Annotated in this window: 51 protein-coding genes (1 of these 51 running past the window's edge); 29 read left to right on the forward strand and 22 right to left on the reverse strand. The window is 72.5% G+C overall.

Features of this window, described 5'->3' with window-relative positions:
- The first annotated feature begins 157 nt into the window (after window positions 1–157).
- Window positions 158–1,450, forward strand: coding sequence for a sensor histidine kinase (locus F0L68_RS19030; protein WP_149850955.1), 1,293 nt, complete (start codon window positions 158–160; stop codon window positions 1,448–1,450).
- 39 nt (window positions 1,451–1,489) lie between these two features.
- Here F0L68_RS19030 and F0L68_RS19035 read toward each other — a convergent pair whose 3' ends face one another.
- The 3 genes from F0L68_RS19035 to F0L68_RS19045 form a co-directional block, all read right to left on the reverse strand.
- A complete protein-coding gene (locus tag F0L68_RS19035; RefSeq protein WP_149850956.1) occupies window positions 1,490–2,041 on the reverse strand; it encodes a GtrA family protein in 552 nt (183 codons plus the stop codon).
- 83 nt (window positions 2,042–2,124) lie between these two features.
- On the reverse strand, window positions 2,125–2,643 hold the full coding sequence (locus F0L68_RS19040; protein ID WP_149850957.1) for a GtrA family protein: 519 nt from the start codon (window positions 2,641–2,643) through the stop codon (window positions 2,125–2,127).
- Between the two features lie 126 nt (window positions 2,644–2,769).
- Window positions 2,770–5,184, reverse strand: a complete 2,415-nt coding sequence (locus tag F0L68_RS19045) for a sigma-70 family RNA polymerase sigma factor (protein WP_149850958.1) — start codon at window positions 5,182–5,184, stop codon at window positions 2,770–2,772.
- 211 nt (window positions 5,185–5,395) lie between these two features.
- On the opposite strand from F0L68_RS19045, the gene F0L68_RS19050 reads away from it, so the two are divergent.
- The 5 genes from F0L68_RS19050 to F0L68_RS19070 all read left to right on the forward strand — a co-directional run bounded on the left by F0L68_RS19050 (window position 5,396) and on the right by F0L68_RS19070 (window position 9,715).
- A complete protein-coding gene (locus F0L68_RS19050) occupies window positions 5,396–6,232 on the forward strand; it encodes a GGDEF domain-containing protein (protein WP_149850959.1) in 837 nt (278 codons plus the stop codon).
- A gap of 92 nt (window positions 6,233–6,324) precedes the next feature.
- Window positions 6,325–7,524: a 5-(carboxyamino)imidazole ribonucleotide synthase gene (locus F0L68_RS19055; RefSeq protein WP_149850960.1), complete on the forward strand. Its 1,200-nt coding sequence runs from the start codon at window positions 6,325–6,327 to the stop codon at window positions 7,522–7,524.
- Window positions 7,525–7,538: 14 nt separating this feature from the next.
- Complete coding sequence (gene purE / locus F0L68_RS19060) at window positions 7,539–8,030, forward strand: 5-(carboxyamino)imidazole ribonucleotide mutase (protein WP_149851053.1); 492 nt, start codon at window positions 7,539–7,541, stop codon at window positions 8,028–8,030.
- A 111-nt stretch (window positions 8,031–8,141) separates the two neighbouring features.
- Window positions 8,142–8,636 (forward strand): SigE family RNA polymerase sigma factor, encoded by a 495-nt coding sequence (locus F0L68_RS19065; protein ID WP_149850961.1) that lies wholly within the window; start codon window positions 8,142–8,144, stop codon window positions 8,634–8,636.
- Window positions 8,633–9,715: a hypothetical protein gene (locus F0L68_RS19070; protein ID WP_149850962.1), complete on the forward strand. Its 1,083-nt coding sequence runs from the start codon at window positions 8,633–8,635 to the stop codon at window positions 9,713–9,715. Before F0L68_RS19065 ends, F0L68_RS19070 begins: the two co-directional genes overlap by 4 nt.
- 80 nt (window positions 9,716–9,795) lie before the next feature.
- Here F0L68_RS19070 and F0L68_RS19075 read toward each other — a convergent pair whose 3' ends face one another.
- The gene (locus tag F0L68_RS19075) at window positions 9,796–12,072 is read right to left on the reverse strand and encodes a S9 family peptidase (RefSeq protein WP_149850963.1); all 2,277 of its coding nucleotides are present in this window, start codon (window positions 12,070–12,072) and stop codon (window positions 9,796–9,798) included.
- A 96-nt stretch (window positions 12,073–12,168) separates the two neighbouring features.
- Entirely contained in the window at window positions 12,169–12,846 is a 678-nt protein-coding gene (locus F0L68_RS19080) for a DUF4097 family beta strand repeat-containing protein (RefSeq protein ID WP_149850964.1), read from the reverse strand.
- A gap of 234 nt (window positions 12,847–13,080) precedes the next feature.
- Here F0L68_RS19080 and F0L68_RS19085 point away from each other — a divergent pair, with 234 nt between their 5' ends.
- The gene (locus F0L68_RS19085; protein ID WP_149850965.1) at window positions 13,081–13,851 is read left to right on the forward strand and encodes a GbsR/MarR family transcriptional regulator; all 771 of its coding nucleotides are present in this window, start codon (window positions 13,081–13,083) and stop codon (window positions 13,849–13,851) included.
- A gap of 37 nt (window positions 13,852–13,888) precedes the next feature.
- Here the strand turns inward: F0L68_RS19085 and F0L68_RS19090 are convergent, their stop codons facing one another.
- Both F0L68_RS19090 and F0L68_RS19095 read right to left on the reverse strand, forming a co-directional pair.
- On the reverse strand, window positions 13,889–14,635 hold the full coding sequence (locus F0L68_RS19090; protein ID WP_149850966.1) for a lysophospholipid acyltransferase family protein: 747 nt from the start codon (window positions 14,633–14,635) through the stop codon (window positions 13,889–13,891).
- A gap of 114 nt (window positions 14,636–14,749) precedes the next feature.
- Window positions 14,750–15,076 carry a hypothetical protein gene (locus tag F0L68_RS19095; protein ID WP_149850967.1) on the reverse strand — a complete coding sequence of 109 codons (327 nt, stop codon included), beginning with the start codon at window positions 15,074–15,076 and terminating at the stop codon, window positions 14,750–14,752.
- A 143-nt stretch (window positions 15,077–15,219) separates the two neighbouring features.
- On the opposite strand from F0L68_RS19095, the gene F0L68_RS19100 reads away from it, so the two are divergent.
- Window positions 15,220–16,380: an acyl-CoA dehydrogenase gene (locus tag F0L68_RS19100; protein ID WP_149850968.1), complete on the forward strand. Its 1,161-nt coding sequence runs from the start codon at window positions 15,220–15,222 to the stop codon at window positions 16,378–16,380.
- Between the two features lie 88 nt (window positions 16,381–16,468).
- Here the strand turns inward: F0L68_RS19100 and F0L68_RS19105 are convergent, their stop codons facing one another.
- The gene (locus F0L68_RS19105; protein ID WP_149850969.1) at window positions 16,469–16,720 is read right to left on the reverse strand and encodes a hypothetical protein; all 252 of its coding nucleotides are present in this window, start codon (window positions 16,718–16,720) and stop codon (window positions 16,469–16,471) included.
- Between the two features lie 319 nt (window positions 16,721–17,039).
- On the opposite strand from F0L68_RS19105, the gene F0L68_RS19110 reads away from it, so the two are divergent.
- Entirely contained in the window at window positions 17,040–17,459 is a 420-nt protein-coding gene (locus F0L68_RS19110) for a DoxX family protein (protein ID WP_149850970.1), read from the forward strand.
- 20 nt (window positions 17,460–17,479) lie between these two features.
- Here F0L68_RS19110 and F0L68_RS19115 read toward each other — a convergent pair whose 3' ends face one another.
- The 3 genes from F0L68_RS19115 to F0L68_RS19125 all read right to left on the reverse strand — a co-directional run bounded on the left by F0L68_RS19115 (window position 17,480) and on the right by F0L68_RS19125 (window position 21,249).
- A complete protein-coding gene (locus tag F0L68_RS19115) occupies window positions 17,480–18,184 on the reverse strand; it encodes a TIGR03089 family protein (RefSeq protein WP_149850971.1) in 705 nt (234 codons plus the stop codon).
- Window positions 18,185–18,213: 29 nt separating this feature from the next.
- On the reverse strand, window positions 18,214–19,731 hold the full coding sequence (locus F0L68_RS19120; protein WP_223198933.1) for an LCP family protein: 1,518 nt from the start codon (window positions 19,729–19,731) through the stop codon (window positions 18,214–18,216).
- Between the two features lie 150 nt (window positions 19,732–19,881).
- Window positions 19,882–21,249, reverse strand: coding sequence for an LCP family protein (locus tag F0L68_RS19125; RefSeq protein ID WP_223198934.1), 1,368 nt, complete (start codon window positions 21,247–21,249; stop codon window positions 19,882–19,884).
- A 221-nt stretch (window positions 21,250–21,470) separates the two neighbouring features.
- Between F0L68_RS19125 and rfbB the strand changes: the two genes are divergently transcribed.
- The 3 genes from rfbB (at window position 21,471) to F0L68_RS19140 (ending at window position 23,781) form a co-directional block, all read left to right on the forward strand.
- Entirely contained in the window at window positions 21,471–22,463 is a 993-nt protein-coding gene (gene rfbB / locus F0L68_RS19130; protein ID WP_149850972.1) for a dTDP-glucose 4,6-dehydratase, read from the forward strand.
- Window positions 22,460–23,389 carry a dTDP-4-dehydrorhamnose reductase gene (gene rfbD, locus F0L68_RS19135; RefSeq protein WP_149851056.1) on the forward strand — a complete coding sequence of 310 codons (930 nt, stop codon included), beginning with the start codon at window positions 22,460–22,462 and terminating at the stop codon, window positions 23,387–23,389. The genes rfbB and rfbD overlap by 4 nt, the downstream gene beginning before the upstream one ends.
- A gap of 164 nt (window positions 23,390–23,553) precedes the next feature.
- Complete coding sequence (locus tag F0L68_RS19140) at window positions 23,554–23,781, forward strand: hypothetical protein (RefSeq protein WP_149850973.1); 228 nt, start codon at window positions 23,554–23,556, stop codon at window positions 23,779–23,781.
- A gap of 368 nt (window positions 23,782–24,149) precedes the next feature.
- Here the strand turns inward: F0L68_RS19140 and F0L68_RS19145 are convergent, their stop codons facing one another.
- The 3 genes from F0L68_RS19145 to F0L68_RS19155 all read right to left on the reverse strand — a co-directional run bounded on the left by F0L68_RS19145 (window position 24,150) and on the right by F0L68_RS19155 (window position 28,785).
- Window positions 24,150–25,238: a glycosyltransferase family 4 protein gene (locus tag F0L68_RS19145; protein ID WP_149850974.1), complete on the reverse strand. Its 1,089-nt coding sequence runs from the start codon at window positions 25,236–25,238 to the stop codon at window positions 24,150–24,152.
- Entirely contained in the window at window positions 25,231–27,753 is a 2,523-nt protein-coding gene (locus F0L68_RS19150) for a glycosyltransferase (protein WP_149851057.1), read from the reverse strand. Before F0L68_RS19150 ends, F0L68_RS19145 begins: the two co-directional genes overlap by 8 nt.
- An 81-nt stretch (window positions 27,754–27,834) precedes the next feature.
- Window positions 27,835–28,785: a glycosyltransferase family 2 protein gene (locus tag F0L68_RS19155; RefSeq protein ID WP_223198935.1), complete on the reverse strand. Its 951-nt coding sequence runs from the start codon at window positions 28,783–28,785 to the stop codon at window positions 27,835–27,837.
- A gap of 36 nt (window positions 28,786–28,821) precedes the next feature.
- Here F0L68_RS19155 and F0L68_RS19160 point away from each other — a divergent pair, with 36 nt between their 5' ends.
- Genes F0L68_RS19160 through F0L68_RS19170 form a run of 3 tightly spaced genes read left to right on the forward strand, consistent with a single transcriptional unit; the run spans window position 28,822 to window position 32,068 of the window.
- Window positions 28,822–29,952, forward strand: coding sequence for a glycosyltransferase family 4 protein (locus tag F0L68_RS19160; protein WP_149850975.1), 1,131 nt, complete (start codon window positions 28,822–28,824; stop codon window positions 29,950–29,952).
- A gap of 59 nt (window positions 29,953–30,011) precedes the next feature.
- Entirely contained in the window at window positions 30,012–31,166 is a 1,155-nt protein-coding gene (locus F0L68_RS19165; protein ID WP_149850976.1) for a glycosyltransferase family 4 protein, read from the forward strand.
- A 38-nt stretch (window positions 31,167–31,204) separates the two neighbouring features.
- Window positions 31,205–32,068: a glycosyltransferase gene (locus F0L68_RS19170; RefSeq protein WP_149850977.1), complete on the forward strand. Its 864-nt coding sequence runs from the start codon at window positions 31,205–31,207 to the stop codon at window positions 32,066–32,068.
- Window positions 32,069–32,252: 184 nt separating this feature from the next.
- On the opposite strand, the gene F0L68_RS42470 is transcribed toward F0L68_RS19170, so the two are convergent.
- Complete coding sequence (locus F0L68_RS42470) at window positions 32,253–32,738, reverse strand: hypothetical protein (RefSeq protein WP_188316671.1); 486 nt, start codon at window positions 32,736–32,738, stop codon at window positions 32,253–32,255.
- Window positions 32,739–32,917: 179 nt separating this feature from the next.
- On the opposite strand from F0L68_RS42470, the gene manB reads away from it, so the two are divergent.
- Both manB and F0L68_RS19185 read left to right on the forward strand, forming a co-directional pair.
- Window positions 32,918–34,033 carry a mannose-1-phosphate guanylyltransferase gene (manB, locus tag F0L68_RS19180; protein ID WP_149850978.1) on the forward strand — a complete coding sequence of 372 codons (1,116 nt, stop codon included), beginning with the start codon at window positions 32,918–32,920 and terminating at the stop codon, window positions 34,031–34,033.
- 6 nt (window positions 34,034–34,039) lie between these two features.
- A complete protein-coding gene (locus F0L68_RS19185; protein ID WP_149850979.1) occupies window positions 34,040–34,966 on the forward strand; it encodes a DNA-3-methyladenine glycosylase family protein in 927 nt (308 codons plus the stop codon).
- A gap of 3 nt (window positions 34,967–34,969) precedes the next feature.
- Here the strand turns inward: F0L68_RS19185 and F0L68_RS19190 are convergent, their stop codons facing one another.
- The 4 genes from F0L68_RS19190 to F0L68_RS19205 all read right to left on the reverse strand — a co-directional run bounded on the left by F0L68_RS19190 (window position 34,970) and on the right by F0L68_RS19205 (window position 38,710).
- The gene (locus tag F0L68_RS19190; RefSeq protein ID WP_149850980.1) at window positions 34,970–35,506 is read right to left on the reverse strand and encodes an NUDIX hydrolase; all 537 of its coding nucleotides are present in this window, start codon (window positions 35,504–35,506) and stop codon (window positions 34,970–34,972) included.
- 24 nt (window positions 35,507–35,530) lie between these two features.
- Window positions 35,531–36,931, reverse strand: a complete 1,401-nt coding sequence (locus tag F0L68_RS19195; RefSeq protein WP_188316672.1) for a coenzyme F420-0:L-glutamate ligase — start codon at window positions 36,929–36,931, stop codon at window positions 35,531–35,533.
- A complete protein-coding gene (gene cofD, locus F0L68_RS19200; protein WP_149850982.1) occupies window positions 36,867–37,865 on the reverse strand; it encodes a 2-phospho-L-lactate transferase in 999 nt (332 codons plus the stop codon). The genes F0L68_RS19195 and cofD overlap by 65 nt, the downstream gene beginning before the upstream one ends.
- A gap of 92 nt (window positions 37,866–37,957) precedes the next feature.
- A complete protein-coding gene (locus tag F0L68_RS19205) occupies window positions 37,958–38,710 on the reverse strand; it encodes a site-2 protease family protein (RefSeq protein WP_149850983.1) in 753 nt (250 codons plus the stop codon).
- A 262-nt stretch (window positions 38,711–38,972) separates the two neighbouring features.
- On the opposite strand from F0L68_RS19205, the gene F0L68_RS19210 reads away from it, so the two are divergent.
- Both F0L68_RS19210 and F0L68_RS19215 read left to right on the forward strand, forming a co-directional pair.
- On the forward strand, window positions 38,973–39,284 hold the full coding sequence (locus F0L68_RS19210) for a WhiB family transcriptional regulator (protein WP_149850984.1): 312 nt from the start codon (window positions 38,973–38,975) through the stop codon (window positions 39,282–39,284).
- Window positions 39,285–39,419: 135 nt separating this feature from the next.
- Window positions 39,420–43,106, forward strand: a complete 3,687-nt coding sequence (locus tag F0L68_RS19215; RefSeq protein ID WP_149850985.1) for a glycosyltransferase family 2 protein — start codon at window positions 39,420–39,422, stop codon at window positions 43,104–43,106.
- Between the two features lie 128 nt (window positions 43,107–43,234).
- Here F0L68_RS19215 and F0L68_RS19220 read toward each other — a convergent pair whose 3' ends face one another.
- Window positions 43,235–43,705, reverse strand: coding sequence for a metallopeptidase family protein (locus tag F0L68_RS19220; protein ID WP_149851059.1), 471 nt, complete (start codon window positions 43,703–43,705; stop codon window positions 43,235–43,237).
- Window positions 43,706–43,828: 123 nt separating this feature from the next.
- Between F0L68_RS19220 and F0L68_RS19225 the strand changes: the two genes are divergently transcribed.
- From F0L68_RS19225 to F0L68_RS42475, 9 genes are all read left to right on the forward strand, one after another.
- A complete protein-coding gene (locus tag F0L68_RS19225; protein WP_188316674.1) occupies window positions 43,829–44,188 on the forward strand; it encodes a DUF3499 domain-containing protein in 360 nt (119 codons plus the stop codon).
- Between the two features lie 114 nt (window positions 44,189–44,302).
- Entirely contained in the window at window positions 44,303–45,655 is a 1,353-nt protein-coding gene (locus F0L68_RS19230; protein WP_149850986.1) for a phosphomannomutase/phosphoglucomutase, read from the forward strand.
- A gap of 74 nt (window positions 45,656–45,729) precedes the next feature.
- Window positions 45,730–46,002, forward strand: coding sequence for a Trm112 family protein (locus F0L68_RS19235; protein WP_149850987.1), 273 nt, complete (start codon window positions 45,730–45,732; stop codon window positions 46,000–46,002).
- A gap of 5 nt (window positions 46,003–46,007) precedes the next feature.
- Complete coding sequence (locus tag F0L68_RS19240) at window positions 46,008–47,093, forward strand: SIS domain-containing protein (RefSeq protein ID WP_149850988.1); 1,086 nt, start codon at window positions 46,008–46,010, stop codon at window positions 47,091–47,093.
- Between the two features lie 43 nt (window positions 47,094–47,136).
- Entirely contained in the window at window positions 47,137–48,360 is a 1,224-nt protein-coding gene (gene manA / locus F0L68_RS19245) for a mannose-6-phosphate isomerase, class I (RefSeq protein ID WP_149850989.1), read from the forward strand.
- 37 nt (window positions 48,361–48,397) lie between these two features.
- The gene (locus tag F0L68_RS19250; RefSeq protein WP_149850990.1) at window positions 48,398–49,321 is read left to right on the forward strand and encodes a cation diffusion facilitator family transporter; all 924 of its coding nucleotides are present in this window, start codon (window positions 48,398–48,400) and stop codon (window positions 49,319–49,321) included.
- Window positions 49,322–49,457: 136 nt separating this feature from the next.
- Complete coding sequence (locus tag F0L68_RS19255) at window positions 49,458–50,999, forward strand: amino acid permease (protein ID WP_149850991.1); 1,542 nt, start codon at window positions 49,458–49,460, stop codon at window positions 50,997–50,999.
- 10 nt (window positions 51,000–51,009) lie between these two features.
- Window positions 51,010–52,371 (forward strand): glutamate mutase L, encoded by a 1,362-nt coding sequence (locus F0L68_RS19260; RefSeq protein ID WP_223198936.1) that lies wholly within the window; start codon window positions 51,010–51,012, stop codon window positions 52,369–52,371.
- Window positions 52,368–52,511: a hypothetical protein gene (locus F0L68_RS42475; protein WP_188316675.1), complete on the forward strand. Its 144-nt coding sequence runs from the start codon at window positions 52,368–52,370 to the stop codon at window positions 52,509–52,511. The genes F0L68_RS19260 and F0L68_RS42475 overlap by 4 nt, the downstream gene beginning before the upstream one ends.
- A 48-nt stretch (window positions 52,512–52,559) precedes the next feature.
- Here the strand turns inward: F0L68_RS42475 and F0L68_RS19265 are convergent, their stop codons facing one another.
- Window positions 52,560–54,977 (reverse strand): hypothetical protein, encoded by a 2,418-nt coding sequence (locus F0L68_RS19265; RefSeq protein WP_223198937.1) that lies wholly within the window; start codon window positions 54,975–54,977, stop codon window positions 52,560–52,562.
- Between the two features lie 291 nt (window positions 54,978–55,268).
- On the opposite strand from F0L68_RS19265, the gene ahcY reads away from it, so the two are divergent.
- Entirely contained in the window at window positions 55,269–56,732 is a 1,464-nt protein-coding gene (gene ahcY / locus F0L68_RS19270; RefSeq protein WP_149850993.1) for an adenosylhomocysteinase, read from the forward strand.
- A 60-nt stretch (window positions 56,733–56,792) separates the two neighbouring features.
- Here ahcY and F0L68_RS19275 read toward each other — a convergent pair whose 3' ends face one another.
- On the reverse strand, window positions 56,793–57,671 hold the 3' portion of the coding sequence (locus tag F0L68_RS19275) for a helix-turn-helix domain-containing protein (protein WP_223198938.1). Its footprint extends 99 nt past the window's final position; 879 of the gene's 978 nt are visible here — the last part of the coding sequence; its start codon lies beyond the right edge, outside the window; its stop codon occupies window positions 56,793–56,795.

A 57,671-nucleotide genomic window follows, 5' to 3' on the forward strand; every position in this document is an offset into this window, starting at 1 on the left:
GCTCCTAACACAATGACTGTCCGACGGAGTGACGCCCAGCTGACGCCTCGCCGCGTTGTCGTCGCCCCACATGGCTCCGCCATGAGGGGCTCCTCCGCCTTGCGACGCGCCACCTGGACGCCACTCCCAGTCGAACGCCATTGTATTAGGAGCTCTAATGCGTCGTCGGATCCTGCGGGCGATTCTGCTCGCCGTCGCGGTTACGGGATTCGCGCTGGGCATACCGCTCGGTTACACCGCGCTGAAGGTGATCGGTGACGTCGAGCAGACCACCGTGACCTGGAGCGCCCAGAACATCGCCGTGAACCTGGACGACCAGTTCGCCAGCGGCCGGTCCATCAACCTCGACAGCGTCTCGAAGATGGTGCCCGAGGGCGCCTATCTGGTGGTGACCTCGAACGCGACGGGCACGCAGACGCTCGGCACCGACCCGGACCGCGACCACGACGGCGACGTCATCACGGCGAGCGCGCGGATCGCGCACCAGGGCACGGTGCTGCTGACGGTCTCGGCCCAACCGCTGCGCACCAGGCAGATCCAGGTCGCTGGCCTCGTCGTGCTGCTGGTGGTGCTGTCGGTCGGCACCGGCACGGTCGTGGCCACGGTCACCGCCCGCCGGCTGGCCGAGCCGCTCAAGCACGTCGCCGACCGCGCGCGGCGGCTGGGCGCTGGCGACTTCCGGCCCGACCCCAACCGGCACGGGGTGCCCGAGCTCGACCAGGTGTCCGAGGCGCTGGACACCTCGGCGGACGCGCTCGCCCTGCTGGTGCAGCGGGAGCGGGAGCTGGTCGGCGACGTGTCGCACCAGCTGCGCAGCCGCCTGACCGCGCTCCAGCTGCGGCTGGAGTCGCTGGCCGAGTACCCGGAGGAGCAGGAGACGGCCGGGGAGGCCAAGGCCGCGCTGGAACAGGCCGACCGGCTGGCCGAGGTGCTCGACGAACTACTCGCCGCGGCGCGGGCGGCCCGCGCGGTCGGCGCGGAGCCCATCGACCTGCGCGACGAGCTGTCCGCGATCTCCTCGGAGTGGCGCGACCCGCTGCGGGCGGAGGGCCGCACGCTGCGGCTGCGCGTGCCGGACGGCCTGCTGGCCAGGGCGACCCCGGCGCGGCTGCGGGAGGCGATCGGCGTGCTGCTGGACAACGCGCTGCGGCACGGCGCAGGCACGGTGACGGTGACCGCGCGGCAGGACGACAGCACGGTGGTCGTCGAGGTCAGCGACGGCGGGGACGGCGTGCCCGACGAGCTTGCCGGGCACATCTTCGAGCGTGGCGTGTCCGGCGGCGGTTCGACCGGCGTCGGCCTCGCGCTGGCCAGGGCGCTGGTGGACGCGGACGGCGGCAGGCTGGAACTGTCCACGGCCCGGCCTGCGATGTTCGCGGTCTTCCTCCCGGTGCCCAAGGCCGGCGACGTCCTCGGCGTCAACTGGCGGTCCGAGAGCACGCCCAGGTAGGCGAAGAACTGCTAGGCGAGGAACTAGATAGGCGAGGAACTAGGCGTGGCCGAGGCCTTCTTCCTCGGGGTCCTCGTCGTCGGCGACGAGGCGGATCTGGCGGCGGACGTCGGCCTCGGGGAACACCCACCGCTTGAACGCCCACCAGCGGAATGCCATCGCGATCAGGGTGCCGACGAGCTGCGCGCTGGTGAAGTCGGCGACCTCCTGCGCGAACCGGCTGACGTGCGGGACCTCGAGGTCGAGCAGGTACCGCGACACCCACAGCGGCACCGAGTTCAGCGCGACGCCGATGCCGCTGACCAGGAAGAACAGCGCGGCCTCGTGGTGGCGTTCCCGGCCGCCCCTGGTCCGGAAGGACCATTCGCGGTTGAGGATGTAGGACACGATCGTCGCGACCAGCGTGGCGATGACCTTCGCCGTCACCGGCTTCGGCGCGAGGACGGTGGTCTTGAGCAGCACGAAGATCGCCGTGTCGATGACGAAACAGGTGCCGCCGACGAGGGCGAACTTCAGCAGCTCGCGATGCCTGATCGCGAGGGAACGCAGCGGTTCCGGCAGTCGCGCGAGCACGGTCTCGACTACTGACACCCGCGCAGTCTACGGAGATCGGCTCGTCGTGCCCGGTCGAAGACCGTCGACGGGAGCCGTTGGTGGGACCCCCTGGCGGGGGACTACGCGACCTGCTCGTGGTCCTCGTCGATGTCAACGACGCGCAGGCGCCGGTTCGCGCGGGTGGAGCGCACCACCTCGGGGCGGGCGCCCGCCTCGGGGAACACCCACTTCTTCATGGCCCAGAACCGGAAGACCATGGCGAGCAGCATGCCGAGGATCGATCCGCTGACGAAGTCGGCGATCTCCTGGGTGAGCAGCGACACCGTCGGCATCCGCAGGTCCAGCAGGTATCGCGACACCCACAGCGGCAGCAGGGTGAGGCCGATACCGATGCCGCTGATCACGAAGAACAGCGCGGCCTCGTGGTGCCGCTCGCGGCCGCCCCTGGTGCGGAACGACCACTCGCGGCTGAGCACGTAGGAGGCGATGGTGGCGACCAACACGGAGATGGCCTTCGCCGTCAGCACCTTCTCGGCGAGCACGGTGTGCTTGAGGACGTACCAGAGGCCGTTGTCGATGACGAAGGTCGTGCCTCCGACCACGGCGAACTTCAGCAGCTCACGGTGCTTGTGGAGCATGGCCCGGAGTGGTTCCGGCAGACGCTTGAGCACACTGTGAACGACTGGTAGCACTCCGGCAGTCTACGGACGTCGGGTGTGGGCCCGGCGTGACCTTCGTCAAGTGCCTGATTTGCGCGGTTCTGCTCAGCTGGGGCACTTCCACGGCGGTTGTGGGTCGAACAGCCCCAGTCCCGGGTGCCACGGTGGCAGCGGGAGGCACGGCCAGGTCGGTCCCGGCTCGGTCGGCTGGGGCGGCGTCGTCACGATCGGCTGCGGTGGTGTCGTGGTGGTCGGCGGCGGCGCGGGCTGCGTCGGCAGCGTGGTCTGCGGCGGCGGCACCGGCAGGCCGGTCGTGCCTGGATCGCCGGTCGGTCCGGGGTCCGGCGGGCCGGGCGGCTTCGGCATGGTGCCGGTCGGCGGCCCGGTGACCGGCGGCCGGGTTCCCGTGGTGCTGGTCGGCGGGGCCGGGGTGGTCGTCGCGCTGGTCGGCGGCGGTGCCTCAGTCGGCGTCGTGGTCGTCGGCGGCGCGCCGGGGACGACCGGATCGGGCAGCGGGCCGTCGACGCAGTCGATCGGCACGTCCTGCGCGGCGCTCGCGGTGCCCAGCGTCACGGCGACGTGTAGCGTTTCGTGCTCCCACGGCCAGACGATCGCCCAGACGCCGGTGCTGAACGACTTGCCGGGGTCCAGCCGGACCGCGCAGCGGATCGCGGTCAGGCTCTGCTGGCACTCCGGCGAGGTCGCGAGGACCGCGCCGTCGGCCGGCCCGCTCACGGTGAGCACGGCGGTGCCGGCGTGGTTGCCCTTGTTGGTGACCGTGACGTTCACGCCGTGCCGGAGCCAGGGGAAGCCGAGCCGGGTGACGACCAGGCCGACGTCGTCGATCGGGGTCGGCGGCTGGACCTTGACCTGCACGGTGATCTGCACGTTGATGGCGACACCTGCGGTCAGCGTGCCGGTGATCTGCTCGCCGTCGACGGCGGTGTCGTCGGCCTGCAACAGGAACACGAAGGTGATCGTCTGGCCGGGTTGCAGGCCGCTGGCGCTGGTGCAGACCGGCAGCGCGCACCGCAGGTCGCCGGGGCCGCCCGCCGCGTCGAGCATGATCTTCGGGTCGGCGGCGAAGTTGGCCGGGCCGACCACGTGCACGCCCTGGGGCAGGGTGAGCGCGGTGGTGATCGGGTCGGACGCCGCGGTCCCGCTGTTGGTGACGGGGAGACGTAGTTCGGCCGGCTGGCCGCCCGGAGTCAGGCTGATGCCGCCGCTGGGCACCGTCGGCACCAGGGTCGGCGAGCCGGGGGTCGGGGGCGGCGAGGTCGGCGGTGCGGTCGTCGGGGGCGCGGACGGCTGCGTCGGCGACGCGGGCGGCTGGGTTGGCGACGCCGGCGGCTGGGTCGGTGGCGGCTGGGCCGGGGGCGTCTGCGCCGGCGGGTTCTGTTGCGGCGGCGGTGTCTGCGCGGGCGGCTGCTGCGGCTGGATGGTCGGCGGCGGCAGGGCGGCCTGGGCGGGCGGGATGCCGTTGTTCCCGTTGCCGGCGGTGAGGGCGATGGCGATCGCGACGGCCACGGCGGCGGCGGACGCGCCGAGGCCGATCAGCTGCCGAGGCAGCGACGACGCGGCCCCGCCCGCCGCACCGGCCGACGAACCGCTCGAACCGGCCGCGGCCCCGGCGGCGCCCGCCTTGACTGCGACGACGCCCGCCGTGCCGGCCGTCCCAGCCGAGCCAGCCGCGGTGGCCGCAGCGGTGGCCTTGGTTGCGCTCGCGATGGCGAGGTAACCGGTCGTGCCGGCACCGAGCACCAGCGGCGCGATGATGCCCCGCAACGCGCCGTTGACGTCGGCGAGCTCGGCGGCCAGCGCGCGGCACTGGTCGCAGCCGTCCAGGTGGGTCTCGACCTGGGCCGTCTCCCGCTTGGACAGTCCGTTTCGGATCCACGCGCCGAGCCGGTCCACGGTCGCGCGGCAGCGTTCCGCGGTGTTCTCGGCGAGGTGCACCTGGAGGTAGGCCTGGCGCAGGCCCTCGCGGGCCCGGTAGGCCAGCGCGGACACGCCGTTGGGGGTCAGGCCCAGCAGCGGCGCGACCTCGGCGGGCGACTGGCCCTCGATCTCGGTGTGCCACAGCACCGCCTGCCACCGCTCGGGCAGCCGGGCGAACGCCTTCGCGGCCATCGACCGCTCAAGGCCGGCCACGGCCGTGTCGCGGAAGGGCACGGAGACCTTGTCCGTGTCGGCGACGGTGGTCACGTCGTCGGACAGCTCGATCTTGCGGTCCCGGCGCGTCTTGTCGTATGCGGTGTGCCGCAGCGCGGTGAGCAGGTAGGCGCGAAAGGCGGAGTCCGGGCCTCGGCCGGCGCGCAGCGTGTCGAGGACCTTCGCGAACGCCTCGGACACGAGGTCGTCGGCCTCGGCGGAGGACCGCGAGAGCTGGCGGGCGAGGTTGTGCGCGGCCGAGACGTGCCGTTGGTAGAGCTGGCCGTAGGACTCGATCGTCCCACCGCGCACGGACTCGATGAGCTCGGCGTCGCTGGGCCCCTGAACGTCAGCCGGAACGGTCGACAAGTTGGACTCCTCCTCCAGAGGCACGACACACCGTCACCACCGGCCGTCCGCGGCCGTCGGTAGCGGTGCGCATTCCTCAGCGTCGCCAGTGTGACGGATCTGGTAGCCCAACGTCACGCCAAACCGCTCAACCGGTTGCACCGAAATCCCGTCACACCGCGCCTCTGTGTGCGTCACAAGATCGAGGGATGACCGGAAGGAGGCAGGCCGAGTGGGAGTTCGCGAGATCCCGTCGTGGCGCGCGCGCTTGACCCGGACCAGGACGACGGAGGATCGGCTCCGTGCGCTGCGGTCGCGGTGGCGGACCGCCAGCATCGCCGCTGGTTGGCTGTTTCCGAGCGACTGGGCGTTGACCGAGGTGGACGCGGTGTGCGAGGCCGCGATCACCGGCGGCGACCTGGCCAAGCCGTTGGCCAGGCTCGGCAGGGCACGGGCGGACTCCGGGGCGAGCCTTGAGGAGACCCTCCGGGACCTCGCCGCGTTCCACGCTGTGTGGTCGAATCCGTCCTTCTCGACCGGAATGGTGTCCCCCAATATCGACGCGATGCCCGCTTCGTTGCTCAAAGTGATCGCTTTGGGGTGGGCGGACGCACCCGGCACGCCTCCCGCGGGCTGCACATCCGAGGACGGTCTCACCGGTTTGGTCACACCCTGTTACCTCCGCACGCGGCTCGCCGAGGTGTACCGCGAGGCCGAGGCGGCCGGCCGCGAGCCGGGCACCGACCACGTGCTGGTGTTCGTCGCGCTCGACCTCAGCAAGGCCGTCGGTTGGTCGAGGCTCGTCGCGATGGCGCTGGTCGCCGACGCCCTGCGCGCCGTGTTCGCCGGCGGCGAGACCCTCGCCTCGGTCGGCCCCTCGGTGGTCGCGGTCCTCGGCAGGCGGGACGGCCTCGCGGAGTCGCTGGCCAACGTGCGCTGGCTGGTCAAGGACAAGCTGGCCGTTGACCCCAACGTGCAGCCGACCGGGCCCGCCAGGATCTGGCTCGAGCGGCTGCCCGACACCCACCAGGCCGCCTGCGACCTGCTGGTCCGGGTCGGGCGCAGCTGACGGAGTCGACCGGCGGAACTCGACCATCACGGCGTCAACTAGGCTGACCTGCCGGTATTGACGATCTCGAGCGCGACAAGCAGGTCATCAGAGTGGACGCACGCACCGGCCTTCCCACCGTCGGCATGATCGGCGGCGGCCAGCTCGCCAGGATGACGCACCAGGCGGGCATTCCGCTCGGCCAGTCGCTGCGGGTGCTGGCCGAGTCCGAGAACGACCCGGCCGCGCTGGTCGCCAGGGACGTCGCCTACGGCAGGTACACCGACCTCGACACCCTCCGCACCTTCGCCAAGGGGTGCGAGGTGGTCACCTTCGACCACGAGCAGGTGCCGACCGAACACCTGCGCGCGCTCGTCGCGGACGGCGTGAAGGTGCACCCCGGCCCCGACGCCCTCCTGCACGCCCAGGACAAGCTGGTGATGCGGCGGCGGCTGGCCGAACTCGGCCTGCCGGTGCCGCCGTTCGCCGAGGTCGCCGACGTCGGCGACGTGCTGCGGTTCGGCGCCGAGCACGGCTGGCCGTGCGTGCTCAAGGCGATCAGGGGCGGCTACGACGGCCGGGGCGTGTGGATGCTGAACACCCCGGAGAGCGCGCAGCGGGTGGTGCCCGAGCTGATCGCCTCCGGCGTCCCGCTCATGGTCGAGCAGTGCGTGCCGATGCGCCGCGAGCTGGCCGCGCTGGTGGCCCGCTCGCCGTTCGGCCAGGGCGCGGTGTGGCCGGTGGTGCAGACCGTGCAGTCCGACGGCATCTGCGTCGAGGTGCTCGCGCCCGCCCCCGACCTCGCCCCTGGGCTCGCGGCCGAGGCGCAGCAGCTCGCCCTGCGAGTCGCGCACGAGCTGGCGGTCGTCGGCGTGCTGGCCGTCGAGCTGTTCGAGACCGACAACGGCGTCGTGGTCAACGAACTCGCCATGCGGCCGCACAACTCGGGCCACTGGACCATCGAGGGCGCCCGCACCTCGCAGTTCGAGCAGCACCTGCGCGCCGTGCTCGACTACCCGCTCGGCGCGACCGACCTGGTCGCGCCAGCGGTGGTCATGGCCAACGTGCTCGGCGCGGCAGGCCCGCCCGAGATGGGCCCCGACGAGCGCCTGCACCACCTGTTCGCCCGGTTCCCCGACGCGCACGTGCACCTGTACGGCAAGGCGGAGCGGCCGGGCCGCAAGATCGGCCACGTCACGTTGTTCGGCGAGCGGATGGACGACGTCCGCGCCAGGGCGCGGCTGGCCGCGCACTGGCTGTCCGACGGCGAATGGCTGGACGGCTACGACATCCACGGAGGGCAGGGCGAGTGACGCAGCAGGACCCGATGCCGTTGGTCGGCGTGATCATGGGCAGCGACTCGGACTGGCCGGTGATGCAGGCCGCCGCGCAGGCGCTCGCCGAGTTCGACGTGCCGCACGAGGTCAGCGTGATCTCCGCACACCGCACCCCGCAGCGGATGCTCGACTACGCGACGGGCGCGGCGGCGCGCGGACTCCGGGTGATCATCGCGGGCGCGGGCGGCGCTGCGCACCTGCCCGGCATGGTCGCGTCCGCGACGGTGCTGCCGGTGGTCGGCGTTCCTGTGCCGCTGAAGTACCTGGACGGCATGGACTCGCTGCTGTCCATCGTGCAGATGCCGGCCGGCATCCCGGTGGCCACCGTGTCCGTCGGCGGGGCGCGCAACGCGGGCCTGCTCGCGGTGCGCATCCTCGCCGCGGCGGACCCCGCGTTGCAGGAGCGGGTGGCCACGTTCCAGGCCGAGCTGGAGCAGCTCGTGCTGGACAAGGACGCGGCGCTGCGCGCCTCGCTCGGCTAGCTCGAATCAGCCCCACCTCGATGTGACGGCGATCACAATCGGATACACGTGGGAGCGCACAGCAGATCCGTGGGTCTCCGCGTTCATCACGCGAAGACCCACGGAGGTTCGATGACGTTCGAGGAGTTCGCGCAGACGCGGTTACCCGCGCTGCTCAGATATGCCGTGGCACTCACCGGCGAACGCGGCCTCGCCGAGGACGTCGTCCAGGAAGTGCTGGTCCGCGTGCACGCCAGGTGGCGCTCGGTCGAAAGCCTCGACCAGCCGGACGCGTACGTGCGCAGGATGGTCGTCAACGAGTACCTGTCCTGGCGGCGGCGGTGGGCCAGGTTCGTGCCCTCGGCGTCGGTCAGCCCGCCCGAGCCCGACACCCCCGACCACGCCACCAGGCACGCCGACCGCGACGCGCTGCGCGCCGAACTCGGCAGGCTGCCCGCGCGGCAGCGGGCCGTCCTGGTGCTGCGTTACTACGAGGGCCTGACCGACCCCGAGATCGCCGAGGTGCTCGGCTGTGGAGCCAGCACCGTGCGCGGCTACGCCACCCGTGCGCTCGCCACTCTGCGGGTCGACCCGAGGACACGCGACCTTGTGACGGAGGACCGATGACCCGCACGGAAGACGACCTGCGCGCGATCCTCGCCGCAGAGCAGGATGTGCCCGCCGCCGAGCCGGTCATGGCCAGGGTGCGGCACGGCATCGTCAGGCGTCGCCGCCGGCGGATGGCCTCGGTCGCCGTTGCTGCCGCGGTCGTGGTCGGCCTCGTGGCGACGTTGCCGTGGCTGCTGTCCAGCAGTCGCCGCGCCGAGCCGGCCGGGCCGCACGGCGTCGCGCCGACGACCATCGCGACGAGCGCGCCGAGTCGGCCGCCCTCGGTCGGCAACACCATGGACGGCGTGCGGCCGACCCGGCCGGCGTTCTCCTTCACGGTCCAGTTCGTGGACACCCCGGAACTCACGGTCAAGCCGGTGGGCGTCAGCCCCGCCGTCCAGTGGATGACGGTGTACACCTCGAGCACCTCGTGGGCGGACGTCGCCGTGTACGAGCCCGGCGCGTTCGACCCGTCCTGGTATCTCGGCGGGTACGCCTACACCCTCGGCCACGGGCAGGGTTTCTACCGCGAGGAGCCGTGGCCGGGCATGCCGGGAATCAACCAGGGCGTGCTGGCCTGGGAGTACCGGCCCGGGGCATGGGCGACCGTGCATGGAGAGAGCGGCTTTCCCGCCTCGCTCGCCAAGCTGGCCGAGAAGGTGTCGTTCGGCCAGCCGACGCCGTACCGGGTGCCGTTCCAGCTCGACCACCTGCCGGAGGGGCTGCGGCCGAACTACGTGGGCCAGTTCCCTGGCCGGAATGGCACGCTCGTCGCGTTCGACCGGCCCGGCCTGCGTGCGGACGGCCCGGACACGGAGCCCCTGTTGCTCGGCGTCGTGGCCACCAAGGACGGGGGAGCCGCGTTCTCCCTCGATGCGGTCATCGGCGGGCCGATCGGCGGACGCAAGCTGACGGTCGAGAACGCCGCGACGACCATGGACTCGCGCCGCGGCGCCGCCGTCACCGTCGGCAAACGGGACTGGACCGCGGACGAGGTGCACGCCGAGTTCGAGCGGCTCAACGCCGCGCTCACCATGGCGGACCAGACGAAGCCCGACTCGTGGCCGGAGGCCGCGCAGGCCATCGGCGGCCGCTAGGCACAGCTGGTGCGGTGTCCGGGNNCCCGGACACCGCACCAGCTGGTCTCTCAGATCGGGGCGTGTCTGCTCAGTCGCACTCAGGCGAACAGTTCGGCGAGCAGCTCGGGGCCGATGACGATGGGGGCGGGGCGGTAGGCGGGTGGCTGCGTGCCCATCAGCTCGCGCACCAGAAAGTCCCAGCAGCGCTTGCGGACGTAGGTCAGGCAGTCGATGTACGTGTGCTCGGCCCCTGGCACGATGAGCAGCTCGAAGTCCTTGTCGGCGGCGATGAGCCGGTCGGCCAGCCGCAGCGTGTGGTCCGGGTGGACCTGGTCGTCCATTTCGCCGTGCACGAGCAGCAGCTTGCCAGCCAACCGATCCGCGAGGTCCACGTTGGAGGCGCTGGCCCAGGCCTCGGGATTGTCCGCGCCGTCGTAGGACTCCACGAAGCCCAGGTTGAAGTAGCGGGCGTCGTGCGAGCCGGAGAGGGCGACCCCGGTCCGGTACACCTCGGGGAAGTCCAGCATCGCCCGCGCGGCGGCGAACCCGCCGCCGGAGTGGCCGAACGCGCCAACCCGGTCCAGGTCCAGCCACGGCCGGGTCTCGGCCAGCTGCCGCAGCGCCGCGACGTGGTCGGCCAGGCAGCCCGCGTCGGCGAGGTGGCCGTAGGAGGCGTCGTGGAAGGACTTGCTCCGCCCTGGGGTGCCTCGGCCGTCCAGCGCGACCACCGCGAAGCCAAGCGCCGCAAGGGGTTCAGCGTCGAGGCCCATGCCGCCTGGGTCGAAGCACGGGGCGACCCGGTTGACCTGCGGGCCGGGATAGACGTTGTCCACCACCGGGTAGCGCTCGGCCGGGTCGAATCCCCTCGGCCGGTACAGCACCCCGTAGATGTCCGTCACGCCGTCGGCCGCCTTGACGCGGAACCGTTCCGGCGCCGTCCAGCCGGTGGCGGTGAGCTTGCTGATGTCGGCGCGCTCCAGCTCGACCAGCACCCGTCCGGTCCAGTCGCGGACCGTCGTCACCGGGGGAGTGTCCACAGTGGACGCCGAGTCGATGAAGCACTCCTGGCCGGCCGACATGGTGACGACGTGGTCCAGCTCGTCGTCGGTGACCCTGGCGAAGCCGGAGCCGTCCAGGCCGACCCGGCACACCGTGCGTCGGTACGGGTCCTCCTCGACCAGCCCGGAAGCGGTGAAGTACACGACTCGCTCGGCCTCGTCGACGCGCAGGATCTGCCGCACCGCCCACTGCCCGGCGGTGACCTGGCCGAGCAGCGCGCCGGTGCGCAGGTCGTACCGGTACAGGTGGCCCCAGTCGTCCCGCTGGGAGTACCAGAGCACCTCGTCGGCGAGCACCCGCACGATCGGCGGCTCGTACGCCCACTGGTTGGGCTCCACCCGGGTGGCCCCGGTCTCGCTGACCACGGTGGTGACCTCGCCGGTGGCCGGGTCGAGCCGGTGCAGGGTGAGGGTGCGCAGGTCGCGGGGCCGGCTGAGGTAGTACACCGCCGACCCGTCCTCCGCCCACCACGCCCACCTGGTCATGATCGGCGACAGCTGCGGCATGAGCAGCGGCTCGGCCTGTGCCCGGACCACCGTGCCCTCGGCGACGTCGAGCACGACCAGCTCGGCCGTCGGCATGTGCTCGTCCCCGGCGTAGGCGTACCGCTGGGTGTGCGTGAGGGGCGCGCCGCCGTCGGCGGGCCTGGCCTCCACGAGGTGGGTCTGTCGGACGTCGCGCTCGTCGGTCCGGTGCGCCAGCACCTTCGTCGAATCGGGCGACCAGGCCACCGAAGGCGGCAGGTAGGGCAGGCCGATCTTGCGCAGCAAGGTGCCGTTGGCCGTGCAGTCCGGGCCGGAGCCGTACTGGTAGTCGGGCTCGCCGTCGGTGGTCAGCGCCCACTCGCGGCCGTCGGACAGCGAGCGTGCCCACAGGTCGTGCCCCCGCCGGGACACCGCGACCTTCCCGTCGGGTGAGGGCACCTCCAGCGGGTTGCCCGGCGGCGTGAACTCGGCCCGCTCACAGGTGTAGCTGTCCAGACGGCAGCGCCAGTACTCGCCGAACGCGGCGAACTCCACGGCGTTCCCGGCCAGCTCGATGGCCGCGAACGGCAGGGCCTCGGGGTCGACCTGCTGCCCGGAGGCCGCCGCCAGCGCGGCGGCGAGCCTGGCGTGGTCGAAGGCGGGCTCGCGGGTGCCGGCCGCAGGGTCGACCAGCACGAACCGCCGCCCGGCGCCGTTGCTCACCGCGTACCAGAAGCGGGCGCCTCCGTCGATCCACTGCGGCCTGACCTTGTCGCCGACGACGAGCTCGCCGGGGCTGGTCGGTCGGCGGAAGAGCTGCTCCGCGGCTTGGTAGTCCTGAGTGGTGCTCACTGTTTTCCGTCCTTCTTCGGTGTGGTTCTTGGCACCGTGCTGCCGCGGAGGCGCCGGTAGGGCAGGGGTGGGGATGGTCTCGACGATCGGTGCTCCTCAGAGGCTGCGGGCGGTGATGTCGCCGTGGGAGGTGGTCGCGCGGATGGCCAGGCCCGCGGTGCCGTCGGCGTTCATGAGCGCGTTGTCGATCCGGCCGTGGTTGGTGCCGGCGTCCAGGGAGGCGGAGACCCCGTGGGCGGCACCGACCGACACGTCGCCCATCTGGGTGGTCAGCACGACCGCGCCGCCCATGGCCTCGGCGATGGTGATGTCGCCCTTCCCGGTGCTGATCTCCGAGGGGCCGCCGAGGCGGCCGACCGAGACGTCACCGGCGTGGGCGACGAGGCGGACGCTCGCGGCCTCGTCGAGCTTGATCGCGCTGTCCGTGCCGTACGCGCCGTCGAAGGCGACGTTCCCGAGCCGTCCGACGCCGCGGAGTTCGGCGCTGCCGGCCTTCGCCTCGACGTGGGAGCCCGCGGGCAGCTGGACCGTGACCTCGATGGATCCGGAGGGGCCGAAGTACTGGTTCTTGGCCGCCGGGGCCTCGATCCGCAGGACGCCGTCGAGGTAGGCGACCTCGATCTCCTCCGCGGCCTTCACGTCGCGGCGCTTGGTGGCGTTCACGGGCCGGATCTCGACCGTGGTGTCGGTGCGGTCGGCGGCGATGAACTGGACGCGGCCGGCGGGGATGTCCAGGACGGTGGAGATCAGGGCGGGGGTCTCGAACTTCTGCATTGTTCTCTCCTGTTGCGATCTTGTTCTCGGTGTTTCTGACAACGCAAACGCTACGTTGCGTTCCTAGATCGTGCAACAGCTTCGTTGCGTAAAAAGTGCATCAATGCAGGTGAGAGCTTGATTATCATTGCAACAGTGCTGATTTTAACGCAACGACGATGCTGTCTTCCGTTGCATTGGATAGAGAGTGAACGCTATGCTTGCGGCGTCAGGGACGGGTGAAGGGAGATCGCGATGCCGGGAGGCAGGCTCACTCAGCAGGAACGCCAGCAGATCGCGCTGGGGCTGGCCGAGGACCTCCCCTATGCGGAGGTCGCCAGGCGGCTCGACCGCCCCACCTCGACGATCACGCGTGAGGTGATGCGGAACGGCGGCCCCACCGCCTACCGCGCCGACCTGGCCCACCGCGCCACCGAACGCCGCGCCCACCAGCGCAGGCGGGCTGTGCCCCGAGAGCAGCAGGCGCCGGGGCAGGCCAACGGGCGCGACGCCGAGGCCGTGCGCGAGTACGAGGAGACCTTCGCGACCGTCTTCATGAGGCAGGGCCTGCCCAAGATGACGTCCCGGGTGCTGGCGGCCCTCTACACCACCGACGCGGGCAGCCTCACCGCGTCCGAACTCGTCCAGCGCCTCCAGGTCAGCCCGGCGTCCATCTCCAAGGCCGTCACCCTGCTCGAAAGCCAGAGCCTCATCCGCCGGGACCGCGACGAACGCCGCCGCGAGCGCTACGTCGTCGACAACGACGTCTGGTACCAGGGGATGATCGCCGCCGCCCGGGCTCACGCCCAGCTCGTCGAGACCGCACGGCAGGGCGCCAGCGTCCTCGGCCCCGGCACCCCGGCCGCCGTCCGCCTCGAGAACATCGCCCGCTTCGTCGACTTCGTCGGCGAGGCTATTTCCCGCGCCGCGGAGCAGGCCCGCGACATCCTCTACACGCAGCCCGAACACCCGCAGGCCGAAACGACCTCAGACGACACCGCAACGCCAGGTCCGGAGCGCGGATAGCCGGCCGTGACCGTCGCGACGGTCACGGCCGTCGCGGTTAGTCCTTGGCCTGCTTCCTCGGCCTGGCGTCCAGCGCCGCCGCTTCCTCGGGGGTCGGCGCGCTGCCGCCAAGGTGCGCGGGCTGCCACCAGGTCTCGTCGGTGGCGGGCGCGTCCGGGTACTCGGCCTGCGCGCGGTCCAGCAGCGCCTGCATCCGGACGTGCAGCTCCTTGTTGATCACGTCCTGGTCGTCGCTCGACGCGGGCCGCAGCGGCTCGCCGATGAGGATCGACACCGGCACGTGCCGCTTGGTGAGGTCGCGCGGCTGGCCCTTGGTCCACAGCCGCTGCGTGCCCCACACCGCCATCGGGATGAGCGGCACGTCGGCGGCCACGGCCATCCTGGCCGCGCCCGACTTCAGCTCCTTGACCGTGAACGAGCGGCTGATCGTCGCCTCGGGGAAGACCCCGACGACCTCGCCTCGGCGCAGGGCGGCGACCGCGGCCTCGTAGGCGTCCAGGCCTGCGGCGCGGTCGACCGGGATGTGCCGCATGCCGCGCATCAGCGGGCCGGACAGCCAGTGCGTGAACACCTCCTGCTTGGCCATGAACCGCACCAGGCGCTTGGCCGGGCGGGCGCCGTAGCCGCAGAAGATGAAGTCGAGGTAGCTGATGTGGTTGCTGGCCAGCACCGCCCCGCCGGAGCTGGGTATGTGCTCGGCCCCCTCGACGTGGATGCGCAGGTCGAGGGCACGGAATAGGCCCTTCGCCGCCGCGATGACCGGGGGGTAGACCAAATCCGCCATGCCTTGACCGTAGCCGCAGTTCGGGCGCGGGGCCGACGTGTCGCGTTCTGGTGGCCTGTCGTGCCGGCGGCCACCAGAACGCGTCGACTGACTACCTGTTCCTGCGTGCTGTTCCTACTCGGGGTTCAGATCGCGCAGCGCGATCGGCGCGCCAGCCAGATCCTCTTCGTTGCAGAGCAGCTTGACGTCGTAATACGGCTTGCCGTCGCGATCGTCGTAGTCCAGATGGATGGCGATGACATCGACGGGTTCACCCAGCCAGTCCTGGGCTCGCCGTAGCCAAGCGGCGGACCGCTCGAGGGCGGCTGGAAGATCGTCGTCGCGGAACTCCACCGGCCGGTAGGGGACCCCCTGGACCTGGTCGCCTTGGTGTGCGGGCTGGGGCAGGTCGACGGCGACGCCAGACTCGTTGAGTTCGAGTTGGATCGTTTCCTCACTCACCTATCAAGAGTCTCCCAGCTTTGAATGTCGGGCAACCCCGTGGGTGGGCAGGGTTGCGACCGACGGCACAGGCGGGAGGGCGTGAACGAGGGCTAACATCCAGGGCGAGCAGTAGCTACCGGTCGGTAATCAGGAGGGGTGCGGTGAACCCGAGCTTCGACACCTATCAGTTGGCGGAGGAGCACGACGCCCTACGTGAGGCGGTTCGTGCGCTCGCCGAGAAGGAGATCGCGCCGTACGCCGCCGAGGTGGACGAGCAGGAGCGGTTCACCACCGAGGCGCACAGCGCGTTGGTGAAGTCCGGTTTCGCCGCCGTGCACATCCCGGAGGCCTACGACGGTCAGGGCGCGGACTCCGTGGCCACCTGCATCGTCATCGAGGAGGTCGCGCGGGTGTGCGCGTCGTCCTCGCTGATCCCGGCGGTGAACAAGCTCGGCACCATGCCGATCCTGCTGTCGGGCTCCGAGGAGCTGAAGAAGCAGGTGCTGCCGTCGATCGCCAGCGGTGAGGCGATGGCGTCCTACGCGCTGAGCGAGCGCGAGGCGGGCTCGGACACCGCGTCGATGCGGACCAGGGCGCGGCTGGACGGCGACCACTGGGTGCTCAACGGCGCGAAGTGTTGGATCACCGGGGCGGGCGAGTCCAGCTGGTACACGGTGATGGCCGTGACCGATCCCAACGCGGCGAAGAAGTCCAACGGCATCTCGGCGTTCGTGGTGCACAAGGACGATCCGGGCTTCGAGGTCGGGCCGAAGGAGCGCAAGCTCGGCATCAAGGGCTCGCCGACGCGGGAGATCTACTTCCAGGACTGCACGATTCCGGCGGACCGGATCATCGGCGAGCCGGGCACCGGCCTGAAGACCGCGCTGCGGACCCTGGACCACACCAGGCCGACGATCGGCGCGCAGGCGCTCGGCATCGCGCAGGGCGCGCTGGACCAGGCGATCGCCTACGTCAAGGACCGCAAGCAGTTCGGCAAGGCCGTCGCGGACTTCCAGGGCGTGCAGTTCATGCTCGCCGACATGGCGATGAAGATCGAGGCCGCGCGGCACATGGTCTACGTCTCGGCCGCGCGCGCCGAGCGTGGCGAGCCGAACCTGGGCTTCATCTCGGCTGCGGCCAAGTGCTTCGCCTCGGACGTGGCGATGGAGGTCACCACCAACGCCGTCCAGCTGTTCGGCGGCGCGGGCTACACGCGCGACTTCCCGGTGGAGCGGATGATGCGCGACGCCAAGATCACCCAGATCTACGAGGGCACCAACCAGATCCAGCGCGTGGTCATGTCTCGCGCCCTGCTCGGCTAGTCAGACGAGCTTCGCCGCGGCCGGTCCGAATTCGTTCGGGCCGGCCGTTCGGCGTTTCGGGCGCGGGGGACCGCTGGGCACAGGGGCGTTAGGCACAGGGGCGTTCGGCCTGCGTGTTTGCCCACGAGAGCATCACCAGGACGTCCGCGCGGGGCAGGACCCTGCCGGGGTGGCTCACGGTCATGTGGACGTCCAGCACGTCGTCGAGCCACTGTCGGTCGCGGCCGCACACCCGGAACTCGCAGCCGGGCGCCGGGCACGGCACCCACAGGCGGGGTGCGTAGCGCGGGTCGCGCAGCGCGGCGGTCCGTCGTCGTGTTGTCCGCTGATGTTCCGTCATCGCCTCCGGCTTCCGGGTTGCCGAGCCTGCCCTCCGGGGGTACCCACATCGGACGGCCGTCAACCCCACTCGATGTGCTGAACCGCGAGCGCCGGTGACATTTGTCAGGCCGCAGCGGTGATGTCCGGCACACCCGCCGCCAGCCGCCCGGCCCTAGCGTGCTCTGCGGGGGCTTGGGGAAGGCCTGCGGATCGGCCCGGCGCTGGGGGTGCCGGGCCGATCCGTGTGTGTCGGGACACGCTGCGTAGCGCCTTTACCCCGTTTTTAGTTGAACTTTCATACTGTTACCACTCCTGCACGAAACGATCGAGGAGTGCGTATGCAGCGGGTTCGGGATCTGATCGCGTTGATCGGCCGGGTGGCCGTCGGCGCCGTCTTCATCGCGCACGGCTGGCAGAAGCTCAACACGTGGGGCATGGACGGCGCGGCCGCGGCCTTCGGCAAGATGGGCGTTCCGGCCCCGACGCTGTCCGCCTGGTACGCGATGATCGTCGAACTGGCCGGCGGCGCCCTGCTGATCATCGGCCTCGGCCTGCCGATCGTCGGCATCCTGATCGCCCTGGACATGCTGGGCGCGCTGGTGTTCGTGCACGCCCACAACGGGATGATCGGCGCGGGCGGCTACGAACTGGTGCTCGCGCTCGGCATCGCCGCGCTGGTCCTCGGCTTCCACGGCGGCGCGTTCTCGATCGACCGCGTGCTGTCGCGCCGCCGCCTCCCGGTCCTGACCGGAAGCTGAGCCGGCTGCCAGGAAGGTTCCTAGAGCTGGATGGTGATCCTTTCACTGGCCACCCGTGCGGCGAGCTTGTCGGGGTTGGGGCTGCTGACCTGCACCAGCGAACCGCCGCCGGCCAGCACGGCGAGCAGGCCGGCGACCAGGCCGTCCGGCAGCGTCCACGCCAGCGAGGACAGCACCCGCGAGTCCGCGCCGATGCCGAGTGCGTCGGCGCGGGCTCGCGCTTGCGCGACCAGTTCGTCCACAGTGGACGTTGGGATTGCCTGCGCGGTGCCGGGAAGTCGTTGCCACGGCGTGAAGTCGTCGCCGTGGATCCGCACGTCGTCGAGGTAGTCGACCGCGCCGCCCTGCGGCTGCTCGGGCAGGCCGCGCCCCATCGGGTCCAGCGAGGCGACGGCGACCACGTCGGCCCCCGGCGCGTCGACACCAGGCGGCACCATGGCGACCTTCGCGCCGGCCGGGTCGTCGGTCACGATCGCGCCGCACCACCACGCGCCGAGCAGCGCGCCGACGGTCTGCCAGTGCGCCGGCAGCAGCACCGCGACCGCGTCACCCGGCTCGACGTCGTGCTCGTCCCGCAGCCAGTTCGCGGTCTTCGCGGCCCAGTTCGCGATCGTCGCCCTGGACAGCTCGACCCGTGTGCCGGTCGCGTCGTCGTAGTGCGTGATCAGCGGTCGCGCCGGACCGGCCGCGAGCAGCGGCGCGAACAGGATCTCGGTGACGCTCAACGGAAAGCTCCTCGATGCCGGCGCGGACGTCAGTCCACGCAGCGGGTGCCGGCGACCGTGATGGGCGGCTCCTGGGCCGCCCTGGCCCTGCCGGCCTGACCATCCAACTGGATGACGGGCGGCGGAGCCAACCGCGCCGTGGTGTCCGAGGTGGTCGGCGCGGCGGGAGTGCCCTGCGGCGCGGACGAAGTCGCGGCAGGGGCCGAGGTCGGCGCGGGCTTGTCGGCGCTGAGCAGGCCGGTCACGAACGAGTGCACCTGGTCCCTGTCCACGGTGACGATGCTCTGGCCGCGATCGTTGTGCCCGTTGATGTCGGTCACCGGGATGGTGGTGAAGTCGAGGTTCCCCGAGGCGAGCCCCTGCGCCTGCTGGAGGAAGCCCGCGATGTTCCAGTTCTGGTCGAGCACGACCGACTTCTTCGTCGCGTCGAGTAGCCCGTTGAGCTTGGTGGGGTCGGTCAGCGTGCCGGCGGAGAGGATCTTCTGCGCCGCCGAGGCCAGGAACACCTGCTGCCGCACGATCCGGTCGAGGTCGCCGCGCGGCAGGTTCTTGCGCTGCCGCACGAAGGACAGCGCGTCGCCGCCGGACACGGTCTGCGCGCCGCGCCGGAAGTTCGCGCCGGAGTCCGGGTCGCTGGTGGCGTGGTTCAGGCAGATCTCCACGCCGCCAACGGCGTCGGTGAGCAGATAGAAGCCGTAGAGGTTGATCTCCGCGTAGTGGTCGACCCGCAGCCCGGTGAGGTCCTGTACGGCCTGCACCAGCGCCCGCCTGCCCGCCTGGTCGGACTTCTGCTCGATCTCGGCGTCGTTCGTCGCGCCGCTCTCGCGCATTTGTTTCGCGGCAAGGAACTTGACCGCGCCGTAGGCGGAGTTGATCTTGTCCTCGCGGTAGCCCGCGATCGGGACGTAGGTGTCCCTCGGGATCGAGATCGCGTGCGCCTTGCCGCCGTTGTTGGGGATGCGCAGCACGATCAGGGTGTCGGTGCTCACGCCGTCGCTCGCCTCGGTGCGCAACTCCCTGAGCACCTTGGCCGGCAACGGGTTGCCCTGCATGTCGGTCCGGCTGTCGCTGCCGACCAGGAGGATGTCGGTCGCACCGTCGTCCACCGGCGGCGAGTTGGGCACCGAGGACAGCTCGGTCAGCACGTCCGTGGTGTTCACGTTCTCCTGGAAGCGATGCAGCGTCCGCCAGCCGATCCCGGCCGCGGCGAGCACCGCCACCGACAGCAGGGCGACCACGACGCGCGCCGAGATCAGGGCCACCGCGCCGACGCGACTCCCTCGGCCCCGCCGCACGGCAGGTGGCTCGGCAGGCTGCTCGGCGGGTGCCTCGGCCGACGGTTCAGCAGTCGACTCGGCCGAGGGCTCGGCGGCCGACTCAGCGGCCGGCTCGGCAGACTGCTCAGCGCCCGACTCGGCAGGCTGCTCGGCGGGTGCCTCGGCCGCGCCGGTGCCGGCGTCGGGCGGTTCCTCGGACGGCTCGTGCGGCGCTTGCTCGTGCGGCTCGCCTGGCTCTTCCGGACCGGCGGGGATGGTCCGGTCAGTCACGTGGTCCTCCTCGGACCGCGGTCGCGGTGCGACGGCGCGGGTGTTCGGCTGGGTGGTGACCACAAGGCTAACGAGCGAGCCGCCGATAGTCGCTCTACCTGCGCTGTCGGCGTGCCCTTCGGTCCGCAGGACACTGCCCGGACGTCACATCTAGTTCACGCAGGGAATGCCGTCGGCGGTGATCAGCTGACTGGTGCTGGTCGGCGGGGTGCTCGTGCCACCGTGCTGTGTGGACGGCTGGCCGGCCATGCGTTGGACGTCAGTCGGCGGGGGCGCGCTCGGCGACGTGGTGAGGTGCGGTCCCGAGGCCGACGACGACGCCGACGGCGCGGACGAGGACGCCGAAGACGTCGGCTGGCTGTCCGTGGCCAGGCCGGACACGAACGCCTTGACCTGCTTCGGATCGACCGGCAGCACGTTGCCGTCGCCGTAGGTGTCCGTCGGCTCGCCGACCGGGATCGTGCGGAACTGGATGTTGCCGCTGACCAGTCCCTGCATCTGCTCCGCGAAGGTGGTGATGTCCCAACCCTGGCTCAGCACCACGGACTTCTTCACCGCGGTGACCAGCTTGTCCAGCTTGTCGCTGTCGGTCAGCGTGCCGGTGGACAGCACCTGCTTGGCCAGCGCGCCCATGAACACCTGCTGCCGGGTGATCCGGTCGAGGTCGCCGCCTGGCAGGTTGTACCGCTGCCGCACGAACGCCAGCGCCTGCGCGCCCTCGACGGTCTGTAGGCCCTTCTTGAAGTCGGCGCCCGACTTGTCGTCGCTGGTGGCCTCCTTGAGGCACACCTGGACGCCGCCGATGGCCTTGCTGATCTCGTAGAAGCTCGCCAGGTTCACCTCGGCGTACCGGTCGATCGTGATCGCCCCGCCGGTCAGCTGCTCGATGGTCTTGATCAACGTCTTGCGGCCGGCGAGCGCGGCCTCCTGGTTGATCCGGTTCTGGTCGGTCACGCCCTGCCTGGCGAGGTCGGCCGCGATGGTGTTGCGCTGCCGCGCGAACGCCGAGTTGAGCTTGTGCTTGCCGAAGCCGTCCGCGATGTCCACGTACGAGTCGCGGGGGAACGAGAACGCCACGGCGCGCGTGCCGTCGACCGGGATGTGCACCAGGATCATCGTGTCGGTGTTCTGCTCGCCGTCGGCGACGCCGGCGTTGAGCAGGTCGAGTACCTCGGGAGACAGCGGCTTGCCCTGGGCGTCGGTGCGGCTGTCCAGGCCGACCAGCAGGATGTCCACGGCGCCGTCGAGCGGCTTGCGCGCGTCCTTGTTGACGGTGGACTCGATCACGTCGATGGTGACGGTGCCCTCGTTGATCGTCCGGACCTTGGCCCAGCCCCACCAGGTGACGGCGAGCACGGCGGCCGAGAGAAGTGCCACGACGCTCCGCGCGGCGGCGAAGGCGACCCGGTTGACGGTGCGCCTCGGCGGGCGGGCAGTGACCAGGATCTCACTCTCGGACTCCGGCGCGAGGCCGTCGAGTACCGAGTCTTCCCTTGCCAGTGGCGGACGCTCGTCCACTCCAGCTCCTCCCGGGCGTGCTGAGCTGGCACGTTCGGTGGCAGCTGGCGCGTTCCCGAACACCCAGATTAGTCGTGCTGGGGTCGAATGCGCGTTGTCTTCCCCTACATGATGACGTGCTGGGCCACGATCGGGTTGCCCGCCTGTGACAGACCGTTATCTAAGCAGTCGTGACAGACTTTCGGAGGCAGTTCCGACGGGGTTCGAAGGACGGTCAGGCGATGCGGGTACTCGTGACGGGTGGGGCCGGGTTCATCGGCTCGAACTATGTGCGGCGGCTGGTTGGCGGTGCCTATCCGGCGATGGCCGACGCCGAGGTGGTGGTGCTCGACAAGCTCACCTACGCCGGTAACGAGGACAACCTGGCTCCGGTCGCGGACAGCCCGAGGCTGCGGTTCGTGCAGGGCGACATCTGCGACGCGAAGGCCGTCGGCGAGCTGATGACCGGCGTCGACCTCGTGGTGCACTTCGCCGCCGAGTCGCACGTCGACCGCTCGATCAGCGGCGCGGCCGACTTCGTGGTCACCAACGTCGTCGGCACGCAGACGCTGCTCCAGGGAGCGCTGGAGGCCGGGGTCGGCAAGTTCGTGCACGTGTCGACCGACGAGGTGTACGGGTCGATCGACGAGGGTTCCTGGTCGGAGGACCGCCCGCTGCTGCCCAACTCGCCGTACTCGGCGTCGAAGGCGTCCTCGGACTTGTTGGCTCGCGCCTTCCACCGCACGCACGGGCTGCCGGTGTGCATCACCCGGTGCTCGAACAACTACGGGACGTACCAGTTCCCGGAGAAGGTCATCCCGCTGTTCGTCACGAACCTGTTGGACGGCAAGAAGGTTCCGCTCTACGGCGACGGCCTGAACGTGCGCGACTGGCTGCACGTCGACGACCACTGCCGGGGCATCCAGCTCGTGGCCGAGGGCGGCGCGGCCGGCGAGATCTACAACATCGGCGGCGGCACCGAGCTGACCAACCGCGAGCTGACCGAGCGGCTGCTCGACGCGGTCGGCGCGGACTGGTCCTCGGTCGAGCCGGTCACCGACCGCAAGGGCCACGACCGCCGCTACTCGGTGGACATCACCAAGATCAGCACGGAGCTGGGCTACGCGCCGCAGGTGTCCTTCGCCGACGGCCTCGCCGACACCGTGCGCTGGTACCGGGAGAACCGGCAGTGGTGGGAGCCGCTGCGTCAGCGCGCCGCGCTGGCCGGGAACTGACCGCGGTGGGACTCGCGTTGCTGGTGCCCGGCGGTCGCGGGCAGCTGGGCAGGGACCTCGCCGCGCTGGAGCCCTCGGACGGGTTCCTGCACGCGCCGAGCTCGGCCGAGCTCGACGTGACCGACCGGGACGCGGTCGCCGACGCCGTCGCCTCGCTCGCCTCGGCGGCGCGGGACGCCGGCCTGCGGCCGGTGGTGCTCAACGCCGCCGCCTACACGGCCGTCGACGCGGCCGAGACCGACGAGGACAGGGCGTTCGCGGTGAACGCGGACGGCCCGAGGTTGCTGGCGGACGCGTGCGCCGCGCAGGACGTGCCGCTCGTGCAGGTGTCCACGGACTACGTGTTCGCCGGGACGGCGACCACACCGTACGAGCCCGGCGACGAGACCGGCCCGCGCTCGGCGTACGGGCGCACCAAGCTCGCCGGCGAGCGTGCGGTGCTGGCCGGCTGGGAGCGGTCCTGGGTGGTGCGCACGGCGTGGGTGTACGGCGCGGTCGGCGGCAACTTCGTGAAGACCATCGCGCGCCTGGAAGGCGAGCGCGACACGCTGTCCGTTGTGGACGATCAGCGCGGCTCGCCGACCTGGTCGGCGGATCTGGCGGCCGGCCTGGTCGAGCTGGCCGGCCTGGTGGCGCTGCGGCGCGGCCCGGCGGCCAGGGTGTTGCACTGCACCGGCGGCGGCGACACGACGTGGCACGGCTTCGCCCGCGCGGTGTTCGAGGAGCTCGGCGCTGATCCGCAGCGGGTGCAGCCGTGCGGCACCGAGGCGTTCCCGAGGCCGGCGCCGAGGCCCGCGTACGGGGTGCTGTCCGGGGCGGCGTGGCGGGACGCTGGCCTGACCTCGCCCCGGCCGTGGCGGGAGGCGCTGCGTGCCGCGTTCGCCGCGCACGGTGACGCGTTCCGGGGAACGGCGCCCGCAAACTGACACGCGCTTTACCTGATCACATACTTTCGAATGGCAGGATATTCGATCCGGTCCACTTGGAATGTCGGAATGGCCCGGCTCCTGTTGGTCCATTCCGGTGGGTTGGTGCCGGAAACGGGCGGATAAGCTCCCCCGTTCGCGCAATGTGCGCGACCCTATTCGTCATGCCTGAACACCGGAGCGACGACGAACCTCGGAAACGCCGCCCTGGTCGCCGCAATCCCGAGGACGAGCGCCATCGATTCCTCCGCGATGTCGCCGAGGCGACCGGCGCGGACCGCTGGGCCGTGCTCGACCTGGTGGACGCGCGGGAGTCCCCCGCGGCCATCGCCGCCGCGACCAGGCAGCTCCAGGCGCTCGCCGAGATGCCGGAGCCGCGCCGCCGCCGATGACCGGATCGGGTGAAGTTGCTGGTCTGGGGCCGTTCGCCGGGGCACGCTCGACGCCATGTCCGCGGACGAAGAAGAACGCCGCCGTTTCCTGCGGCACGCCGCCGCCGTGGCTGGGTGCGACGCAGCACCCCCACTCGAACTCGTCACCGAGACCGGCGGTGCCGGCGACCCCGAGTCCGCCGCTCGCCGCTCCTCATCGGCACGTCAGCTGCGAAAGCTGGACTGGCTCGTGCGAAACGCCGTGCATTCCCCGCATCCCAGTCAGAACTAGCGCACCGGCGCACGCCGAGCCCGCGCGAAGAGCCCGCGCGAAGAGCCCGCGCGAACCAATCAGCGCGAGTGCTCCGCGTGAAACGTAGGCCGCCGAATCAGCGGTCCGCCGCGCGCCGGTACGCCGCTATCGTCGTCTCCGCGCAGCGCCGCCAGGTGAACTCGGCGGCACGCGCCCTGCTGGCCGCCTGGGTGACGAACGACGGGGGATCCTCGACGGCGGCGCGCAACGCGTCACCGAGCGCGGCGACGTCGCCGACCGGCACGTGGGTCGCGTGCCCGCCGGCCACCTCGCGCAGCGCGGGCACGTCCGAACACACCACGGGCACGTTGCAGGCCAACGCCTCCAGCACCGGCAGCCCGAATCCCTCGTCGCGCGAGGGCAGCACCAGCACGGACGCGCCGGCGACCACGCTGCGCAGGTCGACGTCGGTCAGGTAGCCCGTCCGCAGCACGCGGTCGTCCCGCCCGGCCGCGCCGGGTCCGGCGAGCACCAGCGGCGGCAGCGACGGCGTCTCGGCGTGCGCGCGCAGCAGCGCGCCGAGCCCCTTGCGCGGTCCGCCGGCCCCGACGAACAGCACGTACTCCGCCGGCAGTCCCAGCCGCGCGCGCAGCGCCTCGTTCGGCGGCCGCGCCGCGAACCACGCCGGGTCGACGCCGAGCGGCGTCACCACGATCCGCTCCGAGGGCACGCCGAGCCGTTCGGCCACCGCCGCGGCGACCGCGTTGGTCGGCGTGCACACGATGTCCGCCCGCTGCGCCGACCGGCGCACCAGCGCGGGCAGCTCGCGGTCGCTCGGCGGCAGCTCCTCCGGCGCGTCGAGGAACGCCAGGTCGTGCACGGTCAGCACGCCGCCAGCCCGGATCGCCGGCGGCAGCACGAAGTTGGTGCCGTGCACCACGTCCGTGAGCCCCGCGTACAGCTCGACCGGCGGGAAGGCGCTGCGCAGCCAGCACTTGCGCAGCAGCCGCGCCGACACCGGCAGCCCGCGCGCCTGCACGTCGTGCGGCAGCACGGACCGCAGCGCCCGCCAGCCACGCACAGTGAACGCCACCGCGCGCATGTTCACCTGCTCGGGGATCGAGGCCAGCTCCTCGGCCAGCGCCGCAGTGTAGCGGCCGATGCCGGTGCGGTTGCCCAGCAGCGGGGTGCCGTCCAGCAGCACCCGCAGCGGCCGGCTAGCCACGCTGGTCCTGACCGGGCCGGGAACCGCCGCCGCGCAGCCGTTCGCCCGCGATCCGGCGGATTCGCCCGGTCGCCCGCCTGGCCAGCTCGATCGGGCCGCCCTGGTCCAGGTACTCGCGGAACAGGTTCAGGTCGCGGTGCAGCTGGCCAGCCCTGCCGAGCGGCTCGACGCGCACCAGCGGGGCCGACCCCGGCAGCCGGTCCGCGGCCGGCCTCGGGTTGCGGCAGAACTCGGTCAGCGGAGCCAGCACCGTCTCCCAGGTGAACCGCTCCCGCACCACCGCGATCCGGTCCTGGCAGGCCTGCGCGAACTCCACGTCGTAGAGCACCCGCTCCAGCGCGTCGGCCAGCGCGGCCGGGTCCTCGGCCGGCACCACCACGCCGAGCCCCTCGGTCCGCACCAGGTCGGCGAACGAGTCGCCATCGGTGGTGACGATCGGCAGCCCGGCCCACAGGTAGTCCAGCACCCTGGTGCGGAACGCGAAGGTCGTCTCGACGTGCTCGAAGTGGGTGGTGACCCCGCAGTCCGCGTCGAGCAGCCAGTTCTGCCGGTCGCCGTAGGGCACCCAGGTCTCGTTGAAGAACACGTGCCGGTCGGTCAGCCCGAGCCGCTCGGCCAGCGCCCTGGTCCGCCCGGCGACGTCCATGTCGGGCACCTCGGGGTTGGGGTGCTTCATGCCGAGGAACACCAGCCGCAGGTCCGCGTGCTCGACGCGCAGCCGGTCGACCGCCTGCACGAGCGTCAGCGGGTCGAACCAGTTGTAGACACCGCCGGCCCACAGCACGACCTTGTCCGACTGGTCGATGTCGGGCAGCACGCCCCTGATCGCGGGCCCGGTGCGCTGCGGCGGCTTGCCTGGCAGGCCGAAGGGCACCACCGACAGCAGCGAACGCACGGTCGGGTCGTCGTCGTAGAGGGCCGGGGTGAGCCGGCCGAGCGCGGCGAGGTGGCCGAGCCAGAAGTGCCGCTGCCGCTCCGAGGCACAGAGGAAGAAGTCGCCGCGCTCCAGCTGGTTGTTGAGCACCTTGGTGACCCCGGCGAGGTCCTTGGCGCGCTGTTCGGCGACGGTGTCCTTGCCCTGCTCCAACAGTTCCAGGTGCATCGGGTCGTAGACATCGCAGACGACGATCTTGGTCGAGCCGCGTTTCTTCAACGCGGGCGCCAGTTCCAGCACGTGGCCCTGCAACACGATGATGTCGGCCCAGTCCAGGTGCGGGTCGAGTTCCTTGGGGCGCGCCCTGGTCACCGAGAAGGCCGCGTCCGGCGGCGCGCACAGCGGGTTCATCGTGACCAGCCGCACGTCGTGCTCGGCGGACAGCACGTCGGCCATGTTCCAGGCCCGGATCGCCGGCCCGGCCATCCGCTCGGTGATGGCGTCGCCGGTGATCACCAGCACCCGCCTCGGCCGGCCGAAGACCTCCTCCAGCCCGAACACCTCGACGAGCACGTCGTGCGCGGCGAGGTAGCGCGGCAGCGGGTATGCGGGCTCCATCGCCTTGCGCATCAACGGAACCAGGTCGGCGTCCGACCGTCGCCGCGCCGCCTGCTCGGTCTTGCGGGAGGCGGCCAGCGAGGGCATCAGCTCGACGAACTGGTCGATGGCGAGGAAACCGGCGAGCGCGGAGCGCGACACCGGCACGGGTGCGGCGTCCTCGGCCGGGTCCGCTGGCCTGCGGGTGATCTCCAGCTGGGTCGGGTCGATCTCGCCGCGCGCGGTGGCCCTGCGCACGGACAGCGCCAGCGCGGCCGGCAGCGCCTTTGCCAGCGTCTCGTCGGAGAGGTTCTTGTACAGCGCGGCGAGCGCGTTGCGCTCCAACAGGAACAGTTCGCGACTGGTGTCCACAGTGGACATTGAAGCGTGGTGCTTGTGGTAGGCGAGCGAGGCTGGCTCGAAGCGCACCCGCCAGCCGCGCAGGTTCAGCCGCCAGCCGAGGTCGACGTCCTCGTAGAACATAAAGAACCGCTCGTCGAACCCGCCGAGCAGGCGGAACAGCTCGGCGCGGACGAACATCGCGGAGCCGGTGCCGAACAGGACGTCGCGCGGCGCGTCGTGGCTGCCGTCGTCCGGCTCGTCGGCGTGCCGCTTGTAGCCCATGCCGAACCAGGTCAGCCCGCCGTCGACGAAGTCGATCTTCTCGCCGTCCCAGTCGAGCACCTTGCTGGCCACCGCGCCGACCGTCGGCTCGGCGCGCAGCACCCGGACGGCGGCGCGGACCCAGTAGCGGTCCGGGCGGGCGTCGTTGTTGAGGAACGCGAGCACGTCGCCCCTGGCGTGGCCGACGCCGAGGTTGCAGCCCCCGGCGAAGCCGAGGTTCTCGGGCGACTCGACCACCTCGACGGACGGCACGGCCCGCCGGATCCGGTCGGCGCTCCCGTCGCCGGAGGCGTTGTCCACGCAGATCAGCTGGAGGCGATCGGCCGGATAGTCCAGCTCCTCGCTCAGCGCGCGCAGACAGGTGATGGTGTCCTCCGCGCCGCGGTAGTTCACGACCACCACGGACACCACTGGCAGCATCGCGCCGTCCGGCACTCTTCGCCCCTCTCCGCCGCACCTGAAGTTCCTGCGCATTATGGGCCCAGGCAGCGGGTGCCCCGGTCAGCGCCCGGCCCACTCCCGCCACACGGCCGCCCTCGGCACCGTCGCCGACCGGCCGATCCGCCGCCGCGCGGCCAGGCAGCCGGGCAGCCGCAGCAGCAGCTCGGCGAGCACCAGCAGCCGGAGGCGGAGGCGGAAGTTGGCCGCGTCTGGCACGGCGACCCCCCTCAGCCGTCGCAGCGGCAGCGCCGCGGTGATCGCCGCGAACGCGGCGGCCTGGCGGAGCGCCACGCCGGCCGGCGCGCAGCGTGCGAGGGTCAGCAAACGATTGCGCTCGTTCCACCGGTGGAACCGCGCCGAGCCCGGCTCGGTGGACGCGCCGTGCCGGTGCCGCACCCTGGCCGGGCCGACGGACACCACCCGCCAGCCGGCCAACCGCAGCCGCCACGCGGTGTCGGTGTCCTCGTAGTAACAGAAGAAGTCCGCCGGCACGCCGCCGACCCGCGCCAACGCGTCGGTCCGCAGCAGCGCTGCCCCGCCGCAGAAGCCGAACACGTCCCGCCCGGCGAGCGTCAGGTCGGCGCCGTGGCCGTCCCCGGTCAGCCGCACCCCGACGGACTGCGTCGACCCGTCGCCGAGCAGCATCGACGAGGTGGCCGCCGCCACGGTCGCCGACCCGTCCACGGCGTCCTCCAGCGCGGCCAGCCAGTCGGGCTCCGGCGCGGCGTCGTCGTTGAGCCAGCCGACGAACGGGGTGTCCACCAGCGGCAGCGCGGCGGCCAGGCCGCCCGCGTAGCCCGCGTTCCTCGGCAGCCGCAGCACCCTCGGCGCGCTGGGATGCGCGGCGATCAGCTCGGCCGTGCCGTCCGTCGACGCGTTGTCCACCACGATGGTCCGGTGCGCCCTGCCCTGCGCCGCCAGCGCGTCGAGGCACGCCGTGATGTGCTCCCGGCCGCGCCAGGTGACCACGATCACGGTGCTGCGAGGGGAATCCGACAACGCGTCCGGCACCCGTTGAGCCTAGTCATGACATGGGAAGCTGGGCCCGTGCCAGAGCTAGTCGTGCTCACCGAGCAGTTGCTCGCCGCCGTGCCGGGCGGCACCGGCCGCTACACCTGGGAGCTGGCCTCGGCGCTCGCCGCGACGGCCCCGCCGGGCTGGGAGGTGCGCGGCGCGGTCAGCCGGCACGCCGACCCGAGCGCGGCCGTCATCCCCGGCGTCGTCGGCCCCAGGATCCTGCCGCTGCCGCGCCGCGCGCTCGTGGCGGCCTGGGAGCGCGGCGTGCCGCTGTGGCCCGGCGGCGACGCCGTGCACGCGCCGACCCCGCTGGCCCCGCCCGCGGCCCGCCGCGGCCTGGTGGTGACCGTGCACGACACCGTGCCGTGGACCCATCCCGAGACGCTGACCCCGCGCGGCGCGCGCTGGCACCGGGCGGCCGTCGGCAGAGCGACGCGGCGGGCCAGCGCGGTCGTGGTGCCGACCGCGGCCGTCGCCGCCGAGCTGTCCCAGTTCTCGCCGGGCCCGGCCAGGGTGCACGTCGTCGGCCACGGCACCCCGGCGGTGCTGGCCGCCGCACCCGACGAGGCGATCGCGCGGCGGGTCGCGGCCGACCTGGCGCTGCCGGACCGCTACGTGCTCGCCGTCGGCACCATCGAGCCGCGCAAGGGCCTGGACGTGCTGGTCGAGGCCATGGCCGGGCGGCACGCGCCGGACCTGCCCCTGGTGATCGCGGGCCCGCAGGGCTGGGGCGGCCTCGACCTGCGCGCGCTGGCGGCGCGGCACCACCTGCCGCCGGAGCGGCTGCGGCTGCTCGGCCGGGTCAGCGACGCCGACCTCGCCGTGGTGCTGCGCCGCGCCGCCGTGCTCGCCGTGCCGAGCCTCGCCGAGGGCTTCGGGCTGCCGCTGCTCGAGGCGATGGCGGTCGGCGTGCCCGTGGTGCACTCCGACGCCCCCGCGCTGGTCGAGGTCGCCGGGGGAGCCGGCGTGCTCGCCCGCCGGCGGGACGCTGTCTCGCTCGCGGGTGCCCTGCGCACCGTGCTCGACGATCCGGAGCGCACGGCCGTCGCGATCGCCGCCGGCAGACGCCGGGCGGCCCAGTTCACCTGGCAGCGGGCCGCCGAGTCCGTGTGGACGCTGCACCTCGAGCTGTATCGGGCGGTGCGAGCCGGATTACGTTGAACCGTCGGTTTGCCTTATAGCCAGCCCGCGTGTCGGCGCACGCACGTACCCTGCAATCCGTGTCCCTCGCTCAACCCCACGTTCTGATCGACGCCACCGCTGTGCCCGCCGACCGAGGTGGCGTCGGCCGCTACGTCGACTCACTGGTGGCGGCGCTGGACGCGGACGGCGCGCGGCTCAGCGTCGTCTGTCAGCCGAGGGACGCCCAGCTCTACGCCGAACTCGCGCCGGGCACGCGGATCGTGCCAGCCGCAGAGAGCGTCGCCACCAGGACCGCGCGGCTCACCTGGGAGCAGACCAGCCTGCCAAGGCTGGCCCGCCGCCTCGGCGTCGACGTCGTGCACTCGCCGCACTACACCAGCCCGCTGGCCAGCTCGGCCGCCTCGGTGGTCACCCTGCACGACGCGACCTTCTTCACCGACGCGATGCTGCACTCCTCGGTGAAGGCGCGTTTCTTCCGCGCGTGGACCAGGGCCTCGCTGCGCAGGGCCGCCCTGTGCGTCGTGCCGAGCCAGGCCACCGCCGACGAGCTGGCCAGGGTCGCCGGCGCGAACCGCAGCTCGCTGCACATCGCCCAGCACGGCGTGGACGGCGCCAGGTTTCACCCGCCGTCGCCCGAGGAGGTCGGGGCCGTCCGCAGGACGCTCAGCCTCGGCCCGGCCCCCTACGTCGCCTTCCTCGGCGCGCTCGAACCGCGCAAGAACGTGCCAGCGCTGATCAGGGGCTTCGCCCAGGCGTGCCGGGGCAGGGCGGACCCGCCCTCGCTGGTGCTCGCCGGCCAGCCGGGCTGGGACGGCCAGGTCGAACGGGCGCTGGACGCCGTGCCGCACCGGGTCAGGGTGATCAGGGCCGGGTACCTGCCCTTCGAACAGCTGTCCGGCTTCCTCGGCGGCGCCTCGGTGGTCGCCTACCCGAGCCTCGGCGAGGGCTTCGGCCTGCCCGTGCTGGAGGCGATGGCGTGCGGCGCCAGCGTGCTGACCACCCGCAGGCTGAGCCTGCCCGAGGTCGGCGGGGACGCGGTGGCCTACTGCGGCGTCGGCGCCGGTGACATCGCCGCCGCGCTGACCGACCTGCTCGACGACCCGGCCAGGCGCGCGCAGCTCGCCGGCACGGCCGTCCGCCGCGCCAAGGACTTCTCCTGGGCGGCCAGCGCCGCGAAACACCGCGAGGCATACGAGCGGGCCGCCATGCTGCGCAGGCGAAGCCGCGCCTAGTGCGGCGGCTCGGAGCACGCGGTGCACAATGTTGCCCCGTGACCGAACCGACACCCTACGGCGACGAGATCGCCGTCGTGACCGTCACCTACTCGCCCGGTGAGACGCTCGAGCCCTTCCTGGACACGCTGGCCAAGGCCACCGTCCGTCCGGTGCGGGTGGTGCTCGCCGACAACGGCTCGACCGACGGCGCGCCGGAGCGGGCCTCGGCGCGGGACAACGTGACCTTCCTGCCGACCGGCGGCAACCTCGGCTACGGCGGCGGCGCGAACCGGGGTGTCGCCGGGCTGCCCGACGACGTCGGCTGGATCGTGGTGGCCAACCCGGACCTGGAGTGGGGCGTCGGTTCGCTCGACGCGCTGCTGGAGGCGGCGGCCCGCTGGCCGCGCGGCGGCGCGTTCGGGCCGCTGATCCGGGAGCCAAGCGGCGAGGTCTACCCGTCGGCGCGGCTGCTGCCCTCGCTCGGCCGGGGCGTCGGGCACGCCGTGTTCGGCAAGGTGTGGCCGGCGAACCCGTGGACACGGGCGTACCGGCAGGAGGACGCGGCGGCCGGGGAACGCACGGTCGGCTGGCTGTCCGGGTCGTGCCTGCTGATGCGGCGTTCGGCGTTCGACTCCGTCGACGGCTTCGACTCCGGGTACTTCATGTACTTCGAGGACGTCGACCTCGGCGACCGGCTCGGCAGGGCTGGCTGGCTGAACGTGTACGTGCCGACCGCCGAGGTGGTGCACATCGGCGGCCACTCGACGGCGCGGGCGTCCAGCAGGATGCTCGCCGAGCACCACCGCAGCGCCTACCGCTACCTGGCGGACCGGCACCGAGGGCCGCGCTGGGCCCCGGTGCGGCTGGCCGTGCGGGCCGGCTTGGAACTGCGGCTGAAGGTGATCACCCGGCGAGGGTGAGCCGAGGGCGACCTAGGCCGTGTCCCGTGGATCTCTTTCCTGCTGCGCGGGGCCCGGGCGCCGCCTCGCCGCGTTGCGCCCACGCCCCCATCCAACACCGGGATGGGGACGCGTGCGCGCCTTGCGAGACGACACCTGGATCCCCGCTCGCGACGGAAAAGACCCACGGGACACGACCTAGCGCTCACTCGCCGCTGAGGCGCTGGGACATGCTCTGCCGGTTGCCCTGCTGCTGGTGGAACGTCGGCACCAGGCCGGGGGCCTGGGTCGGCTCCGGCGGCTGGACCGGCTGGGGTGCCTGGGGCGGTTGGGGTGCCTGGCCGGCCTGCTGCGGCTGCTGGGCCTGCTGGCCGGGTTGCTGCTGGGCCGGTTGCTGACCCTGCTGGTGCGGCTGCTGGGCCGGTTGTTGCTGCTGGCCCTGCGCGGGCGCGGGTGGCTGGGTCGTCTGCTGGGGCAGCTGCCCCGACATGCCCTGGGCGGTCCGCGCGGAGAGCACCATCGTGGAGTCCGGGTCGACCATCCTGGGATCGGCGGCCGTGACCATCGTCCTCGGGATCTGCTGGGTGCTCGACGCGTCCATCGGTGACGTCGCGTTGTCGACCGCGACCACATAGCGGCTGCGTGCACGGGCCCTGGCGAGCAACGCGTCGGCCCGGTCGCGGGGGTCCATCGGCAATGACCTCTCCTGCGTTGCCTGGGCCGGCAGCTGGCGCCGGCGTGCCCCATCTCCGCACCGGCTGGTTGCCGGCACCACGCTCACCCGGTCGGGTCCGCCACCCGCGTCTTGGATGCGCTCTGTCAGAGTATTCCCCTCAGAGGGGTTGCCGTAAGCGGAGGAGGAAAACCGGCATGTCGGCTAGCGCACCGGAACCATTGGAGTCCGAGGTTCCGCCGCTGCAAGGGGTCGAGGCGGTCGTGCTGGTCGGGGGGAAGGGCACCAGGCTGCGGCCGCTGACGCTGTCCGCGCCCAAGCCCATGCTCCCGACGGCGGGCGTGCCGTTCCTCACCCACCTGCTGTCGCGGATCAGGGCGGCCGGGATCACCCATGTGGTGCTCGGCACGTCGTACAAGGCCGAGGTGTTCCAGGAGTACTTCGGCGACGGCACACGGCTCGGGCTGGAGCTGGAGTACGTCGTCGAGGACGTCCCGCTGGACACCGCCGGCGCGATCCGCAACGTGGCCGACCGGCTGCGCGAGGACGACGTGATGGTCTTCAACGGCGACATCCTGTCCGGGGTCGACCTGCGGTCGGTGCTGCGCACCCACCGGGAGGCCGAGGCGGACGTCACGCTGCACCTGGTGAAGGTGGACGACCCGCGCCGGTTCGGCTGCGTGCCGACCGACGAGGACGGCCGCGTCACCGCGTTCCTGGAGAAGACAGAGAACCCGCCGACCGACCAGATCAACGCGGGCTGCTACGTGTTCCGGCGCGAGACGCTCGAGGCCATCCCGGCCGGCCGGCCGGTGTCGGTGGAGCGCGAGACGTTCCCCGGCCTGCTCGCCGAGGGCAAGCGGCTCCAGGGCTACGTGGACGCGTCGTACTGGCTGGACCTTGGCACCCCTGCGGCGTTCGTGCAGGGCTCGGCCGACCTGGTGCGCGGGGTCGCGCCGTCCTCGGCGCTGCCCGGCGCGACCGGCGAGGCGATCGTGCTCGACGGCGCGACCGTGCACGCCGAGGCCATCCTCGCCGGGGGAGCCACGATCGGCGCGGGCTGCGTCGTCGCGGCCGGGTCCACTGTGGACGGATCCGTGCTGTTCGACGGGGCCGTGGTCGGCGAGGGCGCGATCGTGCAGCGCACGGTGCTCGGCGCTGGCGCGCGGGTCGAGGCTGGCGCGGTCGTGCGGGACGCGGTGATCGGCGACGGCGCCGTGGTCGGCGCGCGGTGCGAGCTGGTCGGCGGGGCCAGGGTGTGGCCGGGGGTCCGGCTGCCCGACGGCGGGATCCGTTTCTCCCCGGACGCGTGAGTCCAGATGAGTTCCGGGGTCGTTGCGGGGCAGGCGCGGCGAACGTTCCTGCCGGCCTACCCGCTTGACCTGCCGGCCGTGCTCGGGCCGTTGCGGCACGGCGGCGGCGACCCGACGTTCCTTGCCGACGACACCGGCGTGCTGTGGCTGGCCGCGAACACGCCGGCGGGCACCGGCAGTCTCGCCGTGCGCAGGGACGGCCGCGAGGTCGTCGCGCAGGCGTGGGGCGCTGGCGCGCAGTGGCTGCTGGACGGCCTGCCCGCGCTGCTCGGCGACCTGGACGACGACTCAACGTTCGAGGCGCACCACTCGCTGATCGCCGACGCGCGGCGCCTGCGCCCCGGTCTCCGGCTCGGCACCTCGGGTCGGGTCTGGGACGCGCTGCTGCCGGCCGTGTTGGAGCAGAAGGTCACCAGCCGCGAGGCGCACCGGTCCTGGCGGGAGCTGTGCCGCCGCTTCGGCGCCGAGGCCCCCGGCCCCGTCCCGGCCGGTCTGCGGGTCGCGCCGACCCCGAAGGCCGTGCTGTCCATCCCGGACTGGGAGTGGCACCGCGCCGGGGTGGACGGCGCGCGCAGGCGAACGCTGTGCAACGCGGCCTCGGTGGCGCACCGACTGGAGCGAGCCGCCGAGGTCGGCGGCGAGGAGGGCAGGCGACTGCTGCGCCTGGTGCCCGGCATCGGCGTGTGGACCGCGGCCGAGATCGCGCAGCGCGCCTGGGGCGATCCCGACGCGGTGTCCGTCGGCGACTTCCACATCCCCGACCTCGTCGGCTGGGCGCTGGTCGGCCACCCGCTGGACGACGACGGCATGCTGGAGGTGCTGGCCCCCTACGCGCCGCACCGCCAACGCGCGGTCCGCTACCTGGAGGCCTCCGGCTTCCGCAAACCGCGCTTCGGCCCCCGCTACGCCGGCCGCGACTACCGCGCCATGTAAGTGTCAGGGCTGGGTGAGGGCCAGCCGGACCAGCTCCGGGATCGTGTCCACATTGGACGGAAGGGCGTCGACGGACCACCACTGGAGGTCGATCGACTCGGCGCTGCGCACCGGCACCGCGCCGACCGGGGCGCGCACCAGGAACCGCACGTCGAAGTGCCTGGTCGGCACGCCGAGCGAGCAGGTGATCGGGTGCACGTCCAGGTGCAGCGGCTGCGGCTCGATCCGCAGGCCGCGGATGCCGGACTCCTCGGTCGCCTCCCGCAGCGCCGCGCCGGCCAGCGTCTCGTCCTCTGGCTCGCAGTGCCCGCCGAGCTGGAGCCACCGGCCGACCCTCGGGTGCAGGGTCAGCAGCACTCGGTCCCGGTTCGCGTCCAACACCACCGCCGACGCGGTCACGTGCCCCGGCTCGCAGGATCGCCGGCAGCCGTCCTCGCGGGCGGCCAGGAAGCCGAGGAACGCCTGGCGCATCGACTCCTGGCTGGCATCGGGGGGCCGCCAGTCGGTCAGCACCGAGACCGTGTCTTCGTGCAGGTTCAACGGTGAATCAGCCCTTCGCTCGGTTCAACGCTCGATCAGCCCATCGTCGAGGTCGCGCGGCGGCCGCGGGGTCAACGGCCCGTCGACGGCGTGGCCGACGGCGACCGCGCCCAACGGTTCCCAGTCGGACGGCAGGTCCAGCGCGTCGCGCACCACCTCGGCGCAGAAGATCGTGGAGGACACCCAGCAGGAGCCGAGGCCCTCCGCGGCCAACGCGACGAGCAGCCCCTGGACCGCGGCGCCGCCCGCGATGGTGAACATGGTGCGCTCGGCCCGCGCGCGCCGTTCGTCCGGGTAGTCGTGCGAGCCGTCCACGACCAGGAACGGCAGCACCAGCTCGGTGGCCCCGTAGAGCAGGTCGCCCCTGCGGACCCTCCGCTCGATCCGCTCGGCCGACCAGCCGTCGGCGGTCAGGTCGGCCTGCCAGGCCTCGCGCATCGCCGCGAGCAGCTTGCCGCGCCGCGCCTCGTCCCTGACGTGCACGAACCGCACCGGCCGGGTGTGGTGCGGGGCCGGCGCGGTGAGCGCGGCGCCGACCGCGCGGCGCAGCGCGGCGAGGTCGACCGGCTCGTCGGTGAACGACCGCACCGACCGGCGCAGCAGCACCGCCTCGGCCCTGCCCTGGGCGATGGCCTCCTCGGTGCCGAGCCGGAACAGGTCGTCGTCGACCGGCCTGGACAGCTCGCGCGCCGTCGACCCGTCGTCCACAGTGGACAGTCCGCGCAGCACGGCGACCGGCACGCCGCCGAGCTTGCCCTTCACCAGGTCGGCCGCCGCGGCGATCTCGTCGGCGACGGCCACCTCGGTGACGTGCAGCTCGTTGCCCTGGGAGTCGACCTGGCCCGCGTAGCGGTGCAGCACGGCGAGGCCGGCCGAGCCGATCGCCGCGTCCGTCTGGCCGACCCGCCACGCCCGCCCCATGGTGTCGGTGACCACCACCGACACGTCGAGGTCGAACCGTGCGCGCAGGTCGCCGCGCAGCCGCGCCGCCGAGGCGTCCGGGTCCTCTGGCAGCAGCGCGATCTCGTTGCCGGCCACGTTGGACGCGTCCACTCCGGACGCGGCCTGCACGATGCCCTGCCGGTTCTGCGTGATCAGCGTCCGCTTGCGCCTGGCGAGCACCCGCACTGACTCAGCCTCGACCCAGGTGCGCCGGATCGTGTCCCGCTCCTCGGGGTCGGTGGGCACCTCGACCAGCCTGCCCTCCACTTTGGACAGCACCTTGCTGGTCACCACGAGCACGTCGCCGGACCGCAGCCACGGCGCGGCCTCGGCGATGGCGGCGGCGAGGTCGTCGCCCGGCCGGAACTCCGGCAGGCCGGGGACCGGGAACAGCTCGATGGATCCTGGGGAGGCGTGGTCAGCCAACGGTGACTCCGGCGAGCTCGAGGGCAGCCCTGGCCATCGCGGCCGTGGCGTCCACATCGGACATCAGCAGCGGCACCGACCGTACCGTGACCCCCGGCACGTCCGCGGCGTCGCCCTCGTGCACCAGCCAGCCGTCCAGGATGCCGTCCTGCGAGGACTTCCTGGCCCCGTAGTGCCGGCCGACGGCTTCGGCGGTGCTGTCGACGCCGATCGCGGTCAGGCAGGCGTCGGCAAACCCGCGCACCGGCTTGCCACCGACGATCGGGGACAGCCCGACGACGCCGGCCGCCGTCTCCCGCAGCGCGGCGCGCACGCCGGGCACCGACAGGATCGTGCCGACGCTCACCACCGGGTTGGACGGCGCCAGCAGCACCGCGTCCGCCGACGCGATCGCCTCGAGCACGCCGGGCCCCGGCTTGGCCTCCTCGGCGCCGACCGGCACGATCGCGTGCGCCGGCAGCTCCGCGCGGTGTCGCACCCACCACTCCTGGAAGTGCACGGCCTTGCGTTCCCCGCTCTCGGGCTCGTCGATGACGACGTGGGTCTCCACCCGGTCGTCGGTCATCGGCAGCAGGGCCACGCCGGGCCGCCAGCGGTCGCACAGCGCCTCGACCACGGCGGACAGCGGGTAGCCGGCCCGCAGCATCCTGGACCGGACCAGGTGGGTGGCGATATCGCGGTCGCCGAGCCCGAACCAGGTCGGGTCGGCGCCGTACTTGGCCAGCTCCTCCTTGACGGTCCAGCTCTCGCCCGCCCTGCCCCAGCCGCGCTCGCTGTCGATGCCGCCGCCGAGGGTGTACATGCAGGTGTCCAGGTCCGGGGTGATCCGCAGCCCGTGCATCCACACGTCGTCACCGGTGTTCACCACCGCGACGACCTCGTGCGGCGACTCGCCGTCCGCAACACCGACCGGGGACAGTCCCAACGCGGCCTTGAGTCCGAGCAGGAAACGGGCCCCGCCGACTCCGCCGACAAACACGACGACCTTCACGGGCGGCCATCCTCGCATGTGATCTGTCACCCGGTCGGGTGAGGTTGGTTGGATGCTGTTCGCGAGCTGATCATGCGCCGTTCCTGATCCGGCTATCGCTGCCAGAAGGTGAACGTGACGCGACCGAAGTAGGCCGCGATGTCGTCGCCGCCCACCCAGCCGAACACCGTCTCCGTGATCGTGGAGAACAGCGACCTGATCGGGGGAACGCCGATCAGCAGGGCGAACAGGATCAGCGGGGCCCACTGCCGCGCCTTGGCGCCGAACGCCTGCGCCTGCGGCGACAGGAACGGCTCGATCGCGCCGAAGCCGTCGAGACCGGGCACCGGCAGGATGTTCAGCACGAAGGCGAAGATCTGGAGCAGGGCGAGATAGGACAGCGCGGCGGCGAGGCCGACCGGCGGGTCGAAGGCCCGGACGGCGGTGGCCAGCAGCGCGCCGAGCACCAGGTTGCTCAGCGGGCCGGCCAACGACACCGCCGACTCAATCCTCTTGGTGCGCAAGGCGTAGTGGTTGATCCACACAGCGCCACCCGGCAGCGGGATGCCGCCTGCCATGAGCAGCACGATCGGGATAACGATGCTGAACAGCGGGTCGGTGTAGTGACGGATGTCGAGGGTCAGATACCCCTTCGCGCGTACCGAGCGGTCGCCGCCCCGGTAGGCCACGAACGCGTGCCCGAACTCGTGCAGGCACAACGAAACCGCCCATCCGCCGAGCACGACGAGCACCGTGCCGATGGTGATCACGGTCAGGGGGGTCTGAACGGTCAGCACGCCGCCCACGATCGTGGCGGCCAGGATTCCGAGGAACAGTGGGCTTGGCAGGACGGCGGATCGGTTCACCTCAACAGTGTGGCCTGTCCCAATGGGTGACCGTAGTCGGTAGTCCTACTCAGAAACTCGGTGCGCGTTCCCACGTCATGAACGTCTCCATGGCTGGTCAAGGTCTTCACGGTGATCGCGCGCAATATCCCCCGACGTGTGGACTCGGCTTGACCCCTTGCTGTGACGCAGGTGTAATCACATCGGTGTCATTCGTCGTTGTAGGGGGCGACGGGTGGTGTCCGCCAGCCGGGGAGTGCGGAAGGCGAGGAGGCGGACTGGCATGGAGGAAACCGAAGGGGGCCGCGTCGTGGAGCGGGGGGACACCCCAACACAGGAGTTGGGGGTGTTGGCCGATCTATTCGACGCGGCTGACGAACAGGACTGGCAGGAGCGCGCCCTGTGCGCGCAGACCGATCCGGAGGCGTTCTTCCCAGAGAAGGGCGGTTCCACCCGGGAGGCCAAGCGCATCTGCCTGGGCTGCGAGGTGCGATCCGAGTGCCTCGAATACGCCCTGGCGCATGACGAGCGTTTCGGGATCTGGGGAGGTCTGTCAGAACGCGAGCGGAGGAAACTGAAGAAGCGGGCCGTATGACCTGACGCGGGGCGCGCCGGACCCGGATCCGTCTGTGGGAAGCGGATCTGATCACGGAGTGACCTGCACACGATCGGCTCGTTGATCCGTCGTACCGTGTCCGACACACGGACGAACACGCGACGGGAGGGGCCCTTGCCCAGCAACGCCCCTCCGCGGCTTCGGACGGCGCCGGTGCTTGCCGTGCTGGTCTGCCACGACGGGGACCAGTGGCTGCGCACGGCGCTGTCCGCGTTGCGCAGGCAGCGGTTGCGGCCCAGACACGTCATCGCGGTGGACACGGGTTCCATCGACCGCACGCCGAAGCTGCTCGCCGACGCGGCGGCCGCGCCGGGCCCGGTGCGGGTGCCCGACGGCGGGGACGCGGTGCTCGACGGCGTGCTGACCATGCCGCGCGGCACCGGCTTCGGCGAGGCCGTGCGCGCCGCCGTCGATCACGCGGTGGCGCGCTGGGGCGACCCAGGACAGTGGGTGTGGCTGCTGCACGACGACTGCGCGCCGGAGCCGGACTGCCTCGCCGCGCTGCTGACCGTCGCGGAGGTCTCGCCGTCGGCCGCGGTGCTCGGTCCGCTGTGCCTGGACTGGGCCGATCCGCGCCTGGTGGTCGAGGCCGGTGTGTCCACCGACGCGTCCGGGCATCGGCAGACCGGCATCGGGCCGACCGAACTCGACTGGAGCAGGCTCGGCGGCCAGGCCGGGACCGGTGGCGGAGATCACCGGTTCGAGCAGAGCACCGAGGTGCTGGCGGTCTCCTCGGCTGGGTCGCTGATCCGCCGGGACGTGTGGCACGAGCTCGACGGCTATGACCCGGCGCTGCCGATGCTGCGCGACGACGTCGACTTCGGCTGGCGGGCGAACCTGGCCGGGCATCTCGTGCTGTGCGCGCCGGTCGCGCGGATGCGCCACGCCAGGGCGGCGACCCGCGGCCAACGCCGCCTCGACGCGGTCGTCGCCAGGCCGGGCCCGTTCCTGCGGGCCGTCGACCGCGCGCACGGCCTGCGCACGTTCCTGGTCAACTGCGCGCCGCTGTCGTTCCTGCTCGGCCTGCCCAGGATCACCGCGCTGATCCTGTTGCGGGCACTGGGTTTCCTGCTGCTGCGCAGGCTCTCCGACGCGCGCGCCGAACTCGCCGCGCTGCGCTACCTCCTTGGCGGCAGGGGAAAGCTCCTGGCCGGCCGAGCCGCCAGAAGAGCACCCGAAAGGGTGCCCGGCAGTGCGGCCGAAAGGGCGGCCGAGAAGGCGGCTGGCAAGGCCGCCGACAGCGCCGGCCGCACCGTTGCCGCGCCCCGGCTCCGGCGCGGCAACGTCAAGGGCCTGTTCACCAGCAGGCTTACCAGGCTGCGCAACGCTTTCCGCGGCGGGGCCGCCTATCTGATCAGGCAGCGGGTGCGGGCGGACGCCGCGCTCGGCCGGCTGCCCGAGGACGAGGACGCGCCGAGCCGCTGGCTGCCGCCGGGCGTCGAGGAGGACGAGGGTCGCCGCGTGGTCGGCCCTGCGGCGCTGCCGGCTGGCGCGCTCGGCCGGGCGCGGTCGGTGCCCCGGCGGGCCGCCGGCCTGCGCAGGCCCGCTCAGGCCGTCGCGGTGTCGGTGGCCACGGACGCCGCGCTGTCGCCGCTGCTGCGGCCGAGCCCGAGGCCCCGCCCGTCGCCGGGGCCAAGAGGCGCCCGGCACCGGCCGGATTTGGTGTTCGTCGAGGTGGACCGGGCCAGGGTGCTGCGGCAGCTGCTGCTGGCGCCACCGCTGCTGCTCGTCCTCGGGCTGACCGTGTTCGCGCTGATCGCCAACTCCGGCAGGCTCGGCGCCGGCCTGGTCGGCGGCAGGCTGCTGCCGGTCGGCACCCTCGGCGACGTCTGGCGCGAGTACCTGGCGGCCTGGCACTCGGTCGGCGGCGGCACCGCGGCCCCCGCCCCGGCGGGCCTCGCCGTGCTCGGGGTGCTCGGCACGCTGTTCGCGCCGCTGGGCGGCCCGCCCGCGGCCGTCGCCGTGCTGCTGCTCGGCGACGCGCCCATCGCGGCGCTCGGCGCCTACCTGGCCAGCAGGCGGATCCGGGTGCGCCGGTCGGTCCGCGCGGTCGCCGCGGCGGGCTACGGCCTGCTGCCGGTCGCCACGTCGGCGGTGGCGCAGGGCAGGCTGGACGTCGTCGTGGTGCACCTGCTCGCGCCGCTGGCCTTCGCCGGCATCCTCGCCGTGCTGCGGCCAACGGGCGGGGTGTCGTGGCTGCCCATCGCCTCGGCCACCGCGTTCTGCGTCGCCGTGATCGGCGCGTTCTCCCCGCTGACACACCTGCTGGTGCTGGCGGCGGCGCTGGTCGGCTTCGTTGTGGTGCCGGGCCGCCGGGGTGACGGCCGCCGCCGCATCGCCGCGCTGTTCGCCGTGGTGCTGCTGCCGCTGGCGCTGCTGCTCCCGTGGCCGGCCGTGGTGCTGCTGCACCCGGGCGTGGTGCTGCACGGCCTCGGCGGTTACCTGGCCGCGCAGCCCGTGTCGGTGTTCGACGTGCTGTCCCTGAGCCCAGGCGGCCCCGGCGCGGTGCCGGCGGTCGGCGCGCTGGTGCTGCTGGCCGCCCTTGGGGCGCTGGTGCTGCGGCCGAGCAGGGCGATGCTGCCCGGCCTCGCCGTGGCGCTGCTCGGCGCCGTCGGCCTCGGTGTGGTGCTCGCGGTGCCGTCCGTGCCGCTCGGCGGCCAGACGCCCGAACACGGCTGGACCGGCGCGCCCCTGGTGGTGGTCGGCTGGGGCCTGGTCTGGGCCGTGCTTGGCGCGTGGCGGCGCGACGTCCCGGCCGGCCGCCGCAGCCGATGGCTCGGCCAGCGCGCGTCGGCTGATGGTGCTAGGGCGTGTCCCGCGGATCTCTTTCCTGCTGCGCGGGGCCCAGCCGCCGCCTGGGCCCCGCTCGCGACGGAAAAGATCCACGGGACACGCCCTAACGGGTCGGTCGGCGGCTGGCGGCCGCGGCTGCGGCCGGGACTGGTCCGGCTGGCGACCCTGGCCGGGGTGGCTGTCCTCGCGGTGCTCGCCGTTGGCGGCCTGGTGGGGCTGCGCGGCGGCCCGCTGCGCGCCGGCGGCGGACCAACCCTCGTCCCGGTGCTGACCCACGAGCTGACGACGACGGGACGCTCGGTGCTGGTGCTGGCCGCGCGCGGCGAGCCGACCAGGCTGACGGCCGGTCGGCTGCCCAGGTTCGGCGACGACGACCTCGTGCCGACCGCCGCGGCGAGGGCCCGGCTGGACCGGCTGACCGAGGACCTCCGCAGCGGCGTGCCCGACACCGCGAAGGCCGCCGTGGCGCGGGCCGCGGTCGTCGGCGTCGCCTACCTCGTGCTGCCCGACCCCGAGTCGGCCACGCGGCTGCGCGCCGCGGTCGGCGACCTGGTCGCGGATGTCCCGCCGACCTCGGACGGCCGTCCGGTGCTGCGCATCCAGCTGGCGGCCGGCACCGCCGTGCTGCTGTCGCCGGAGCTGGCCCAGCGGGCGCGTAGCGGGGGCCAGCCGCCGACCGAGCTTGGCGCGCGCGGCATCGCGCCGGTGGACGCCGGGCCGCCGGACCTGGCGGTGCGGGTGTCCGACGGTCCGGAGGGCCGGCTGCTGGTGCTCGCGGCCGAGGACGAGCCCGGCTGGCAGCTCACGGTCGGCGGGCAGCAGGTGCCGGTGGTGCGGGCCTGGGGCCATCTGGTCGGGGTGCCGATGCCGACGAAGGCGGCGGACGTGCGGGTGACCATGCCGAGCTCGCTGCGCGAACTCCTGCTGCTCGCCGAAGCGGCTGCCGCCCTGTTCACGCTGCTCACGGCCATCCCCGCGCGCCGAAAGCCCGACGCCCTGGACTCCTGACGGCGGTGCCTGACTGGCTGGCTGAGTGACTGGCTGGCCGCCTGACCGCGTGCCTGGCTGGCCGCCTGACTGGCTGGCTGGCCGCCTGCCTGCCTGCCTGGCCGCCTGGCCGTCAGTCAGGTGCCGTCTCAGTCGCCGTCGACGACGTCCGGATCCAGCCCGAGGTAGGTCGCCACCTGCTCCACCAGCACGTCGTGCACCAGATCCGCGAGGTCGGCTCCGTCCTTCGCCCGCGCCTCCAGCGGCCGCCGATACAGCACGATCCGCGCCCTGGTCGGCAGCCCGCGCCGATCGACCCCTGCCGGCACCAGCCGCGCCAGCGGCACGTTCCCGTCCTCGATCACGCCGTCGTCCCAGGTCAGCACCTGGTCAGCCGACATGTGCACGTCGGGCACGTCGTCAACCGCCACGTCGAGCTGCGTCAGCTCGGTCCGCCACCGACCCTCGATCGGTTCGAGCGCCTCGAGGACCAGCCCGTCGAACCGCTCGGCCCTGCTGCGGGCGGCGGGCAGCGTCGACGGATACAACGGCCCGCGCAACCCGCGGCCGTGCCGGTCGCGGTTGCGCCGAACCTGCCGTCGCGAACTCCAAGCCGTCACCACGGCGAAAAGGGTACGCGGCCGTGCCGGCGCAGGTCCCGGGCGCGTCGCCGATACCCTCGCGTGGTGTGTCGCAGCGTGCCTTCGACGCGAGGGTGCCGCGACGCGCTATCGTCCCCGTTCGTGCGGAGCGTGAGGCGGTGCTCGCGAACCGGGTGCGCCAACCCGGCAGTCGCCACGCTCACCTACGCCTATGCGGACTCCACCGCCGTCGTCGGCCCGCTCGCCACCTACTCCGAACCGCACAGCTACGACCTGTGCGAGGAGCACGCGCTGCGGCTCACCGCCCCCCGTGGCTGGGAGGTCGTCCGGCACCAGGGCGAGTTCGTCGCCCCCCAGCCTTCCGTGGACGACCTGACCGCGCTCGCCGAGGCCGTGCGGGAGGCCGGCCGCGCCGATCGCCCGGTCGAACAGGCAGAGGCCCCCGCGGGCAGCGGGCGACGCGGTCACCTGCGGGTCCTGCCCGATCCCGTCGAGGACTGACCGAGCCCGCACATCACCCACCCGGACGCCGGTAGGCTGCCGCAGGCAGTGCGGTGGCTCCTGTCAAGGGGCAGCCGATGGCAGAGGTGAAGCCGAGTGACTCGGGAGTAACGCGTGCGCGACCTGTCCGGAATCGTCAAGGCGTACGACATCCGTGGAGTGGTGGGTGAGCAGCTTGACGCGGACATCGTCCGCGACTTCGGCGCTGCCTTCGCACGGCTGGTCGGCGGTCCGGCCGTCGTCATCGGGCACGACATGCGCGACTCGTCTCCCGGCCTGGCCTCGGCGTTCGCCGAGGGCGTCACCGGCCAGGGCGTCGACGTGGTCAGCATCGGCCTGGCCAGCACGGACATGCTCTACTTCGCCTCCGGCCGGCTGAACCTGCCCGGCGCGATGTTCACCGCGAGCCACAACCCGGCCAAGTACAACGGCATCAAGCTGTGCCGGGCTGGCGCGGCCCCGGTCGGCCAGGACACCGGGCTGGCCGCGATCCGCGAGGGCGCCGAGCAGGGCGTCCCGGCCGCCGACGGCGTCACCCCCGGCAGCGTCTCCGAGCGCGACATGCTCGTCGAGTACGCCGCCTACCTGCGTGAACTCGTCGACCTGTCGGGCAGCCGCCCGCTCAAGGTCGTGGTCGACGCCGGCAACGGCATGGGCGGCCACACCGTGCCGAGCGTCTTCGCCGGGCTGCCCATCGAGGTCGTGCCGATGTACTTCGAGCTGGACGGCAACTTCCCCAACCACGAGGCGAACCCGCTCGACCCGAAGAACGTCGTCGACCTCCAGGCGAAGGTCGTCGAGGTCGGCGCGGACGCCGGCCTCGCCTTCGACGGCGACGCCGACCGCTGCTTCGTGATCGACGAGCGCGGCGAGCCAGTCTCCCCGAGCACGATCACCGCCCTGGTCGCCGTGCGCGAGCTGGTCAAGGAGCCCGGCGGCACGATCATCCACAACCTGATCACCTCCAAGGGCGTCCCGGAGATCGTCGCGGAGCACGGCGGCAAGCCGGTGCGCACCCGCGTGGGCCACTCCTTCATCAAGGAGCAGATGGCCGCGACCGGCGCGATCTTCGGCGGCGAGCACTCGGCGCACTACTACTTCCGCGACTTCTGGCGGGCCGACACCGGCATGCTGGCCGCGCTGCACGTGCTGGCCGCGCTCGGCGAGCAGGACCGGCCGCTGTCGGAGCTGACCAGCGAGTACGGCCGTTACGCCGCCTCCGGCGAGATCAACTCCACGGTCGACGACCAGGCCGGCCGGATGACCGCCGTGCAGGCCGCCTTCGCCGGCCGCGACGGGGTTACCGTTGACGAGTTGGACGGGCTCACCGTGAACCTGCCCGACGGGTCGTGGTTCAACCTCCGCCCCTCCAACACCGAGCCGCTGCTCCGACTCAACGTGGAAGCCGCTGACGCGGACGCGGTCGCCGCGCTGCGCGACGAGGTTCTTGCCCTCGTCCGCAGCTGACCGCGCGGGCGGTGGCCCGTGCCGCACCTCGCACGCCACTGCCCGGACCACATCGCCGAACGCAAGGAGAGACCGTGGCCGTCCAGCTCGACCCGCAGTTGTTGGAGATCCTGGCGTGCCCGTGCCCGGAGCACGCGCCGTTGCAGGTCGGCACACCCGAGGACGCCATGGCCGACTTCCTCACCTGCACCTCGTGCGGCCGGGCCTTCCCGGTGCGCGACGGCATTCCGGTGCTCCTGCTCGACGAGGCCGTCGACGCGGCGGCGGCCCGACAGGGCGCCGGTGACGGCGCGGTCTCCGCGAGGTCGGCGGGTTCGCCTGCCGACGGAGACTCGACGGCTGGGTGAGTTCGGTGCTCGACGACAGCCTGCTCGACGACTCGGCCCGGCTCGCCGACGCCGACACCGCCGGGTTCCTGCGGGCGGCGGCGCTGGCCGGGGCCCAGGTGCGGGCCACCTCGGAGGCCGCGGCCGAGCTGGGTGTTTCCGCCGTCCTGGCCGATGTGCGGCCAAGGGCGCTCGTGCTGGTCACGCGGCCCGGCGTCGGGCCGGCCGTCGCCCGGCTGGTGGGCGCGCTGCTCGGCCCGTCCTGCCCGGTGCCGGTCGTGGTCGCCGACAGCGTGCCGACCTGGGTCGGCGCGCTGGACGTCGTGGTGGCGCACACCGACGACTCGAACGACGTCGTGCTGGCCGAGACCGTGGACCGCGCCGCCCGCCGGGGCGCGCAGATCCTGCTCACCGCGCCGCAGGACGGCCCGGTCGCCGCGGCGGCGGCCGGCAGGGCGCTGCTGTTGCCGCCGAGGATCGAGCTGCCGCGCGGTTTCGACTTCGTCAGGGCGCTGACCGGCGCGCTGATCGTGCTCGGACAGCTCGGCCTGTTGCGCACGGACCTGGACATGCTGGCCGACGAGCTGGACCGGGAGGCCGAGCGCGGCCACCCGATGCACGAGTCGTTCGTGAACCCGGCGAAGGCGCTGGCGCTGCGCCTCGCCGACCGCACGCCGCTGCTGTGGGGGCTGGACGAGGTGGCGGCCGCCGTCGCGGGCCACGGCGCGGCCACGCTCGCCGGCCGGGCCGGCGTGGTGAGCGACGTCGCCGACTACCAACAGGCGTTGACGCGGCCGGTGCTGCACCGGCTGGCGTTGCAGGGTGGATCCGAGGCCGATCTGTTCGCGGATCCCGACGACGGGCCGTCCGGCGCGCAGCTGCGGGTGCTGCTGCTCGCCGTGCGCCAGGGGCCCGCCGCGGAGCAGGCCAGGCGGACGGCCGAGCGCATGCTGCCCGGCGCCGATCTGCTCGAGCCCGCAGAAGAGGTGTCCGGGGGCGACGCGGTCTGTGCCGCACTGCTCGCCCTGCGATTCGAGTTGGCCGCGCTGTACCTGGGTCTTGCCGCCGGAACGTTGGGCGGCTCGGGGCAGTTCGCGCCTACCGCCGTCTGAGCGTCAGACGCTCTGGCGTGCCGATGAGGGAGTGAGTTACCAAGTGGACTTGCTGCGAAACGCAGTGCGGCCGTACGCGTGGGGATCGCGCACGGCCATCGCCGACCTGCTCGGGCGTGAGGTGCCCGCGCCGCACCCCGAGGCCGAGCTGTGGCTCGGCGCGCACCCCGGCGACCCGTCGACGGTGCTCGGCGCGGACGGCGAGCGTTCGCTGCTGGACCTGGTCACCGAGGACCCGATCGGTCAGCTCGGCGAGCGGTGCGCAACGCGCTGGGGCAACCGGTTGCCGTTCCTGCTCAAGGTGTTGGCGGCCGAGGAGGCGCTGAGCCTTCAGGCGCACCCGTCCGCGGCGCAGGCGGCCGAGGGTTTCGCGCGCGAGGAGGCCGCCGGCATCGGCCGCGACGCGCCGACCCGCAACTACCGCGACCCGACGGCCAAGCCCGAGCTGATCTGCGCGCTCACCGAGTTCCACGCGCTGGCCGGGTTCCGCGACCCGCAGCGCACGGTGACGCTGCTGCGGTCGCTCGAGGTGCCGGAGTTGGCGCACTACACCGAGCTGCTGGCCGTGCAGCCGGACGCCGACGGCCTGCGCGCCCTGTTCACCACGTGGATCACGCTGCCCCAGCCCACGCTGGACGCGTTGCTGCCCAAGGTCCTCGACGCGTGCGTGCTGCACGTGAAGGCGCACGGCGAGTTCGACCTGGAGTGCCGCACGATCCTCGAACTCGGCGAGGCCTACCCCGGCGACGCCGGGGTGCTGGCCGCCATGCTGCTCAACCGGCTCGTGCTCCAGCCCGGCGAGGCGATCTACCTGCCGGCCGGCAACCTGCACGCCTACCTGCACGGCACCGGCATCGAGATCCTGGCCAACTCGGACAACATCCTGCGCTGCGGCCTCACCCCGAAGCACGTCGACGTGCCGGAGTTGTTGCGGGTGCTGGACTTCACCTGCGGGGACATGCCGGTGCTCGGCGGCGACCCTGCCGCGCCTGGCCTGCTGACCTACCGCACGGACGCGCCGGAGTTCGAGCTGTCCCGCATCGAGCTGGCCGGCGGCGCGGCCGGCGAGGCCGTGGTCGGCAGCGTCGGTCCCCGCATCCTGATCTGCACGCGGGGTTCGGTGCGGCTGCGCACCGCCGACGGCGAGGCCGTGACGCTGGTGCGCGGCCAGTCGGTGTGGCTGGCCGCCGCGGAGCCCGAGGTGCTGCTCGACGCGGTCGGCGACGCGCCAGCGCAGGTGTTCCTGGCCACGGCAGGCGCGGCTTAGGGTTTCGGGTAAACCGGACCGGCTCGGGGAGTGCACTGTGTCAGCAGGCGGCGGGACAAGGGCGATCATCGCGGCACTGGCGGCGAACGCCGGCATCGCCGCGGCCAAGTTCGTCGGCTTCCTGATCACCGGTTCGTCCTCGATGCTCGCCGAGGCGGTGCACTCGGTCGCCGACACGTCCAACCAGGGCCTGCTCCTGTTGGGGCACCGGACCTCCCGGCGTGCGGCGAACGAGGAGCACCCGTTCGGGTACGGCCGCGACCGATACTTCTACTCGTTCGTGGTGGCGCTGCTGCTGTTTTCCCTCGGCTCGGTGTTCGCGCTCTACGAGGGCATCCACAAGATCGGGGACCCAGAGCCGCTGTCCTCGCCGCTGGTCGCGGTCGGCATCCTCCTGGTGGCAATTCTCCTTGAGGGGTACAGCTTCCGCACCGCGATCGGGGAGTCGCGGGAGCTCAAGGGGCAGTCGAGCTGGTGGCAGTTCGTCCGCCAGTCGCGGGTGCCGGAGCTGCCGGTGGTGCTGCTTGAGGACGCGGGGGCGTTGCTCGGCCTGGTGTTCGCGCTGGTCGGCGTCGGTCTCGCGGTGGTGACCGGGAACCCGGTCTGGGACGGGATCGGCACCCTCGCGATCGGCGTGCTGCTCGGCGTCATCGCGGTCTTCCTGATCGTGGAGATGAAGAGCCTGCTGATCGGCGAGGGCGCCACCGGCGCGGAGCTGGCCACGATCGTCGGCGAGCTGGAGGCCGGCAGGGTGGACCGGGTCATCCACATCCGCACCCTGTACCTGGGGCCGGAGGAGCTGTTGGTGGCGGCGAAGATCGCGCTCACGCCTGGGCTTCCGGTCGACGAGGTGGCCACGGCCATCGACGACGCCGAGCTGCGCGTGCGCGCGAAGGTGCCCAACGCCAAGCTGATCTACCTCGAACCCGATCTGGACCGAACGCCGTTCGCCGCCCAATAGGGACCTCGACGACCTTCGAGACTTCAGCGACCTTCTAGACCTCGGCGACTTTCGGGACCTTGGCGACTTTCGGACCTTTCGCACTAAGGTGACCGGCGAGGCACGCACCGTGACCTCGACGACGAGGAGGAAGACCTTGCCGGGCACCGGGCTGTGGCGCACCAAGTCCATCGAACAGTCCATTGCGGACACCGACGAGCCGGAAACCAAGCTCCGCAAGGAACTCACCGCACTCGACCTGACGGTGTTCGGCGTCGCGGTGGTCGTCGGGGCCGGCATCTTCACCGTGGCCGCGAGCACCGCTGGCAACATCTCGGGGCCGTCGGTCTCGCTCGCGTTCGTGATCGCCGCGATCGCCTGCGGCCTCGCCGCGCTGTGCTACGCCGAGTTCGCCTCGACCGTGCCGGTCGCCGGCAGCGCGTACACCTTCTCCTACGCCACCTTCGGCGAGTTCGTGGCGTGGATCATCGGCTGGGACCTTGCGCTGGAGTTCGCGCTGGCCGGCGCGGTGATCGCGAAGGGCTGGTCGGCGTACCTCCAGCAGGTCATCGGCCTGACCGGCAGCACCATGTCCACCTCGGTGAAGCTCGGCTCGCTCGACTTCGACTGGGGCGCGGTGCTCATCGTCGTGGTGATCGGATTGCTGCTGGCCAAGGGCACCAAGCTGTCCTCGCGGGTCAGCCAGGTGATCACCGCGATCAAGGTCGCCGTGGTGCTGCTGGTGATCGTGGTCGGCATCGGCTACATCAAGACGGAGAACTACACCCCGTTCATCCCGCCGGCCGCGCCGGCCGGCGGCTCCGCCGGCAGCGGGCTGGAGCAGTCGCTGTTCTCCCTGATTGCGGGCGGCGGCACGAGTACGTTCGGGCTGTTCGGCCTGCTGGCCGCCGCGTCGACGGTGTTCTTCGCGTTCATCGGCTTCGACATCGTGGCGACCACCGCCGAGGAGACCCGCCGGCCGCAGCGCGACCTGCCCAGGGGCATCTTCGGCTCGCTGGCCATCGTCACCGTGCTCTACGTCGCCGTCTCGCTGGTGCTGACCGGCATGGAGTCCTACAAGAACCTCGCCACCGGGGCTGACGGCGTGAAGAAGACGCTCGCCAGCGCGTTCGCCGCGAACGGCGTCACCTGGGCGGCCGCGGTGATCTCGATCGGCGCGCTCGCCGGCCTGACGACCGTGGTGATGGTGCTGCTGCTCGGCCAGACCAGGATCCTGTTCGCGATGTCGCGGGACGGCCTGATGCCCCGCGCGCTGGCCAGGACCGGCCGCAACGGCACTCCGGTGCGGGCCACCGTGCTGGTCGCCGTGCTGGTGATCGTCGCGGCCGGCTTCTTCCCGGCCGGCAAGCTGGAGGAGATGGTGAACGTCGGCACGCTGTTCGCCTTCGTGCTGGTGTCCGCGGGCGTGATCGTGCTCAGGAGGACGCGGCCGGACCTGCCGCGCGGGTTCCGGGTGCCGCTGGTGCCGTTGGTGCCGATCCTGGCGATCCTGGCCTGCGCGTGGCTGATGCTGAACCTCACCGTGCTGACCTGGCTGCGGTTCCTGGCGTGGATGGTCCTCGGCGTGCTGGTCTACGCCCTCTACGGCCGCAGGCACTCGGTGCTCGGCCGCCGTCAGCGGGCCGAGGCCGCCGAGCGGGCTGGTCCGGCCGCGCCTGCCGGCCAGGACACGCCCTAGTGTGCGCGTGGTGATCGACGAGGCGGGTGGGGGCGGCGTGCCAACGGTGTTGTGTCTTGACGTCGGCTCCACATGGACCAAGGGCTCGCTGGTGTCCGAGCGCGGCGTGCTGCTCGGCACGGCTCAGCATCCGACCACGCCGCCGGAGGTGTTGGACGGTGTCCGAGCCGTGACCGAGGACCTCGGCGCGCACGGTGCCGAGGTGCTGGCCTGTTCCTCGGCCGGCGGCGGGCTGAGGCTGGCCGTGGTCGGCCAGGAGCGGTTGGTGAGCGCGGAGGCCGCGTACCGGGTGGCGCTGTCCGCGGGCGCGAAGGTCGTGCACGTGTCCTCCGGCGAGCTGGACGGCGCGGGCCTGCGCACCCTGCGCGCCTCGCGCCCCGACCTGGTCCTGCTGGTCGGCGGCACCGACGGCGGGGACGCCTCGGTGTTGCTGCACAACGCGCGTCGCCTCGCGGTGAACCGCGTGACCTGCCCGATCGTGTTGGCCGGCAACGCATCGGCCCGCGACGAGGCGCTGGACCTGTTGCGCGGCACCGGTCGTACCGTCGTGCCGACCGACAACGTGCTGCCCGACGTCGGCGAACTGGCGCCGGGCCCGGCGCGCACCGCGATCCGCGAGGTGTTCCTGGACCACGTGATCGGCGGCAAGGGCCTGTCCAGGGGGCCCGCGTTCCGCCGCCTGGTCAGGGCGGTCACGCCGGACGCGGTGCTGGCCGGCGTGTCGCGCCTGTCGGCCGTGCTGGCGGCCGGCCAGGACGCGGCCGGCGCGGTGCTGGTCGTGGATGTCGGCGGCGCCACCACGGATGTCTACTCCGCCGTGTCCACTGTGGACGATTCGGCGATCGAGCGAACGGTGGCGCTGCCGGCCGACCGCAGGACCGTCGAGGGCGACCTAGGCATGCGCTGGTCGGCCCCAGGCGTCGTCGCCGAGGCGGTCACGGAGCGCCTGGTCACCTCGGCCGAGGCGGCGTCCCTGCACGCCGAGGCGGGCCGCCGCGCGGCCGAGGTCGACTGGGTTCCCGGCGACGCCGAGCAGGTGGCGGTCGACCTGCGGCTGGCCGGTCTCGCCGCGGTCCTCGCCGTGCGCAGGCACCTGCGGTTGGTGGATGGTCAGCTGGGTCCGCGCGGTGCGGGCCTGTTGGTGCTGTCCGGCGGCGTCTTCCGGCACGCGGGTGATGCGGGAGTCGCCGAGGTGGAGGAGGTGCTGCGGGCCGACCCCGTGCTGCGTCCCGTCCTGCGCGAGGCGGCCGTGCTGGTGGACGCGAGCTACGTGCTCGCGCCGGCAGGCCTGCTCGCCTCGGCCGGCCGGGCGGAGGTCGCCGACCGGCTGCTGACCGACGCGCTGAGCCACCGCGCGGTGCCGAGCGCATGACCGTGCGGCGGCACGGCGACGCGGTGCGCGGCAGGGTCGTCGGCGAGGCGGCGGAGCCGTGCGACGCCGGTCGCCCCGGGTGCCAGGAGGGGCCGATGGTCGTCCTGGCCCGGTCGGTCAGGAACCCAGCGGTGGCTTGACTTCTTCGGCTGGGGTGCCCGCTTTTGTCCCACTCGGGATCGGCGCTGTCAGGATCCCAGCGGCGGCTTGACTTCTTCGGCCGGGGTGCCCGCCTTCCTCGCCACTGGCAGCACCAGGCCCGACGCGGGCGGGGGCGAGTCGGCGCGTTCCAGGCCCGCCGCGATGGCCACCGCGCGGTCCCACTCGGGATCGGCGCTGTAGTCGGCGTGGCCGTTCACCCCCGGCAGCCAGCGCCGGCCGGCGAACGGGCCGCGCTGCGGGTCGGGCAGCCAGTGGTCGGCCCCGAGCACCAGCGCGCCGGTCGGGCCGGTGGTCGCCGCCTCGAGCGCGCCTTCGGTGCCGTCCTCGCGGAAGCCGACGCCGAGCAGCATCCCGTCGAACACCTGCCGCCGCCACGTCGTCACCGCGCCGCCCAACGGATCCGTCCCGCGACACAGCGCCCGCCAGCGCCCGCCGAGGCCGCCGGCCAGCTCGGCCAGCGACGAGTGCGGCACCACGGCGGGGAACGCCCTCGGGTAGGCCCACTGGAGTTGCGAGCCCGCCGTGATCAGCCCGACCCGCGAGCGGTCGGCCTCCGGCAGGCTCTCCAGCAGCCGCGCCGCCGCGACCGCGACCAGCAGCGTGCCCTGGCTGTGCCCGGTCAGCACGACCCGCGTGCCGGGGTCCTTCAAGTGCTCCGCGGCCCTCGCGGCGACCTCGGGCACGACCTTGAGCGCGTAGCACGGCGGCACGGTCGGGTGCGCCTCGCGGGGCCAGAACGACGCCAGGTCGGCGAGGATCCCCACCCGTCGCCCGGTTTCCGGCCGCCGCGCGGCCAGGTACACCAGCCGCAGCAGGCTCACCGCGAGCAGGCCGAGCGCGGCGACACCCACCGTCGAGAACGGTCGCGCCCACGCGGCGGGCGGCACGCCCTTCAACCGCAGCACCGCCGACACCAGCGCGCCGCCGCACAGCACGGTCGCCATCACCAGCAACGCGTGGTGGCTGTGCCGGCGCTCCCACCTGGCCCACCACCATGCGCTGGCCGCGCGCGCCGCGTCCTGCGGTCGGTCGGCGTGCAGCAGCGCCACCTCGCGCGGCCAGGCGCGCCCGCGCCGCTCGGTGACCCACCGCACCACGAAGGTCGCCCCGCCCGCGCACAGCGCGCTGACGGCGGCGAGCGTCCCGGCGACGCCCCACAGCAGGCTGAGGTAGTCGTATCCCTGCGGCAGCGTCAGGCTCCGGTCGATCAGCGGCCGGATGGTGAGCGCGATCCCGGCCCCGAACCCGCCGCCGAGCAGCGCGGCGATCGCGAGCATCGGCGCGGCCATCCAGCCGCCCGCCCACGGCCGCAGTTCCCTCGGCAGCGCGGACCACGTGCGCCTGGCCAGCAGCGCGGCCGGCACCAGCAGCACGGCGAACACGATGCTCACCACGCCGAGCAGCGCGGCGACGACCTGCACGGTGACGTCGGTGCCGGGCAGCCTGACCGGCAGGTCGACCGGTAGCGGGCCGAGCACGACGGCCGTGCCGACCAACAACAGCCCGGACGCGCCGACCAGCACCGTCCTCGGCCACGCGCCGAGGCCGACGCGCACCCATCGGCCCGGCCGGTGCGGGGCTCCTCCGGTGGGGTCGTCCAGCAGCATCACGCCGAGCGCGGTCAACCCGAGCAGCGCGAGCGCGATCGTCCAGCACACGGTGACGCCGACGCCGGTGGAGGACGGCGCGGCTGGGCCGCCGAGCGCAAGCAGCGCGATGACGGCGAGCGAGGCCGCGGTGTGCAGGGCGCGCATCGCGGCGGTGTCTGGGTCGGCGGCCACGCTCGCGCCCGGCATGCCGGACAGCGTCTGCCCCGGCCGCCCTTCCTTCGGCGCAGTGAGGTCGATCTTCCAGTCCACTGTGGACACTCGATGCAGCACGAACACCGCGACGGCGGGGATCAACAGGCCGAGCGCGGGCCGGAACCAGGACAACTCGCGAAGCTCGTTGGGCACCAGGCTGCCGAGGCACGGCGCGTTCGGCGCGAGGCACTGCGCGGCGATCATGTCGAGGCCCACCACGGTGAGCTGGCTGATCAGCAGCGTGGTGAGCAGCAGCGCGGCCAGTCGGAGCAGCGCGCGCAGCAGCAGGCCGAGCGCCTGGGCGATCGCGCTGCGCTCCGGCGCGGGCGGCAGCATCCAGTGCGCCACGTTCGCCAGCGAGAACGGGAACAGCAGCGCCCACGTCGCCTTCGCCCAGCCGCCCGAGGTCATGCCGCCCCAGATGTAGCCCTCGACGATGCGCGGCACCGGGCGGCCGTCGGCCTGGAGCACCGGCCCCGGCGCGGGCCGCAGCAGCCGGTCGGCCGGTCGGACGATGCGGCCGACACCGTCGCCGGCGACGTCGACCGCGGCAACCGCGTCGACCAGCGACTCCGCGGTGGTGCCCTGCACGCCGTGCACCCGCAGCTCGACGACGCGGGTGTCGTGCCCGGGTAGCAACACGGTTCCTCCAACAAGCCTTCGCAACAGTGCAGATTCGACGATTGTCGTCAGCGACGGACCCATCCTGAGGCATTAGGGCCGGGTTTCCGCCGATCGGAGGCTTCAGGCGTGTCTGATTGCCGCGCTTCGTCTGATCCGGCCCGTGGCCTGCTACGACGTTCGCGGCGCGGCCCGCCGCGAGCACCAGCGCGCTCGGCCTATCGGGCACCTCACTCGCGGAGTCAAGCGAGTCTTGAGTAGGGCAGCGGTAGTGTTCGGGGTCGACCCCTGACGCCGTGGAGGAAACGCGCGATGACCGCCGACAGGCTGCAAAACCGCAACGGCATTGACTTCGCTGTGGCCGATCTGACCCTGGCCGAGTTCGGCCGCAAGGAGATCAGGCTGGCAGAGCACGAGATGCCCGGCTTGATGGCCCTGCGCCGCGAATACTCCGAGGTGTACCCGCTGCGGGGCGCCCGCGTGTCCGGGTCGCTGCACATGACCGTGCAGACGGCCGTGCTGATCGAGACGCTGGTCTCGCTCGGCGCCGAGGTCCGCTGGGCGTCCTGCAACATCTTCTCCACCCAGGACCACGCGGCCGCCGCGATCGTGGTCGGCCCGCACGGCACCGAGGAGGAGCCCAAGGGCGTCCCGGTGTTCGCCTGGAAGGGCGAGTCGCTGCCGGAGTACTGGTGGGCGACCGAGCAGATGCTGACCTGGCCCGACGGCGAGGGCCCGAACATGCTGCTCGACGACGGCGGCGACGCGACGCTGCTGATCCACAAGGGCACCCAGTACGAGGCGGCGGGCGTGGTGCCAAGCGCCGAGGACGACGACTCCGACGAGTGGAAGGTCATCCTGGAGACGCTGCGCGCGTCGCTGGCGAACTCGCCTGGCAAGTGGACCAAGATCGGCGAGGGCATCCGGGGCGTCACCGAGGAGACCACCACCGGCGTGCTGCGGCTCTACCAGCTGGCCGCCGCCGGTGAGCTGCTGTTCCCGGCGATCAACGTCAACGACTCGGTGACCAAGTCGAAGTTCGACAACAAGTACGGCATCCGGCACTCGCTGATCGACGGCATCAACCGGGGCACCGACGTGCTCATCGGCGGCAAGGTCGCCGTGGTGTGCGGCTACGGCGACGTCGGCAAGGGCGCGGCCGAGTCGCTGTCCGGCCAGGGCGCGCGGGTGATCGTCACCGAGATCGACCCGATCTGCGCGCTCCAGGCGGCCATGGACGGCTACCAGGTCGCCAGGCTGGAGTCGGTGCTGCCCATCGCCGACATCGTGATCACCACGACCGGCAACAAGGACGTCGTGATGGCCGAGCACATGGCCGTCATGAAGCACCAGTCGATCCTCGGCAACATCGGCCACTTCGACAACGAGCTGGACATGGCCGGCCTGGCCCGCTACCCGGGCGTGCGCCGCATCAACATCAAGCCGCAGGTCGACGAGTGGGTCTTCCCCGACGGCCACTCGATCATCGTGCTGTCCGAGGGCCGGCTGCTCAACCTCGGCAACGCCACCGGGCACCCGTCGTTCGTGATGTCGAACTCCTTCTCCAACCAGGTGATCGCGCAGGTCGAGCTGTTCACCAAGTACGAGGAGTACGACAAGGAGGTCTTCACCCTCCCCAAGCACCTCGACGAGAAGGTCGCCAAGATCCACCTTGAGGCGCTCGGCGGCGAGCTGACCAAGCTCACCAAGGAGCAGGCCGAGTACATCGGCGTCGACGTGGAGGGCCCCTTCAAGGCTGCGGCCTACCGCTACTGACACCTGCCATGAAGGGTCCCTGCACCGACGTTCACCGTCGTGCAGGGACCCTTCGTGGCATCAGGTCCACTCCACGGCGACGCCGGCAAGGCCGGGGCCGACGTTGGCGAAGTACGCGCTGACCACCCCGCCGAGTCCGCACACGAGGTCGTCGGCCTCGACGGGTGTCGTGTCGTCCCGCACCCGGAACTGGCGGGTGCAGCGCGCCGGCAGGACTCTGCGATGGAAACCCATCTGTAGCAGGTAGTTCGGGCAGTTGTCGCGGAACGTGCGCTGGAAGCCCGGGGTGGCCGTGCCGGGCTCGTCGATCACGGTGAAGCTGAAGACGTGGATCTCGCCCTCGCTGAGCCTGCGGTCGAACAGCAGCTCGGCGACCATGCCCCTGGAAGACGGCTGGCGGCGTAGCCTGCCCTGCCGGCAGCCCTCGGCCGTGCGGACCGTGGCGAGGTCGATGTGGCAGCCCTCGTCGCCCTGGTGCACGGCGAGGTACCGGTCCGGCCCTGACCGCATGGCCCGCACCACCAGCCGGGTCGTCACGCTGCGCTGCTCGCGCTGGGCGCCGACCAGCACGGTGTCGTGCACGGACAGCACGTCGAGGTCGGTGTTGCAGCGGATGCTCTCCGGGATGGCGTCGAACTCCGCGAGCAGCGCCGTGGTGTCCGCCCAGGTCCGCGACAGGTCCGCGAACGCGGCCTGCGCTGGCCGTTCCGCGCCGGGCGGCCGGTGTCGCGGCCCGATCAGCACCAGCAGCGAGTTGGCCGGCAGGTGCAGCACCGTCTCCAGCGCGCGGACCGTGCTGATCGCCCTGGGCACCTCGGGGTGCCGCAGGCCGCGCTGCCAGTAGCTCAGCGTGGACTGGCCGACCTGCACGCCCAACCGGTCGAGGTGCGCGCGCAGCCGGGCGAGCGAGAGCCCCCGGTGCGCGATGGCCTCCCGGAG

The organism is Solihabitans fulvus, from assembly GCF_008386585.1.
Lineage (GTDB): Bacteria > Actinomycetota > Actinomycetes > Mycobacteriales > Pseudonocardiaceae > Solihabitans > Solihabitans fulvus.

Bases quoted from the DNA above. Each gene is read 5' to 3' on its own strand.
- F0L68_RS19140 (WP_149850973.1), top strand. From the start codon at position 23,554: ATGCCTGAACACCGGAGCGACGACGAACCTCGGAAACGCCGCCCTGGT.
- F0L68_RS19195 (WP_188316672.1), bottom strand. From the start codon at position 36,931: ATGTGGACGCCACGGCCGCGATGGCCAGGGCTGCCCTCGAGCTCGCCG.
- F0L68_RS42470 (WP_188316671.1), bottom strand. From the start codon at position 32,738: ATGGACCCCCGCGACCGGGCCGACGCGTTGCTCGCCAGGGCCCGTGCA.
- F0L68_RS19090 (WP_149850966.1), bottom strand. From the start codon at position 14,635: ATGGCGGATTTGGTCTACCCCCCGGTCATCGCGGCGGCGAAGGGCCTA.
- F0L68_RS42475 (WP_188316675.1), top strand. From the start codon at position 52,368: ATGACCGTGCGGCGGCACGGCGACGCGGTGCGCGGCAGGGTCGTCGGC.
- F0L68_RS19040 (WP_149850957.1), bottom strand. From the start codon at position 2,643: ATGCTCCACAAGCACCGTGAGCTGCTGAAGTTCGCCGTGGTCGGAGGC.
- F0L68_RS19150 (WP_149851057.1), bottom strand. From the start codon at position 27,753: ATGCTGCCAGTGGTGTCCGTGGTGGTCGTGAACTACCGCGGCGCGGAG.
- F0L68_RS19085 (WP_149850965.1), top strand. From the start codon at position 13,081: ATGCCGGGAGGCAGGCTCACTCAGCAGGAACGCCAGCAGATCGCGCTG.
- F0L68_RS19065 (WP_149850961.1), top strand. From the start codon at position 8,142: ATGACGTTCGAGGAGTTCGCGCAGACGCGGTTACCCGCGCTGCTCAGA.
- F0L68_RS19030 (WP_149850955.1), top strand. From the start codon at position 158: ATGCGTCGTCGGATCCTGCGGGCGATTCTGCTCGCCGTCGCGGTTACG.
- F0L68_RS19185 (WP_149850979.1), top strand. From the start codon at position 34,040: ATGAGTTCCGGGGTCGTTGCGGGGCAGGCGCGGCGAACGTTCCTGCCG.
- rfbB (WP_149850972.1), top strand. From the start codon at position 21,471: ATGCGGGTACTCGTGACGGGTGGGGCCGGGTTCATCGGCTCGAACTAT.
- purE (WP_149851053.1), top strand. From the start codon at position 7,539: ATGCCGTTGGTCGGCGTGATCATGGGCAGCGACTCGGACTGGCCGGTG.
- ahcY (WP_149850993.1), top strand. From the start codon at position 55,269: ATGACCGCCGACAGGCTGCAAAACCGCAACGGCATTGACTTCGCTGTG.
- F0L68_RS19080 (WP_149850964.1), bottom strand. From the start codon at position 12,846: ATGCAGAAGTTCGAGACCCCCGCCCTGATCTCCACCGTCCTGGACATC.
- F0L68_RS19210 (WP_149850984.1), top strand. From the start codon at position 38,973: ATGGAGGAAACCGAAGGGGGCCGCGTCGTGGAGCGGGGGGACACCCCA.
- manB (WP_149850978.1), top strand. From the start codon at position 32,918: ATGTCGGCTAGCGCACCGGAACCATTGGAGTCCGAGGTTCCGCCGCTG.
- F0L68_RS19110 (WP_149850970.1), top strand. From the start codon at position 17,040: ATGCAGCGGGTTCGGGATCTGATCGCGTTGATCGGCCGGGTGGCCGTC.
- F0L68_RS19105 (WP_149850969.1), bottom strand. From the start codon at position 16,720: ATGACGGAACATCAGCGGACAACACGACGACGGACCGCCGCGCTGCGC.
- F0L68_RS19070 (WP_149850962.1), top strand. From the start codon at position 8,633: ATGACCCGCACGGAAGACGACCTGCGCGCGATCCTCGCCGCAGAGCAG.